The organism is Namhaeicola litoreus, from assembly GCF_042679565.1.
GTDB lineage: Bacteria > Bacteroidota > Bacteroidia > Flavobacteriales > Flavobacteriaceae > Namhaeicola > Namhaeicola litoreus.
Genome location: NZ_JBHTMY010000002.1, coordinates 115,343 through 173,013 on the forward strand (window position 1 = coordinate 115,343; position 57,671 = coordinate 173,013).

Below are 57,671 nucleotides of genomic sequence, written 5' to 3' on the forward strand. Positions count from 1 at the left end.
AATAAAATATTCACAACGCCCTTTGGAAAAGCTTCCGCAAAAGCATCCAGTAGCGGAGTGATCAAAAGCACACCAAATTTTGCTGGCTTAAAAACTGTTGTATTTCCCATAATAAGGGCAGGAATAAGCAAACAAAAAGTCTCATTTAAAGGATAGTTGTATGGACCTAGACACAATACAACACCTAGCGGACCTCTTCTAATTTGTGCGTATACATCACTATTCAACTCAAGTCGGGCACTTTTTCTATCTAACTCTTTTAATTCGGCTATTGTATCGTAAATGTAATCTATTGTTCTATCAAACTCTTTTTCAGAATCGGGTAAGGTTTTACCAATTTCCCACATTAAAAAATTTACTACTTCAGTCCTTTTTTGAGCCATCAATTCTGCAAATCGTTCTACGCATTTAATCCTCTCTTCAACACGCATGGTTGGCCAAGTTCCTCTTCCATTATCGAAGGCGGCTAGTGCTGAGTCTAACGCAAGCAGTGCGTCTCTTTCTTTCATTACAGGGATTTTTCCCAATAAGGTTGGTGAATACTCTCCGTTTTGATTTCTGGTTTGAATAGCAGAATAAACTTCAGATGTTTCGCCCTCCCAAATCTTGAGTTCACCGTTTAATAGATAATGTCGATAAGTAAGTCCTTTCTGAAAATCGTGTTTTTCCGGAATTGATTTATTTTCAAAGATATTTTTAAGCTTCATAAAAGTTAATTATTGTATCAAAATTAAGATTATTGTTGGGATTAACACCGCAATTTTGACTAGAATTCATCTCAATTTTTGATTTTAAACAAAATCAAAAATTATATCAAAAATTGAAACAATTGCGGATTTTCATTTAAATATTCACCCATAAAACCCAATTCTTTCATTCGCTTGACCAAGGGGGCAAAATCTTCTTTAAATTTTAGTTCAATTCCCACTACAGCAGCGCTTCTATCGCGATTATTTTTTTTGGTATACTCAAAAAAAGTGATATCATCATTTGCTCCCAGAACATTTACAACAAATTCTTTTAGGGCTCCTGCTCTCTGTGGAAACGGAACAATAAAATAGTGTTTTAACCCTTCAAAAAGCAAGGCCCTTTCTTTAATTTCTTCCATTCGGGTAATGTCGTTATTCCCACCGCTAAGCACACAAACAACATTTTTCCCTTTTATTTCCTTTGAAAAATAATCTAAAGCAGCAATAGATAAGGCACCTGCAGGTTCTGCAACAATTGCTTTTTCGTTGTACAATTTCAACAAAATAGAACAGATTTTTCCTTCAGGAATAGTGATTACTTCATCTATCCCATTCTGGCATATAGAGAAAGGAAGATCTCCGATTTTTTTAACCGCTGCTCCGTCTACAAATTTATCGATGCTGTGCAATTCCGTGTTTTTCTTGTATTTTAAACTCGTTTTCAGAGAAGGAGCGCCCTCCGGTTCTACACCAATAATTTTTGTTTTTGGGCTGAGCTCATTGAATACACTAATGATTCCTGATACTAAACCTCCACCGCCAACAGGTACAAAAATATAGTCGATTGGCTCATTCATATCTTGTAAGATTTCAAGCCCTACAGTACCCTGTCCTGCAATTATTTTTTCGTCGTCAAAAGGATGTACAAAATCGATTTGCTGAGATTGACTATATTCTAATGCAATCGCATAGGAAGCATCAAAAGTATCTCCATACAATTTAATTTCCACATTGTCTTTTCCAAAATACTCTACCTGATTAATCTTTTGCTTGGGTGTGGTAGTTGGCATAAAAATCACACCAGAAATACCTAAAAAATGACAGGCTTGTGCAACACCTTGTGCATGATTTCCTGCACTTGCACAGACTACAGTTTTGATAGATTTATTTTCTGCCAAATATTTTATTTTATGAAAGGCACCTCTTATTTTATACGAACGAACACGCTGTAAATCTTCCCTTTTGAAAAAGATATTCGATTGAAATCTTTCGGAAGAATTCAACATTTTTTCCAGAGGTGTATGTTTAACAAGATCTTTGATCTTGTTACCCGCTTCTATAATTTCTGTGATAGGTATATTTGAACTCATTTTAATAAAAAATTCACCGATTCTGACAAGCTAGAAATCGGTGAATTATCAAAAAACTAAATTATTTGCCTAAACAATTTTTGTCATGGCTGTCATAGAAGCTCTTAAATCATAACCGATTATTTCAACCGGATGAAATCTGATTTCTTCATTGACAGCAATGAGCAATCTATTATCTACGCCAGCATCTTTTCCTTCTGCAAAATGCTTACCAATGACATCTGTATCTATTTTCTTCATAAATTCTTTCAGTAAAGGCTTGCAAGCATGATCGAATAAATAGCATCCGTACTCAGCAGTATCAGAAATGGTTCTGTTCATTTCAAACAATTTTTTTCTGGCAATAGTGTTTGCAATTAAAGGAGTTTCGTGTAAAGATTCATAATAGGCAGATTCTTCAATAATTCCAGCATCAGTCATTGTTTCGAAAGCCAATTCTACACCTGCACGAACAAAAGCGACCATTAAAACACCGTTGTCAAAATATTCTTGTTCGTTAATTTTCTTATCAGTGATAACCGTTTTTTCAAATGCCGTTTCTCCGGTAGCGGCTCTCCAAGTGAGTAAATTCTTATCATCATTTGCCCAATCTTCCATCATCGTTTTAGAAAATTCACCACTCATGATGTCGTCCATGTGTTTTTGAAAAAGGGGTCGCATGATTTCTTTCAACTCTTCAGAAAGTTCAAAAGCTTTGATTTTTGCAGGATTAGACAAACGGTCCATCATGTTTGTAATACCTCCATGTTTTAACGCTTCAGTGATCGTTTCCCAACCGTATTGAATAAGTTTACCAGCATAAGATGGCTCAATGCCTTTTTCTACCATTTTATCAAAACACAAAATAGAGCCTGTTTGAAGCACACCGCAAAGAATGGTTTGTTCACCCATTAAATCAGATTTTACCTCAGCTACAAAAGATGATTCTAATACACCTGCTCTATCTCCACCTGTGGCTACTGCATAAGCTTTTGCTTGCTCAAGTCCAATTCCTTGTGGATCATTTTCGGGATGAACTGCAATCAGAGTAGGCACACCAAATCCTCTTTTATATTCTTCTCTTACTTCAGATCCCGGGCATTTTGGCGCAACCATGATTACGGTTAAATCTTCACGAATCTTCATACCTTCCTCAACGATATTAAATCCGTGAGAGTATGATAATGTCGCCCCTTTTTTCATTAATGGCATTACCGCTTTTACCACTGAGGAATGCTGCTTATCTGGTGTAAGATTTAAAACCAAATCAGCTGAAGGAATTAATTCTTTATAGGTTCCAACTTTAAACCCATTCTCCGAAGCATTCAAAAAAGATTGTCTTTTTTCTTTGATGGCTCCTTCTCTGAGCGCGTAAGCAATGTCTAAACCTGAATCTCGCATGTTCAAACCTTGATTCAATCCTTGAGCACCACATCCAACGATTACAATTTTTTTTCCTTTCAGAACTGAGACACCTTCAGAAAATTCTGAGGTATCCATAAATCTACATTTTCCTAATTGTGCCAATTGCTCTCTTAAAGAAAGTGTATTAAAATAATTTGCCATTACTTTTTGTTTTATTTTTAATTAAGTTGTTTTTTTAAAATATCTGAAATTCTCATTTCATCTTTCGTGACAGAAATCCTTCCTGATCGAACAAATTGCATAATTCCATAAGGTAAAAAATCGCTGTACAACTGCTCGATTTCTTCTTTCCTTCCGGATTTTTCTACCACAAAAAAATCTCGGTTTACCGTAACGATTTGCGCATTACTTTTTTTGATGATATTTTGAATTTGTCTTTTATCGAAAAGTAGACTAGACTTGATTTTAAACAATGCAGATTGCAAATAAATAGAATCCTCATTGGTGTGGTAATACGCTTTAATGACTTCTACTTGTTTTTCAATCTGTTTAACAATTTTTTTGACTTGTTCTTCCGGCATATAAGCCACAATAATAAATCGGGAAACACCCTCAATTTCAGAGCTAGAAACAGTCAAACTTTCAATATTGATGTGCCTTTTTAAAAAAATCGTAGCGATTCTGTTGAGCAAACCTAGGTTATTCTCAGTGTAAACTGAAATCGTGTATAAAATATCTTCCATCTTTTTCCTATTTTAATCTAATTTCAGACACAGACGCTCCGGTGGGTATCATTGGAAATACATTTCCCTCTTGAACAACACGAACTTCAAGCACATAAGATTTGTCTGAACTGATCATTTCTTTGATTGCATCTTGTAAATCTGCTCTTTTTGATACCTGCTTTGCCTGAATGCCGTACCCTTCCGCAATTTTTATAAAATTGGGATTTACCATGGTCGTATAAGCATATCTTCTGTCGAAAAACAGTTCCTGCCATTGTCTGACCATTCCTAAAAACTCGTTGTTTAAAATAATTATTTTTACGGCGACGTCTGTTTGTAAAATAGTTCCTAATTCTTGAATGGTCATTTGAAAACAACCATCACCAATAATAGCGACTACTTCTCTATTTGGCGCACCCATTTTAGCACCAATTGCAGCAGGTAGGGCAAAGCCCATGGTACCTAATCCTCCTGAGGTGATTTTACTGTTTGATCGTTTAAAAGAGCTATATCTACTCGCAATCATTTGATGTTGCCCAACATCCGAAACTACAACAGCTTCTCCTTTGGTTTCGGCATTTAAATATTTGATTACTTCGGCCATTGTTAGACCTTCGGTTTTGGGATTCAATTGATCATCAATGACTTCTTTGTATTCAATAGCATATAATTCCTCAAATCTTTTTTCCCATTCAGGGTAAGTTTTCTTTTCAATTTTTGACAAGATAGCAGCAAGTGTTTCCTTTACATCCCCTAAAACGGCCACATCTGTTTTTACGTTTTTATCTACTTCTGCCGGATCTATTTCAAAATGTATCACTTTTGCCTGTTTGGCGTAAGTATTCAAACTTCCGGTTACACGATCATCAAAACGCATTCCTATTCCTAAAAGCACATCGCATTCATTTGTCAGAACATTAGGTGCATAATTTCCGTGCATACCGACCATCCCTTTGTTTAATGGATGTTCTGTAGACATTGCCGACAAACCCAAAAGAGTGCTCGCGCATGGTATTCCGGATTTTTCTATAAAATCTTGAAACTCTTTTTCCGCATTGCCCAAAACTATTCCCTGACCCCAGACTACAAAAGGTTTTTTTGCCGCATTGATTATTTTTGCCGCTTCTACCAATTGCGATTCATCTATCTCAGGAACAGGATTATAACTCCTCACTCGTTTACAAGGCTTATATTCAAAATCCAATTCTCCAAATTGCGCATCTTTTGTAATATCGATCAAAACAGGACCCGGTCTACCTGATTTAGCAATATAAAATGCTTTTGCTAGGACTTCAGGAATTTCATAAGCTTTAGTTATCTGATAATTCCATTTGGTTACAGGAGTACTTAAACTGATAATATCTGTTTCCTGAAAAGCATCACTTCCCAACAAATGAGAAGCAACTTGTCCGGTTATACAAACAAGAGGTGTTGAATCTATTTGGGCATCTGCAATTCCTGTGATTAAATTGGTAGCACCGGGTCCTGATGTGGCAATGGCCACCCCAACTCTTCCTGAGGTTCTTGCATAACCCTGAGCCGCATGCACTGCACCTTGTTCATGCCTGGTAAGTACGTGATGTAATTCATCTTTGAATTTATAAAACTCATCATAAACTGGCATAATCGCTCCGCCCGGATAACCATAAATTAGGTCGACACCTTCTTCTATCAAACACCTCACCACTGCTTCTGCACCTGATATGGTTAACTTTTCTTTTTTTTCTATCACTTCTTTGGGTTTTGTTGTCGTTTCCATGATAACTAATTTGTCTAGAATTTATCTGTTACACAACCTTCTGAGGCTGAGGAAACAGTTTTTGCATATTTATATAAAATCCCTTTCTGATGTTTTAAAGCTGGCTCTTTCCAGTTTTTTCTTCTTTCACTTAATACTTCATCACTAAGATCAACGTCGATGGTGTTATTTCCCGCGTCAATAATAATTAGATCTCCGTCCTCTATCAGAGCAATATTACCACCACTTTGTGCCTCTGGAGTAATATGACCTACCACAAATCCATGGGTTCCTCCTGAAAATCTTCCATCGGTAATAAGAGCAACTGTTTTTCCTAATCCTGCCCCCATAATCATGGAGGTTGGTTTCAACATTTCTGGCATACCAGGACCTCCTTTTGGACCAACATACCTGATCACCACAACATCACCTTTTTTTACTTTACCCGCTCCAATGCCAATATTGGCTTCTTCTTCAGAATTAAATACAACGGCTTTGCCTTTGAATAAATTTCCTTCTTTACCGCTTATCTTAGCCACGCCGCCTTGTAAAGCCAGGTTACCATAAAGAATTTGAATATTTCCTGAAGATTTTAACGCATTTTCTGTTGCATAAATCACTTTCTGGTCTTCTTCAAAAGAAATCGCTTTAACATGCTCCAGGTTTTCAGCCAATGTTTTTCCCGTAACTGTTAGACAGTCGCCATGAAGCAATCCCTTTTCTAGTAAATATTTCATCACCGCAGGTGTACCACCCACACTGTGCACGTCTTCCATTAAATATTCTCCACTAGGCTTCAAATCTGCCAATAATGGAGTGCGGTCACTTACTTTTTGAAAATCGTCTAAAGTGAAATCTATTCCTGCCGCATGCGCTATTGCCAAATAATGTAATACCGCATTGGTAGAGCCTCCTAAAGCATTGACCAATGTAATGGCATTTTCAATTGACTTTTTAGAAATAATATCAAGAGGTTTTAAATCTAGCTCCAACAAATTCTTGATAGCCAATGAGATTCTTTCACTTTCATTATCCTTATGCGGATTTTCGGCTGGCAGAGAAGAATTGTAGGGCAATGCAAAACCCATCGCTTCTATAGATGAGGCCATCGTATTTGCTGTATACATTCCTCCACAAGCACCTGCACCCGGAATAGAAGCTTTGATTATTTCTTTATACTCAACTTCTGTAATTTGTCCTGCAATTTTCTGACCTAAGGCTTCAAATGCTGAGACAATATTTAATTTTCTACCTTTATACTTCCCAGAGGCTATTGTCCCTCCATAAACCATTAAAGAAGGTCTATTTAGTCTCAACATCGCCATAATCGCACCCGGCATATTCTTATCGCAACCAACAATCGTAACCAAGCCATCATAACTCTGAGCATTCATAACAACTTCAATGGAATCTGCAATTATATCTCTCGAAGGCAATGAATAACTCATTCCAGGAGTCCCCATAGAAATCCCATCACTTACCCCGATTGTATTAAATATAAGGCCTACCTGACCGTTTAAATTTACCTTTTCTTTAATTTGCCCCGCCAATTTATTGAGGTGCATATTACATGGATTTCCGTCATAGCCAGTACTTGCAATACCTACCTGAGGCTTTTTCATATCCTCATCGGTAAGACCGACTGCATACAGCATAGCCTGAGCGGCAGGTTGTGTTTCGTCTTGTGTTAATCTTTTACTGTATTTATTTAATTCTTTCATTTATTTTCAAAACTTATGACTTTCTATTAAGTATTTAGCGTTTTTTTAGGCTTTTACTTACAATTGCCAAAAGTATTAAAGCCACCTTGTAACTTCTTTTTTAGATTGATTTTGTTTACAACACTCAACCATGCAATACAGCAATTAACCAGCTGTATTTGTGATGTTTACATCTTCTTAATTACAAGGTTTAAGGGAATAAAAAAATATTATGGTATTTGGGCAGTCTAAAGCAACTTAATGAAAGAAGGTCTAAAAGGGTAAAAAAAGCTATTTCATTTTTAACAAGGCTTTTTGCCTGATCACTTCCTCAACCGGTTTTCCTTGAATTTTACTTTCTAGCCATGAAATTAAATCCAAGTACATGAACGCCCGCTTTTCATAAGGATGATTTTCAAAAGCCTTTAATTCTTCATAAAGTTTTACAAAAGAAGATTTGAGCTCATGGGGATAAATATCACTCAAACTTCTTAAAAACGAAATTACTTTTCTTTGAACGCCGTAGAGTTCGTTCATTTTTAATAAAAATTTAAAGGTAGATTTGATTTCCTCTTCTAGGTTTTGATCATACCCAGCTTCGTAATGGGCTATCAAACTCAACATTCTGCTAAAACATAAAAGATCTTCTCGCATGGTGAGATCTTTATTTCTGATAATTTTATTCAAATAAAAGATACATTCATCAAATTTTTCGGCACCAAAATACATACTAGCAATTTTGTAATAGAAAATCATCACATGGTGCTCATCAAAATTTTTCTTGTACAGTGAGATCTCTTTAAGTATTTCTGGTATAATTTCAGTTCCTTTTGTAAACTCACCTTCCAGAAAAAACAGATTTATCCTATTTTGATAATAGGTTAGAGATGCTAAAGAAGAAGTGTTGTCATTTAAAGTAAATAATTCCTGATCCATTTCCTTTTTAAAAGAAATCAAAACACTTCTGAATTTTTTTATCCTTTGGATAATAAATAAGGATTCCAACAAATAATTGACGCCCTTTAAATAAAAAACCGGATTTACCTTTTTCATTTCGGGATTTTCATCGAACAAACTCACCCATTTTTGAGAATATTTATAGCAAGACAAAAAATCCTGGGTAATAAAACTATACCATAAAAAAGCCTTATAGAGAAACAATTTCTCCTTAAAACCCATTTCTTTGAGATTGTACTCCGGAATTCTACTTTCAAAAAAATCTTTTATAGTTGCATAATCCTCTTTACTTTTTGCATAGCCCTTTTTAAGCATGTAACTATACAACTGAAGCGAAAGATTTGAAAGTTTACTGAGCAAAACAGAACTTTTACTCAATTTCATAGATTCTTGAATCAAATCATCAGCCCTAGAATCTAAACTTCGCGTAATGTACTGAGATTCAATTACTTTTTCTAACTCTACAATCTCATAAGCCAAGTTATTCTCAAAATTTTGGAGCGCATTTGCCTTTGCTTTTTCTAGAATTTTTAAGCTCTGCCTATGTAGTCCTTTATTAAATAAAATAGTAGCAAAATCAAGTTGTTCTCTAATTTGTACTTTCACATTTTGTTGTGAAGGATTTAATCTTAAGCTAATTAAAATCTGTTTGTATAAATGCGCTTTTGCATTAGACAATTGTTGTTTTTTTATTTTAGTCTTGCTAAGAATAATTTGTTCATCAAATTCTTCTAATTTATCTAAAACATCAAATAGGGCCATAAAATTCTTCTCGGCGTTAACACCCAGCCTTCCGGCATACAATTTAAATTGTCTTTTTTCTGATTTAGACAATGTTTTAACCAACCTAAAAAGGGCATCATTTTTCGTCATAGACATCGTAATAAATGCTATTCAAAACCCTATTAAACAGATGTTTAATCAATTTTATAGATTTTTGAATGTAGTAAACGAATCTTCTAAAAAAATCCAAATACTTAATTCATGCTTATTTTTGAACTTCAAAATTCATAAATTTTATTCACAAATGAGCAAAGAAAGGGTTCAAATATTTGACACTACTTTACGAGATGGAGAGCAAGTGCCTGGTTGTAAGTTAAATACAAAGCAAAAATTAACTATAGCCAAGCGTTTAGATGAACTGGGAGTGGATGTAATAGAAGCAGGTTTTCCTATTTCTAGTCCGGGTGATTTTAATTCGGTAGTAGAAATTGCCAAATTGGTTCAAAATGCAAGCGTATGCGGATTAACAAGAGCGAATAAGAAAGATATTGAGGTTGCAGCAGAATCATTGAAAATGGCTAAAAAGCCAAGAATACACACAGGAATTGGTACATCAGAATCACACATCAAATATAAATTCAATTCAACTCCAGAAAAAATTATTGAGAGAGCAATAGACGCCGTTCGATATGCAAAATCTTTTGTAGAAGACATTGAGTTTTACGCAGAAGATGCTGGTAGAACGGATAATGAGTACTTGGCCCGGGTTTGTGAGGAAGTGATTAAAGCAGGTGCAACTGTATTGAATATTCCCGATACAACGGGCTATTGTTTACCTGAAGAATACGGAGCTAAAATAAAATATTTAAAAGAAAACGTAAAAGGGATAGAAAAGGTAACTATTTCATGCCATTGTCATAACGATCTTGGTTTAGCTACAGCTAACTCAATTGCAGGTGTCCAACACGGTGCCCGTCAAATAGAATGTACCATAAATGGTATTGGCGAAAGGGCCGGAAATACAGCCCTAGAGGAGGTGGTGATGATTTTGAAACAACATCCGTACCTGAACCTTGTCACTGGTATTGATACGACATTATTATATAGTACCAGTCAATTAGTTCAGCAAAAAATGGGAATTATCGTACAGCCCAACAAAGCTGTTGTAGGCGATAACGCTTTTGCCCACAGTTCAGGTATTCACCAAGACGGTGTGATAAAAAATCGTGAAACCTACGAAATTATGGATCCCGCAGATGTAGGGGTATCTCAATCTTCAATTGTACTTACTGCAAGAAGTGGTAGAGCTGCCTTGGCTTATCGAGCAAAAAATTTAGGCTATGAGTTGACAAAAGATGAATTAGACGTGCTTTATCCTGAATTTTTAAATTTTGCCGATTTGCACAAAGAAGTGAACGATGAAGGAATTCATCAATTAATGGAAGAATGTAAAATTAATTTTTCTAAATTGCAGTTGTAAATAACTACAACAGCATGAAGTTAAAAATTGCCATCCTACCTGGTGATGGAATCGGTAAAGAGATTACAGATCAAGGAGTTAAAGTTTTGGAAGCCATTGCTACAAAATTTAAACACGATATTACTTTTTCCTATGCAGACGTTGGCGCAACCGCTATAGAAAAAACCGGTAGCCCTTTACCCGATGAAAGTCTTGAAATTTGCAAAAAAGCAGATGCCGTTTTGTTTGGTGCTATTGGTGATCCTAAATACGACAATAACCCAGATGCCAAAATAAGGCCTGAACAAGGTCTTTTAAAACTTAGAAAAGGTCTTGGTTTATACGCCAATATAAGACCTATTAAAGTTTATGATGATTTAACCTACAAATCTCCGCTCAAAGAAAAAGTGATCAAAAACACTGATTTTGTTGTGCTTAGAGAGCTTTCAGGAGGCATGTATTACGGTGAAAATAAAGTGAGTGAAGATGGTTTATCTGCGTCTGATGAATGTATTTATAATGCCAAAGAAATTGACAGAGTGGCTCATTTGGCATTCTCGATGGCGAAACAACGTAAAAAGAAACTTACCTTAATAGACAAAGCAAATATGTTCGAAACTTCCAGACTATGGAGGAGACGAATCATGTTGATCGCTAAAGAATATCCGGAAGTAACGCTGAATTATATGTTTGTCGATAATGCTTCGATGCAAATGATTTTAAACCCTAGACAATTTGATGTTATATTGACCGAAAATTTATTTGGTGATATTTTATCTGAAGAAGCCAGTGCAATCGCTGGTTCAATAGGCCTTTCTGCTTCGGCTTCGATAGGTGAGAAAATGGTTCTTTTTGAACCCATTCATGGGGCTTATGTTAAAGCAAAAGGAAAAAATATTGCTAATCCACTTGCAACAATTCTTTCTGTGGCCATGTTGTTGGAACACTTTGAATTATTTGAAGAAGCTGACGCCTTAAAAACTGCAGTAAACAAATCCATCGAATTACAGATTACCACACCAGATTTGAATACTTCCCAAAAATTCTCAACCTCTGATGTAGGTACTTTTATCAGTGAATTTATTCTCGACAAAAAAAACGTTTTTACCCATATTGAAAATATGAATTTAGGGCAATCTACGATTATTTAATCCTCAAAAAAATCTAAAATTTGACAACAGTAAGCCAAGCCATTGAGTTCAGACGGTCAGTTAGAAAATACGACCCGAATAACCCGATTGATGGCGAATTGGTAAAAAGTTGTTTAAAAAAAGCCCGTCTGGCACCAAATAGCAGTAACTTACAATTATACGAATTTTACCATATCACCTCAGAAAACAAGTTGCGAGAAATATCAAAAGCATGCTTTGATCAGCCGGCGGCTAAAACCGCGCAGCAACTTGTTGTTTTTGTCACCAGAAAAGATTTATGGCATAAAAGAAGTAAAGCAAATTTAGAATTTTTAAAATCTCAATTTAATAAATCCAAAGAAGCTTCTTCCAAAACTGAAAAATTTGCATTGAAATACTATACCTCCGTGATGCCACTCACCTATTTTGTTTTTTTGGGATTATTAGGATGGTTAAAGTTTATTGTCTTTTGGATTGTGGGATGGATTCGTCCGGTTTACCGTCAGAATAGAAATAGTGATATGCGCGCCGTTGTGCATAAAAGTGCGGCACTAGCGGCTCAAACATTTATGTTATCGATGGCAGAAATAGGATACGATACTTGTCCGATGGAAGGACATGATTCGCTTAGAATTAAAAGAATACTCAAATTACCTATAAGTGCAGAAATAAATATGGTTGTTTCATGTGGAATTAGACTTCAAGAAGGAGTTTATGGTAAAAGATTTAGAATTCCTTTTGAGCAGGTCTATTACAGGATTTAGTTGAAATAGGTTTTTTTTGATCCTTTTCTGAACTTTTTATGATTTATAAATTCTTTGAAAGATTGAAATAAAAAACCGACTGAATTATTTAAAACCAAAGCCTTATGTTACTTGATAAAAAAAATATTATTGAGGAAATCAGAAATCATAAAATCAATCATAAACTTGATTTTAGGTTAAAAACACATACTGAATCTTTTACTGAAGAACTATTTCATGTACTTTTTGATGCAAACGTTTCGGTTTCAGACCATCTGGATCAACTCGAAATTCGTTTTGATGAAATTAAAAAGATAGCCCACAAACATTATGATTTTGATTGTAGTAATATTTGGCAAAATTTTTTAAAAGGTTTGCCGGAAATACTTAGATTATTAAATCAAGATGCACATTGTATCTGTAAAAATGATCCTGCAGCCAACAATGTAGAAGAAGTTTTTATGGGATATCCCGGTTTTTTTGCCATTGCGGTTTACAGGCTTAGTAACTTACTTTTCACATTGCAAATGCCCGTAGTACCTAGACTGATGAGTGAATATGCCCACGGCAAAACAGGTATTGATATTCACCCCGGGGCAACAATTGGAAGTCCTTTTTTTATAGATCATGGAACAGGTGTGGTTATTGGACAAACCAGTATCATAAAAAATCAGGTGAAAATTTATCAAGGTGTCACCTTAGGTGCTTTGCAAGTAAGTAAGGACATGAAAGATGTTAAAAGACATCCCACTGTTGAAAATAACGTAACAATTTATGCGAATGCCACTATTCTGGGCGGAGAAACAATTGTAGGTGAAAATACCATTATTGGTGGTAACGTTTGGCTTACCCATTCTGTCCCCGAGAATTCGATTGTTTATCATGAGTCTGAAGTGAAACTGAAAGCTAAAAAAAATTAAAAAATGTATGCAAAAAGTATTGTTGATTTAATAGGAAACACACCCCTTGTTAAAGCAAATCACCTCATTTCGAATAAAAACATTACTCTTCTGTTGAAATTAGAAGGCAATAACCCTGGAGGTAGTGTAAAAGACAGAGCGGCATATAACATGATTAAATCTGCTTTAGATAGAGGAGAAATTAACAAAACATCAAAACTTATTGAGGCTACAAGTGGAAATACTGGAATCGCATTAGCGATGTGCGCAAAGCTTTTCGGACTCAATATTTCACTCGTGATGCCTGAAAATTCTACCGTAGAGAGAGTACAAACCATGGAGGCCTATGGTGCAAAAGTAATTCTCACTCCGGCAGATGATGGAATTGAAGGTTCACGCGATTTTGCCGAAAAAAAAGTGTCTGAAGAAGGATATTTTATGTTGGATCAGTTTGGTAATCACGATAATTGGAAAGCACACTATAAAACTACCGGACCAGAAATTTGGCGAGATACAGAAGGCTTGGTAACACATTTTGTCTCGGCAATGGGCACAACAGGTACAATTATGGGAACCTCAACTTTTTTAAAAGAGAAAAACCCTGCCATTCAAATTGTTGGTGCACAGCCTGCTGATAATGCAAAAATTCCTGGCATCAGAAAATGGCCAAAGGCTTATTTGCCGAAAATATTTGATATAAAGAAAGTAGATCAAATCATTGAGGTTACAGAACAGGAAGCAAGAAATATGACGAAAAGATTAGCAAAAGAGGAAGGAGTTTTTGCAGGTATGAGTAGTGGAGGATCAGTAGCAACAGCGGTAAAATTATCCGAAACAATGGAAAGAGGAATCATTGTTGCCATTGTCTGCGATCGCGGCGACAGATACTTATCATCTGATTTGTTTTCTTAGACTCTTTCTAAAAACTTGATTTTAATCTAAATATGGAATATCTTTTCCGTTCTTTAAATCAATCGAACAGCTTATTTCAATGAAAAAAAAATTGAGATCAATTCTAAACGATCAAGCAACGAAAAAAGGCAGAAGATTTGATCTGTTTATACAAGCAATGATCTTAATTTCTCTGCTGGCTTATGCAATAGAAACCCTGCCTAACTTAAGCCCTGCTACTATAAAAGTACTTCATTTTATAGAAATAGTCTGTTTGGTGATTTTTACCATCGAATATATTTTACGCATTATTGTTGCTAAAAAACCGTGGAAATATATTTTTAGTTTTTATGGTATTATTGATCTTTTAGCTATTTTACCCTTTTATTTTCAAGGTTCATTAGACCTGAGATCTGTTCGGGCTTTTAGAATTTTTAGAGTGTTTAGAGCCTTTAAATTGATTCGATATAATAAGGCTTTAAATAGAATTCACGTGGCAGCGAGTTTGGTAAAAGAGGAAATCGTATTATTTTTTATCGTGTCTTCTATTTTCATGTATATATCCTCTGCTGGCATTTACTTTTTTGAACATGAGGCTCAACCAGAGGTTTTTACTTCGATATTTCACAGTGCATGGTGGTCGGTTGTCACCCTTACAACTGTTGGCTATGGAGATGCATATCCCGTTACGGTTGGCGGCAAAATTTTTACATTTTTTATACTATTAATTGGGGTAGGCATAGTTACCATTCCAGCTGGTTTGGTAGCATCTGCTTTGCATAAGGCCAGAGAAATTGAAGACGACAAAAAAAAGTGAGTCGAGTCTATTTAAACAAAAAGACAACTGTAATTACAGTTGTCTTTTTGTTTAATTTTCTATGAATAATTTATTCTTTAACTGAAGAAGCTTCTTCAACGATTAAAGGATATATATAACCTGCTCCAAAATCCTTATCGAGCGTTACTTTACCTGTCATGGTTACCACATCACCAACAGTTAAGGATTCTTGAGTTGTAAAAGTTAGGTCCGATTTTCCATCGAAAGATGTGCCATCTTTAAGATGAACCCAATTTTTATCCATGATCTGATCATTTATTTTTACAATTTTACCCTTAACAAGTACAGTTTTACCTTTATAATTTTCTTTATTTTCATACAATTCTGCAATCGTAATTCCGCCTTTTGCCTTTTCAACTGAAATATTTTCTTGTTCTTCTTTCGACAAACGACTTTTTTTAGTTTCCGAATTTGAACTTTGATCTTGTTGAGCCCCTGTATCTGCGAAGTAAATCTCATCAAATACCCTATTCAAATCCTTACTTTCAAAATTTGTCATCAAAACCGCATTTGAATAACTAAAATCATCACCCGGTTTCAAATCAGTACTATTAATTGCCATCCAATAGTTCCTGTTTCCTTCTTCTACTTGCAAATAAGTATAATCTCCGGTTTGTTTTACCTCTTTTACTTTAACATGATGAGTGACTGGTTGGTTGGTTTTTACTGGCGCATACTCTTGGTTTTGCTTTTTGCAACTTGTCAATAAGGCCAATACCACTAAAATTTGAATTATATTTCTCATTAGATTAATTTTTATCCTCCAAAGGTAAATGAATATGACATGATTTAATATGATATTTGTCAAGCGAAATTTGTTAATCGTTTCCTTCCAATTCAAAAATATCATTCACACTTTTATTAAAAACTTTCGACAGTTTCAATGCTAAAATCGTTGAAGGCACGTATCTATTCTTCTCTATAGAATTGATGGTTTGCCGAGAAACCCCAATTTTTTCGGCCAAATCTTCTTGAGTAATATCTAAAATTGCCCTTTCAACCTTTATTTTATTGATCATCTGGTTCTTCTTAAAGTATAATAAAAGCCGAGTTGTATAAACAACATGAACCAAATAATGACAAAAGAAGAAAGCTCTTTAAAATCTGCAGCTTCCCGTTTAACAAATAAGGCTACTACATAATTTATGTAAGGCTGTAAAATGGCGTATACTACACCAAAAATAAACGCCATTACATAAGATCTAGCTCGCAGTTGCATGGTGTATTCATCTTCATTTTTTTCCATCGAAATAGAAATCAAAAGTAAAGAAACGAGTAAGGCACTTTTTGAAATATTATTCATCAAAACTGATGAATAATCTGTAAAAGTTAATATGGCTAATGAAATGAGTGAAATAATCAACAAAACGAATCCAAATTTTTTATAGTGATACGGTAAAAATTTGATTTTTTGCAATTGCTCTCTTTCGCATTCTAAAATTTTTTGAACATTCATGATGTAAAGTTTTTTATACTTAATGACAAATATACTTTACATTTTTGACAAAACAAAATTTTAGTAAAATACTAATCAAGATTATTTTAAAAATTTTTGAAAACAAAAACTTGAATCTACGTCTTTATATTGTCCGTAATTTGGGATACGATGATAACCAAGTCTTTGGTACAAGGCGATTGCCTCAGGTTGATTTACTCCCGTTTCCAAAATACATTTTTGAACAAAAAGTTCTTGTGCCCACCCTTCTAACTCCGAAAGGACTTTTCCTGCCAAGCCTTTTCCTCTATATTTTAAAACAGTGTACATTCTTTTTATTTCAAAAATGTTTTCATCAAAATACTTCATCGCGCCGCATGCAACGGGAATATCTTCTTCGTATAAAACAACACAGTGCCTAATAGAATCTATTTTATTGTATTGATCGTAAAAAGCGTGGTCCTCACCGTCTCTTACAGCAAGTTCTTTGTCTAACTCAACCACAAGGTTTTGGAAGTCTGAATTTGAATTATCACAACGAATAATCTGATACATAGTTTTTTTTTAACGTATACTTTCTCCTTTTAAGGAAAAAAACATAGCAATAATTAATAAAATTCCTGAAACTATTCTCAACCAAAAACCTACTCCCATTTCGTCTCGCGTAAAAATAACATTCAAAATGATTAAAATCACACAAGCGAATAGGACAAATATGGCTACTCTTTTTTTATCCATTTCCTCTCATTTAGAATGATACGAATCAACTATTTTCAACAATTGGCCATGAATTTCAGTTGAAGCTGCCATAAAACTAAAATTTTTATTTGGATCATAAATGGTATTTGAATAGTCAATTTGATGACCAAAAAAATCGGTATACATTCCCCCTGCCTCCTCAATAATGATCTGTTGAGCGACGTTATCCCAAACCTTACTCGTTCTATTCAAAAACGCCCCATAGCTTCCTCTGGCAACTAGAGCGATATCAAAAACACTATTACTTGATCTTAAATTTCTAATATTGAGCACAATCTCTGCCAATAATTCACATTCCGACCTTGTAAACTCAGGATTTTCTTGATGTCCATCAATACCATATGCTATAAGGCAATTCGACAGTTTCTTTTCTTGAGATACATAAATTCTCTTCTCATTACAAAATGTACCCAATCCTTTTGCTGCAGTGATAATATCAGAATAAAAAGGCAAGGCTATTCCTCCTGCAATGGGTTTATTCTCTAACAACAACCCAAACATACAACCATAAAGCGGTGAAGCATTGGCAAAATTACTCGTACCATCTATTGGATCTATAACCCAGGTAAAATCAGAGTTTTTATGAATAACCCCGGCTTCTTCATCGATAATATTATGACTGGGAAATTTTTTTTCAATAGCTCTAATAAGTAATTTACCGATCTCTAAATCCGTTTTTGTAAGCACCTGATTGTTATCCTCAGGTTTAGTGATAGAGGATACTTTTCCAAAATTATCTCTGGCTATTTTCGAAACTTTGTCGAGCGAATCATAAATAAAATGTTGATAATTCATCATGAAATAAAGTCTTTTTCAATTTCTAGATTCAAAAGCACAGAAAATAAAATTTTGAATATTTTGTGAAGGTGTTTTATGATCGTGCTTTACACAAGTAATCTTTTTGAAGTGCTGACTAAAAGTTGCCTCTAAACTAGTGTTTGTATATTGCCTTATTTCAATCCCTGAACACTTTTTAGGCCCATCTTCTGAAAAAGTAGCGATTAGTATTTTGCCATTTTTCGACATTGCTTCATCGGCTATTCTAACGTATTTTTCAATCTCATTTTGTTCTGTAAGAAAGTGAAAAGCAGCTCTGTCATGCCAGAAATCAAAATTTTGAGTTGGCTCAAAATCTAAAATATCAGAAACAATCCAATTAATTTTATTTGCCTTTTCACCTAAACGCTTCTTGGCTCTTTCTATCGCCTTTTCCGAAATATCTAAAATAGTGAGATCCCTGAATCCCATCTCCAGTAAATGGTCTACTAAAAAACTATCTCCACCTCCAATATCAATAATTTTTGCATCCTTAGAAATTTCTAAATTTTGTAACAATTGCAATGAAGTTTCAGGTTTGGGCTGATACCAACTTACTTCCTCCAAATGTTTTGTGTGATAAATATTTTCCCAATGCGCCTTTCTGTTAAAACTTGTCATGTCCTAAGATTTATACTATTATTCTATTTTCATATAAAATTATACAAAATCTAACCGAATTTCAGATATTTTTTTCTGGGTTTCCTCGATTTGTAATTTTACCCAAACTGCTGTGTGTACGAAATATATGATCCCATTATCTTAACTATTCTGCTTATACGCTTTTGATAAAAGTATAGGAAGACCAAATCTCCTTCCTACTGAATAGGAGATTCACAAGTACTTTATTCATTCTATTTCGTCATATAGATTGGGTCATATTATTTTAACGACCATCAAAAAAAAATCATATCTTAACTTCTTAAAAATTTATCCATCAAATATTTTATTTTCATGAAACAATCCCTTTTCGCCCTCATTTTTTTAAGTCTTATAAATGTAGTGCATGGTCAATCTCTAAATTCTGCTAAATTGGATCAAGAAATTTTAAAAATTGAACCAAAAGTAATCGAATGGAGGCACGATCTTCATCAAAATCCTGAATTGGGAAATCGGGAGTTTAGAACGGCAGAAATAATTGCTAAGCATTTAAAATCTTTAGGTATAGATGTAAGAACTGAAGTGGCAAAAACAGGTGTTGTGGGTGTGTTGAAAGGTGCAAAACCAGGTCCGGTTATTGCCTTAAGGGCAGATATGGACGGACTTCCTGTAACGGAAAGAGTAAATATCCCCTATGCTTCAAAAATAAAATCAACTTATAACGGTGCAGAAACAGGGGTTATGCATGCATGTGGCCATGATACCCATGTTGCCATTTTAATGGGCGTTGCAGAAATTCTAGCCCAGAATAAAAAAGATTTATCAGGAACGGTAAAATTTCTCTTTCAGCCCGCCGAAGAAGGACCTCCAGCTGGAGAAGAAGGAGGAGCAGAATTAATGGTAAAAGAAGGTGCCCTTAAAAATCCGGATGTAGATGTAGTTTTTGGATTACATATCAGCGCTCAGTTGGAAGTTGGAAAAATCACTTATAGACCAAAGGGAGCCATGGCCGCAGTGAGCGATTTAAAAATTACGGTAAAAGGAAAATCGTCTCATGGTGCCGCGCCTTATTCATCTGTTGACCCCATCGTAACATCAGCACAGATTATCAATAGTTTGCAAACCATCGTTAGTAGAAATGTGAATATTACAGAAAATGCTGCAGTAGTAACTATTGGTTCTATTCATGGAGGAAACAGATCGAACATTATACCAGAAGAAGTTGAAATGCTAGGTACTGTTCGAACACTAAGCGACAGAGATACAGAATTAGTCTATCGAAGAATAAGGGAAATCACCACAAATACAGCAGAAGCGATGGGTGCAGATGTTTTTATAGAATTGCCCTATTCTATGACATATCCTGTGACATATAACGATCCTGAATTAACAGCTCAAATGTTGCCATCACTGGAACGAGCTGCGGGAAAATCAAATGTAATTTTAGTACCCGCAAAAACCGGTGCCGAAGATTTTTCTTTTTTTGCCAAAGAAGTTCCCGGACTCTTCTTTAATATCGGTGGTGCGCCAAAAGGAATGAAAATTGAAGATACAGCGCCGCACCATACACCAGATTTTTACGTGGATGATACAGGCTTAAAAACAGGCATTAAAGCATTTTTGAATTTGGTTAATGACTACTCAGCTTTACACAAAAAATAAACCTGATGTTACAAAAAATTATTTTTATTTTTTTATTAAGCTCTTTTAGCCTTTCTATACTCGCCCAAGAAACCACCATCATTTTAGTTCGCCATGCGGAAACTTTTGAAGGTGGATCAGAAAGAATGCTAAATGAAGTAGGTAAAAAAAGGGCTCTGGAACTCAAAAGAACTCTTCAGAATGTAAAATTGGATGCTATTTATTCAACCGATTTAAACCGCACCAAACAAACTGTTCATCCTATCTCTTTAGACAGAGGTTTAGAAATAATACCTTACGACCCAACAAACCTTAATGATTTTGCTTATCGCTTGCTCAAAAACCATGTTGGAGAAACAATTTTAGTTTCTGGACATAGCAATACAACACCCCAACTGGTGAATGCACTCATCGGAGATAAAAAATATGATGATTTCGATGAGACTGAATTTTACCATTTATTTATCTTGAGCTTTGCCACCAATCTTCCACCAAAAGTTTTACAATTATCCTATGGCTTTTAAATTTCTCAAATTATTAAATATGAAATTGATATTTTCATGGCTGTTATTTTTTCTTATTCAGACAAGTTTTAGCCAAACTGACCCGAATATTTACGATAAGTTCACCTCAAAATTCTACAATATAGATGGTTATAAAATAAATGTTGAAGTGCTGGGAGAAGGTCCTCCAATTGTATTTTTAGCTGGTGGACCTGGAAATTCTCATGATTATATGCAAGGAAGTTTTGGGCATTACTACAAAACGAATACAGTCATTTTTATTGATATGCTCGGTCGGGGTAAATCAGATGACGCGAAAAACATGAATGAATATTCCATTGCAAACGATACACATGTTATAGAAGAGGTTCGGAAATTATTAAAATTGGATAAAATTGCTTTGGTTGGGCATTCTTACGGAACAGTTCCTGTACAGGATTATGCTGTCACTTTTCCCGAAAAGGTGGATAAATTAGTTTTGATAAACGGTTTTCACAGTGGAGAAATGTGGCAGGCTAACTGCGATAGTTATAACCACTATTCCAAAACTCACTTTCCAGAATACTGGAAAAAATTGGATTCTTTGAGAAATTTAGGATACGTCTCAAGTGATCCTGTTTTTAGTGAATTATACGGGAGTTTACCCACCAAATATATTTACTACCACGATACTAGAATCAAAGGAAATACACCAAAAGAAAAATATAGAAACTGGAATAATGATGTTTATTACGGTATAATAGGACGGGATGCAGATTTCTTTGTTGGTGGAGATATGATCGATTGGGATGTGAGAAGAAAATTAAAATCTTTCAAATTTCCTGTTTTAATATGTGCAGGCAGATATGATGGTGTTTCTACCCCACAATATGCCATACAGTACAAAAATTATATGCCCCAGGCCCAGTTTATTATGTTTGAAGAAAGTGGCCATAACCCTTATTTAGAAGAACCTGAAAAGTTTTATCAAGAATTTGAAAAGTTTTTTGGAATTAAAAATTAGCCCTATCATGTCTAGATTTTACATCATTACCCTATTGTTCTTCACAATTCTTTCTTGTAAAAATGTGCAAGAGCCTGAACAAACTAAAACTGAACAAAATTTGATTGGTACTTGGCGACTTTTATCTGGTCTAACGATAAAAGGCAATGATACTGTTTTTGCTGATTATACTCAAAATGAAGAAATGATCAAGATTATCAACCAAACGCATTTTGCATTTCTTCGCCATGATCTAAATAACGGAAAAGATTCTTTAGCACATTATACAGCAGGTGGTGGAACCTATGATTTAAATGGCTCAACATATACCGAACATCTCGCATTTTTGAATTACAGAGAATGGGAGGGGCATGATTTTACATTTGAAATTACGATTATAGGCGACACACTGATCCAAACTGGAATAGAAAGAATTGAAGATCTTGGTATAGATCAAAAGATTATAGAAACGTATATAAGAGAAAATTAAAGTTGATTACAAGTCATACCGTGAAAAATAGGTTATTCGTTATTGATGCCCTGCGTGGTTTTGCGATAGTAGCCATCATGTTGCTGCATAACATAGAGCATTTTGACTATTATTTTACACCTGAGAACTTACCGAATTGGCTAATTATCCTTGACAAATGGCTATGGGAATTTCTATTTTTTTTGTTTGCAGGTAAAGCCTATGCCATGTTTGCACTGCTTTTTGGATTAACTTTTTATATCCAGAGCCATAACCAAAATAAAAAAGGAAAAGATTTCGGCCTTCGTTTTGCCTGGCGCATGCTTCTTTTATTTGCTTTTGGCATTGTCAATTCTGCTTTTTATCAAGGTGATATTTTAACCATATATGCTGTTTTAGGATTGTTCTTAATTCCCATAAACCGGTTAAATGACAAGGCGATCTTCATCATCTCTCTCGTCTTATTTATCCAGCCACTGCAATGGATCGAATTAATGTATGCTTTAAACCAACCTGCGATAGAATTAACAGATCCTAAATCCTGGACCTATTTTGGAAAAATGGGAGAATATATCCCCAATGGTTCCTTTTGGGAAACGGTAGAGGGGAATCTGAGCAATGGAAAAAAAGCAGTACTACTTTGGAACTGGGAAAATGGACGATACTTTTTAATTCTATCACTCTTTGTTTTAGGACTATGGAGTGGGCGTAGAAAAATTTTTGTTTGGGAGATTAAAGGAGCGGATTTTTGGCAAAAGGTCTTGAAAATTTCTTTTAGCGCTTTCTTACCTCTTTATTTTGGAAATAAATATTTTATTTCGAGTATTTCTTCTGAGGCCATCAAAAGGCCTTTAAATGTTATAATAAGTTCGTGGTCTAACACTGCTTTTATGTTTGTCTTACTAGCTTCATTTATACTTTTATTCCATAATAAACGGTTTCATAAAACACTAGATTATTTTTCCTCATTTGGCAAAATGAGTTTATCCAATTATATCATTCAATCAATAATTGGCTCAACACTATATTACGGTTTTGGATTGGGCTTGTACAAATATACCGGAACCCTTTTTGCTGTTGGCATTGCATTGATACTCGTCTTTTTTCTAGGAAAATTTTGCAAATGGTGGCTAACTAATCACAAAAGAGGACCTTTAGAAACCATTTGGCATAACTTAACTTGGTTGACTAAAAATTAGCAGAAATCATATTATTCTTTTATCGAATGGATAAAATACAATTGCCCCTAATTCCATTTACCTATCATTTTAAATTACTGACTTTCAGCTCTAACATAGAATTATCGTATATTTAGCTAAACTGAATCAACTTAAACCAATCTTATGAAAAGATCCATCCTTTACCTAAGTCTATTATTTTGCTTTCTATTATCTGCACAAGAACAGATAAAACCGACTTTGATTACCGAGAATATTGTTATCAATGAGTATCACGGTGTAAAAATTGAAGATCCTTATCAATATTTAGAGAATTTAGAGAATCCTATGGTTGTAAATTGGATGAAAGACAACGCAAATTATGCCAGAAATGTTTTAGATGAAATTCCCGGAAGAAAAGACTTTTTAGAGAAAATGTATGAATTTGATTCTAGGGTTGCCGATAGAATTTTTTCTGTAAATGTAACCTCCCAAGGTCAATACTTTTACTTAAAAGCAAGACCGGAAGACGAAAACGGGAAATTGTATATGAGAAAGAATTATTCCTCAGAAGAAAAATTACTTTTTGATCCAGATAAATATAGAACAGAAGAAGCCGTTAACTACACTATTTCAAGTTTTTCTCCGAACTATAAAGGTGATAAAATTGCCCTATTTCTATCCGCCAATGGTTCTGAAAACAGTGATTTAATAATTATAGACAATAATGGTAAGACTTTTCCGGAAATGATTGACCGCTGCACTTCTTGGAACAATACCTGGTTAGCCGATGATGAGAGTATTCTTTATAGCAGGTTTAATTCTTCCGATATAAAAGACCAGAATAGACAAATGAATATGAAGTCATATTTACACAAAACCAATACAAATGGAAAAGATGATATGGAATTTTTCTCTAATACGACCAATCCTGAATTACAAATATTATCCGAAGAAATCCCGATTCCATTCTACAACAGACCGTCAAATAAATTTTTTGGTGGAGTTTTTACAGTAGATAAAAGAATAAAATTATACATGGCTGAAGATTCCAATTTTTCACCACCTCTAAAGTGGAAACAAATAACTAGTCAGGCAGATAATGTAGTTAATTTCGAACTTGATAAGAACAGCTTATATTATTTATCGTTTGATAACGCCCCAAACTACAAAATTTTAAAAGCAACTATTGCTAATCCTTCTGCGCAAGAAGCAAAAATTATAGTTCCGGAATTCAAAGATGAAATCATAACGAATATGGCAACCACAAAAGATGGTCTCTATTTTACAACGATGAAAAATGGGGTTGAAGCCAAAGTGTATTTTTTGGGACATAATTCAAACACGCCAAAAGTTTTAAAAACGCCATTGTCAGCCGGAGATATAAGTTTATCAAAAATTGATGAGGAACATAGTGAAATTTGGATGAATATGTCAGGTTGGACATCGCCAAATAAAAGGTACGCCTATGATTTAAAAAATGACAAATTCATCAAACAACCACTTTCCACTGAAGTTGAATATCCAGAGTTAAAAGGAATTGTTGTCAAAGAGGTTATGATACCTTCACACGATGGTGTAAATGTACCAGTATCAATTATTTGTAAAAATGACACTAAATTAAATGGAAAAAATCCAACACTTATATATGGTTATGGCTCTTATGGCAATTCCATCTCTCCTTTTTTTAGTCCACTTGTGCTAAATTATGTAAATCGCGGTGGGATTTGGGTAATTCCCCATGTAAGAGGTGGTGGCGAACTAGGCGATGCTTGGCATAAAGCAGGTCAAAAATTAAATAAGCCAAACACTTGGAAAGATGCCATTGCAACCGCAGAATATCTTATTAAAGAAAAATATACATCAGCTAATCATTTAGCCATATGGGGAGGAAGTGCTGGAGGTATTTTCGTGGGCAGATCTATTACAGAAAGACCCGATCTTTTTGCCGCAGCCATACCCGAAGTAGGTGCTATGAACACTGTAAGAATGGAAGAATCGCCAAACGGCCCAATTAACGCACCAGAATTTGGCACTGTAAAAGATCCGTTAGAATTTAAAGGTCTTTTAGAAATGGATTCTTATTTACATGTGAAAAAAGGAGTTGAATATCCTGCTTTACTCATAACTGCAGGTATGAATGACCCCCGGGTAATTGCTTGGGAACCAGGAAAATTTGCAGCTAGAATGCAGGCGTCGAGTATTTCGAATAAGCCTGTTTTATTTCTTACAGATTTTGAATCCGGCCATGGTATAGGAGATAGTAAAAGTAAAAGATTTGAAAGTTTTGCAGACACCTTTTCATTCGCATTATGGCAAACGGGCCATTCCGATTTTCAACCCAACGAAAAAATCCAAAAATAGTTTTAAAAAAAGAGCCCAAAAAGGCTCTTTTTTTATCTAATAAATCTAATTTAGTAGACCTATTATTTATTATAAATGCCCTTTTTTTAACCAAATACTATGTTGAAAATTATTCTCTCAAGTATAGCAATCTTTTATGTGCTCTTAGCATTCCCACAAGACAATTTACTCCACAATATTTTTAACCGCAACTCAACTTCACTAAAGGGAGAATGGAATTACATCGTAGATCCATATGAAAACGGGTATTACAATTACAGACTTGAGGCTTTTGATCAACAAAGTAATCCTTCAAGAAGTGCATATTTTACCAATTCTAAACCTATAGACAAAGCAGAATTAATTGAATATGATTTTGACCTTTCTGAAACCATGCAAATTCCTGGGGATTGGAATACGCAAGAAGAGAATCTCTTTTACTACGAGGGTTCTGTTTGGTTTAAGAAATCTTTTAATTACTCCAAAAAAAATTCTGAAAATCGTGTTTTTATATATTTCGGGGCGGTTAATTATCAAGCTGATGTGTACATAAATGGTAATAAACTTGGCCAACACATTGGTGGTTTTACCCCATTTAACTTTGAAATCACAGCCTTCTTAAAAGAAACAGAAAACTTTGTTGTGGTAAAAGTTGATAATAAAAGACTTAAAGAGGGCGTACCCACTTTAAATACCGATTGGTGGAACTATGGCGGAATGACCAGAGATATAAAAATTATTGAAGTCCCTGATAGTTTTATTGACGATTATCTAATCCAACTCGATCCTAAAAATAATAAACTCGTAAAAGGGTTTGTTCAGCTTTCGGGTAAGGATATTAACAAACAAAAAGTACTTATAACAGTTGCGGAACTCAAAATTAAAAAAGAGATCTTCACAGATGAAAATGGTTTAGCAACTTTCGAAATTCCTGTGAAAAAAATTAAATATTGGTCTGATTCAGATCCTTCTTTGTACGATGTAAATATTTCTTTTGACAAGGATAAGATTATAGATAAAATAGGTTTTAGAAGTATAAAGACACAAGGGAAAAACATTTTATTAAATGACAAACCTATTTTTTTAAAAGGTATTTGCATTCATGAAGAAAGTCCATTTACCAAAGGTAGAGGCAATTCTGAAAAAGATGCAAGGCAGTTATTAGGTTGGGCAAAAGAGCTAGGCTGCAACTATGTAAGATTAGCCCATTATCCACACAACGAACATATGGTTAGAATCGCTGATGAATTAGGAATTTTAGTATGAGAAGAAAATCCGGTGTATTGGACCATAGATTGGACGAACCCAGAAACATTAAAAAATGCTAAAAATCAATTGACCGAAGTCATCAATAGAGATAAAAATAGGGCTTCTGTTATCATCTGGTCTATGGCGAATGAAACGGCACAAAGTGCGGAACGATTTTCCTTTTTGACACAGTTGGCCAATCAGGCTAGAAAATTAGATCCAACCAGAATGATAAGTGCAGCTTTAGAACAAAGCCCTTATCAAGGAGATCAAAATATTAGAACCATCGATGATCCTTTTGCCGAAGTTGTTGACATCCTCAGTTTTAACCAATATGTGGGTTGGTATGATGGTACTCCAGAAAAATGTGAAACGATTACTTGGAAAATAGAACAAAATAAGCCTGTTTTGATATCAGAGTTTGGCGCGGGTGCAAAATTCGGCCATCATGGCGATAAGAATGATCGATGGACAGAAGAATATCAGGCCTATCTATATGAGGAAACGCTTAAAATGTTGGATAAAGTAGATCAATTTCGCGGCGTTAGCCCGTGGATTTTGGTTGATTTTAGATCACCTAGAAGACCTTTGCCAAAAATACAAGACGGTTATAACCGCAAAGGCTTGATTTCTGAAAATGGGGAAAAGAAAAAAGCTTTTGCTGTACTTCAGTCTTATTATCACCATAAATCCTTAAAATAAAGGAATATACCCAAGGTAAACATTTAAAACTGTATATTCGATACTTTAAGTTTTAAACAAATTGAAAGGGTTTGCCATTCTCCCTTTTTTTAATTTAAGTTTTTACATGGAAAAAACCTTAAAAAGGGAGATCACCCTTTGGGGCTTAACCGCTAACCTCGTCAATACAATAATCGGAGCAGGAATTTTTGCCTTACCTGCGCTTGTTGCAGAAGGATTGGGATCTGCAAGTATAACTGCTTATTTATTTTGCGGCTTTTTAATATTGCTTGTCATGCTCTGTTTTGCAGAAGTTGGAAGTAAAGTAACATCTTCTGGAGGCGTTTATGGATTTATTGAAGAATCATTTGGTCCTTATTTTGGATTTCTAACGGTAGTTGTTTTTGTCATTTCCTGCATTTCAGCTGATGCTGCAGTTGCCAATGCCGTTTTCAACATTACCGCATCAATTTTTCCAATTTTACAAAATGAAGTTATTAGAATCCTATTTCTTCTTATCATTTTTTTTGGTCTGGCATTCATAAATGTCATAGGCTCTAAGCAAGGAATAGGATTAGTAAAATTTATCACATTGGCTAAAGTTATACCCTTATTTATTCTAATTCTCATCGGGTTTAAAGAAGTGACTTTAGAAAATTTAATTTTTGAACAAGCACCTTCATTATCAGCACTTGGAGAAACCTCTTTGATACTCTTTTTTGCTTTTCAAGGAGTTGAAGCCGCAATTTCGATAAATGGTGAAGTAAAAGATCCTCAAAAAAACATCCCAAGAGCAGTTTTAATTAGTGTTACCTTGATATTGGCTTTTTATATCCTCATTCAGACTATCTCACAAGGAATTTTGGGTGATGAATTGCCGTTATATAAAGACAATACCCTAGGAGAAGTGGCAAATCGAATCATTGGTCCTTTAGGTCTTACACTGCTATCGATTGGCGCTGCAGTATCTATGTTTGGAAACTTAAGCAGTGAAATACTTAGTATCCCAAGGTCTTTATTCAGTGCGGCTAAAGATGGAATCATTCCAATTAAATATTTATCAAGAATTCATCCAAAATTTGCAACTCCTTATACTTCAATTATGACCTATGCCGGTTTAGGTTTTATTTTTGCCATTAGTAGCCATTTTGAACAACTAGCGATTATTTCTGTTTCTGGCGCTCTAATGATCTATTTAGGCGTATCACTAGCTGTAATTAAACTAAGAAGAAATGGAATTAATTATAAAAATTCGTTCACAATTCCTGGAGGACTAATTGTACCCATTCTTTCTTCTCTTACTATTATTTGGTTTCTTTCAAACCTGGCATATTTAGAATTAGTTGTTTTGGGTCTCTTTATAGTTGTCCTCTCCCTCTTCTACTTCCTAATGGTCCATTTAAGAAAAAAACACAATTCAAAAAACAACAAATTAACATAAGGTTTTCTTACTTTAAGAACATTTAGTTTTTTAAATAAAGTGAAAATATTATTGTTATTTTGTGACACTTTACAAATTATAACAATGAAACCATCAGAGATTGAAAATATTGAATTGAGTTATCTGCAATTAGAAGATTACCAAGAGCTCAAGGAGGCGATGATACAGGCTTATAAATCTATGCCAGAAGCCTATTGGCGAGAAAGTCAGATTGAGTCTCTGATTGATAAATTTCCTGAAGGACAAGTAGTTATAAAGATAAATGGCTCAATTGCTGGTTGTGCCCTAGCTATAATTGTCAATTATGATGGTATTTCAGATAAGCATACCTACAAAGAAATAACAGATAATTTTACCTTTAGAACACATACTTACGATGGTGACGTTCTCTATGGAATTGATGTATTCATCATGCCCCAATTTCGCGGACTACGTTTGGGTAGAAGGCTATATGATTATCGAAAAGAATTATGTGAAAAACTTAATTTAAGAGGAATTGCGTTTGGTGGAAGAATTCCGAATTACCATAAATATTCAGACAAACTCTCTCCTAAACAGTATATTGATAAAGTCAAAAGAAAAGAAATTCATGACCCAGTTCTTAACTTTCAGATCTCAAATGATTTTCATCCCTCTAAAATATTAAAATCTTATCTTGAGGGAGACGAAGCTTCTAACGAGTTTGCCGTTTTACTGGAATGGGATAATATTTACTACGAAAAACCCTCTAAAAAAGCTGCTACTAAGAAGAAGGTCGTCCGATTAGGACTCATTCAATGGCAAATGAGACCCTATCAGTCTATGGAGGATCTCATCCAGCAAATTGAATATTTTATTGATGCTGTTGCGGGTTATCGTTCTGATTTTGCCTTATTTCCTGAATTTTTCAATGCTCCACTGATGGCAGAAAACAATCATTTGTCAGAACCTGACGCCATTAGGGAATTGGCCAAACATACCGATACTTTGGTGCAAAAATTTTCTGAACTTTCTATTGCCTACAACATCAATATCATTGCCGGTAGTATGCCTGAAATGATTAACAATAGACTGTATAATGCTGGTTATTTATGCAGAAGAGATGGAACTACAGAACGTTATGAAAAGCTACATGTTACCCCTGATGAAGCAAAAGTTTGGGGTATGGAAGGTGGAAATATCCTAAAAGCATTTGACACGGATTGTGGTAAAATCGGAATTTTGATTTGTTATGACTCCGAATTTCCTGAGTTGAGCAGGTTATTGGCAGACGAGGGCATGGATATTTTATTTGTTCCCTTTTTAACAGACACCCAGAACGGTTATTCTCGTGTGCGTAATTGTTCTCAAGCAAGAGCGATCGAAAATGAATGCTATGTAGCCATTGCAGGTAGTGTAGGAAACTTACCCAATGTACATAATATGGATATTCAGTTTGCCCAATCAATGGTATTCACTCCATGTGATTTTGCATTCCCAACAAATGGAATAAAGGCAGAAGCAACTCCAAATACAGAAATGATCCTTATTGCTGATGTAGATATAGATCTGCTCAGAGAATTACATCAACACGGATCTGTTAGAAATTTACGCGACCGCAGAAAAGATCTTTTTGAATTGACGAAAAAAATTAAACCTAAGCGGAAAATGTAATCGAATGAAGGAACAACAATACAAAATAAGGATTGAATGGTCTGGAAATGTAGGTGAGGGTACTGCTTTCTATAATGCTTATCAAAGAGACTTTAGACTGAGTGCGTATAACAAAGGGCAAGTTATTCTCGGCTCATCTGACCCTGCATTTTTAGGTGATCCAGAACGTTTCAACCCTGAAGAAATGTTAGTCGCTTCCATTTCGAGCTGTCATATGCTTTGGTATTTACACCTCTGTGCAAGTCAAAAAATTGTCGTTACAAGTTACGATGATCATGCCGAGGGATTTATGCAAGAAAAGGAAGACGGTAGCGGTTTTTTCAGTAAAGTTATCCTAAAACCAAAAATCACCCTATTCAATATCGCAGATCAACATAAAGCAGATTTATTACATAAAAAGGCAAATGAAATGTGTTTTATCGCAAACTCTTGTAACTTTGAAATTCTACACGAAGCATCATATTCTGAGAATACTTTATACTAATCCTTTTTAGGATATAGAATTAACACGTCTTTCGCTTGTTTTATTTCTGCCTCATTTAACTTCATTTTTACAAATTCTCCAGCATGATATTTTTCAGCTTGGTCTTTGTAATGTTTGCTAAAAATATTACCACTTTGTCCTGTTGGTATAATGGTCGAACTATTTTCAATATCACTAAAATCAATAATTCGGCGTGTAGAAGGCCCTGCTTTTACTTGGTATTTTCCAATATCATTTAAATAGAAGATTTGATTGTTAAGTACTTCATTCCCTCCATCCGTTTTAAAAGGGCCCACATTAAAAAATGGCCGCAATACTGCAACTTTATCAAAAGCATGTTTATGGGTTACCGATAATGATTGATCCCAGGTCCATTCTTCCAAATTATCACCATATTCTTTTTCTAATTGCTGGATTGTTTTATGAAAAGCATTGGTGAAAATTTCGTCGCGATTTTCCTTATACTCCTTCGTTGAGATATCATCCCACCAAATTGAGTTCAGATTCTTAATCTGCTTTGCAATTTGCCTTTTAAATAAATGTGTATTCAAAAACATTTGAAAATAATCATCTCCCATTTCATCTTTAAAAGTAAGTGAAGCAAAATGATAGAGAAATAGATTATAAATGGAAGGAGCTATACTTTTCTGAGTGTAACTTCCATCCCAATTCTTAAGGATTTCTAGCGCTTTATTTTCATTTTCTGAAAAATTCACCTTCGTTAGATTTCCCAACACTGTTCTGACCAAACCAGGTACAACAGAAGACGTATTATCTAAAATCATTTTTTCGACATCGCTTTTTGAAAAGTCGTTTTTATCACTCAATAACTGAACAATTCTTTTGGCTCTGTCTTCGGGTAAATAATAGCCCGGATAGTAACCATTTTCAATTTCTTCCGGTTGATTATTCGCAGAATAAACATAATTCCATGGTGGATTAATGGCTTGTGGATTTTGATCAAATCCTAAGAGGTTTATTTCACTATTGGAGTAAGCAGGATCTAAAATAAATTTTGTATCTATTTCTTCAGAAAATCTAAAAAGTTTTGCCGCGGCAAACCATGCGATATTATTATTTTTATCACCGTACATCACATTTAGGCCAGGCGCATGTATTTTAGAAACACCACTTTTGAATTCTGACAAAGATTTTGCGTGAGACATTAAATATGTGACGTCGAGTAAATCATTATTTGATTTTGTATATATCCAATCCATAGAAATAGATTTTGTAGAATCTAATCCTTTGAATAGATTATTCATAATTGGCCCCTTCTTCCCAGTTTTTACAATAAATTCAACATCATCTTCACCTTTTACTTTTATGATTTCCTTTCTCTCTAAAAAATCACCACTTTCATAATAGAAATTGAGATCATCATTTTGAAACATGGTCAAGCCATAAGCAAAATCTCTGTTATGCGCCAGCAAAGGGAAAGGTGTTAGTGCTAAATGAAAGCCATACATTTCATAATCGGGAGATTTTATATGCGCCTGATACCATACCGAAGGTTGAGAAAATTCTATATGAGGATCATTGGCTAAAATCACACCTTTTTCTTTTGTTTTTTTTGACCCAATCACCCAACTGTTACTCCCAACAAAAGGTGGAATTGGCAAATTCATTGTCAGCTCATTGATTTGTTTACTAATTGCACCTGCACTTCGCTTTTCAATTCCGTTGGTGTAATTTTTTATCAAAGTTGTACGCGGATCATTGTTCACATCTAAATCTCTTAAATAAAGTGAGCCTAATTTTTCGTGAAGGTCAGTAAGTAGCGGATCAGTCTTGTAAGCTTGCGCAAAACCGAAGCTCATATATCCAAAGACATTATAAATATCAAGAATTGTATAGGTTTCTTTTTCTATCCCCAATAATCTAAATTCAATTGGCGTTTTTCCATGTGTTATAAATTGATTCACTCCATCTAAATATGCCCGAGCGTACTGAAAAGAAATTGAATTTGTATCAATTTTTGCAAGACTCTTTTTTGCAGCTAATTCGATTCCCATCCCGCGAAATAACTTATCGGTTTGGATCATATCTTTACCAAATATTTCAGACAATCTTCCCGGTCCAATTCTTCTCATCAATTCCATTTGCCAAAGACGATCTTGCGCGTGTAAATAGCCAAGTGCTAAATACGCATCAGCTGTATTGTTTGCATAGATATGAGGTACCCCTACTTCATCGAAATAAACAGAAACTGAATCTCTTAACTTTTCTAAGTCCAGTTTACCCGAATAAATGGGCTTATTATTTCTCACAAAAAACCAAGCTAATATCCCTAAAATAAAGATAATTACTATTAATACTCTAATTATTCTTTTGATCATATAACCTTTGTTTTGTCAGTAGAAAAACGAATAGTCTAAGATAGTCCGAAATAAAAAAAGTCCCAAAAAATATGGGACTTTTAACTATGAAATAAAGGTTACTAAAATTCTTCTTCACCATTCCTAATTGGAATTATTTGAGGAGTAAAATCCTTTCCTTCCCATAAATCACCATTTTCATCCGTCTTACTGTAATCATAAGCCCATCTATGTACTTCAGGAATTTCTCCCGGCCAATTCCCATGGATATGCTCTACAGGAGTTGTCCATTCAAGTGTATTACCTTTCCATGGATTTGCTGGTGCTTTTTGACCTCTTTTGATACTAATAAAGAAATTAGCTAAGAAAATCAATTGCGCCGCCCCACCAATTAAGGCAAAAACTGTCATTACTTTATTGATATGCAATAAATCGTCGAAAATCGGGAAAGCAGTATTACTATAATATCTTCTTGGCAGACCAGCCAAACCTAAAAAGTGCATTGGGAAAAATACACCATAGGCAGAAATAGCCGTTAACCAAAAGTGCAGATAACCCATGTGTTTGTTCATCATTTTTCCATACATTTTTGGAAACCAATGATAAACTCCGGCAAACATTCCAAAAAGTGCAGAAATACCCATCACCAAATGGAAGTGTGCAACAACAAACATTGTATCGTGTACATTAATATCCAAAGCACTGTCTCCTAGAATTAATCCTGTTAATCCACCCGTGATAAAGGTTGAAACCATTCCGATAGAAAACAGCATAGCAGGGTTCAACTGCAAATTACCCTTCCAAAGAGTTGTGATATAATTAAATGCTTTAACAGCAGATGGAATTGCTATAAGAAGCGTTGTGAAAGTAAACACAGATCCCAAAAATGGATTCATTCCCGTTACGAACATATGGTGACCCCATACGATGGTAGATAAAAATGCAATGGCTATAATAGACCCAATCATAGCGCGATAGCCAAAAATTGGTTTTCTAGCATTCGTTGATATTACTTCAGATGTAATCCCAAGTGCTGGTAATAAGATAATATATACTTCTGGGTGCCCAAGGAACCAAAATAAGTGTTCAAACAAAATGGGTGAACCACCTTGGTAATGTAAAACCTCCCCTTGAATAAAGATATCTGAAAGGTAAAATGATGTGCCAAAGCTTCTATCAAAAATAAGTAAAAGTGCAGCAGATAATAAAACCGGGAAAGAAATTACACCAATTATCGCTGTGATAAAAAATGCCCAAATTGTCAAAGGCAAACGAGTCATTTTCATCCCTTTGGTTCTCAGATTCAATACCGTTACAATATAATTTAATGAACCCATTAAAGAGGAAGCAATAAAGATGGCCATAGAGACCAACCAAAGTGTCATTCCTAAACCAGAACCAGACATTGCTTGAGGCAATGCACTGAGAGGAGGATAAACCGTCCATCCTGCCGCTGCCATTCCTGTATGCACAAAAATTGATGCAAACATGATGATACTTGATAAGAAGAATAACCAATAGGAAATCATATTCAAGAATCCAGAGGCCATATCGCGCGCACCAATCTGCAAGGGAATAAGTAAATTACTAAAAGTACCACTTAAACCGGCTGTAAGTACAAAAAATACCATGATTGTACCGTGAATTGTTACAAGCCCTAAGTACATATCCGGTGTCATTTGACCTCCTTCACCACCTTTTCCTAAAAAGGCTTCTATAATTGTAAATTTCTGCTCAGGATAAGCCAATTGCAATCTGAACAAAAGCGACATAAATACACCAACAACTCCCATAAACATACCTGTTACAAGGTATTGTTTAGCAATCATTTTATGATCTTGGCTAAATATGTATTTAGTTACAAAAGTTTCTTTATGATGATGATTCTCTGACATTATTGAATTAGTTTATGCTGTTAATTAATTGATTAATTGAGCGATGGTCTTTTGTTGTCCTAACCAAGCGTTAAATTCCGCTTCTTCTACTACAACAATCTTCATTTGCATGTTATAATGAGAAGATCCACAAATTTTATTACACAATAACAAGTAGTCAAATTCTACAGGTTCTTTACCTTCTGCTTCGCGAATTCTATTAATTTCTTCAAATTTTGCAATAGTCGCTTCATTTTGTCTCATTTCTACAGTTGTTACCGCAGGAGTAAACCCAAAAGAGGTAACCATACCCGGCACACAGTTCATTTGCGCTCTAAAATGGGGCATATAGGCAGAATGTAATACATCTTGTGATCTGAATTTAAATACGACCTTTCTACCTTTTGGTAAGTGTAATTCTCTTACCGGAACATCATCTGCAGCGTTTTTATCGGTCATATCAATACCCATTGTATTAATACCTTCTATAAACCTGACATTTGCCATACCCAATTCATTATCGGCTCCTCCATATCTGGCTTCCCAATTAAATTGCTTGGCATAAAGTTCAATAACCAAGGGGTTTTCAGCATCAGAAGTGTCCATAACGCTATTCCATGTCCATAATCCATAAAGAATCAAGCCTGTTAGTACCACCGCAGGAGTTACTGTCCACCATAATTCTAGTTTATGGCTATCAGCATAAAACTTGGCTTTTGTTCCTTTTAGACCTCTATATTTAAAGGTGAAGTAATAGATCAAAAATTGAGTGACAAATTGAACAAAGATGATCATTGTCATCGTAATTACGAATAGATTATCTATATGCTCTCCTTCTAAAGATCCTGATTCACGCGGGAGTAGTACAACCTGACCCTTATACATAGAATAAATCATCAAACCATATATAAATCCGCCCAAACCGAGCATTAGCCATCCATTGATGTTGTTTTCATCTTCGGTTGCCACCTGGTCTTTTTTCATCAATCCCAGGATTTTGAAGATTTGCCAAACAGCAGTAGCAATGACAATAAAAAGTAATATAAAAAATAGTGCTTTCATCTAAAATATAATGATTTAGTGATTTTCTGAATGATCGATAAACGGATAGTGATAAATTTCACTTTCTTTCATGAACGGATTTCCTTTGGCGTGTAATGGTGCTTTTGTCATCGCCGTGAAAATCACAAAAATAAACAAACCTGTGAAAAACGCAAGAGATCCCAACTCAACAATACCAAAATGCCAAGAATCTCCAACGGTTGCAGGAGAAATTAATTGGAATACATCCAAGTAATGACCAGCAAGAATAATCATACCGGCTGCAATGACAAACCAAGGTGTCTTTTTAAAGTCCTTGTTCATTAATATAAGAATAGGAAACACAAAATTCATGACCAACATACCGATAAATATAATTTGATAAGTACCTATTAATCTAGGATAGAAATACGCAGATTCTTCAGGAATATTAGCGTACCACTGCAACATGAATTGGTCGTAGAAAAAGTATGTCCAAAAAATACTAAATCCAAACATAAATTTTGCCAAATCGTGTAAATGGCTATCGTTTACAAAAGGTAAAAATCCTCGGCTTCTCATATATATTGTAACCATTGCAATTACTGTAATTCCTGAAACGAACATACTGGCAAATACATAGAAAGAATACAATTGGCTGTACCAATGTGGATCTAATGACATCAACCAATCAAAACTCATAAACAGCTCTAAAATTCCAAAAATCACAATAAAGGCAACTGCCAAACTGAAATTCTTTTTGTAGATTTTTATATCTCCTGATTGATCGAGAGCGATAGAGTTTTTCCTCAATAAAAATCTAAATATGTTGTATACTGCCAAATAAATAGCACTTCTAATTAACCAACCTGGCACATTTAACCACCACACTTTTTCTTGAATAATTACATCGTGTTGAGCATCTTCTCCCATCCAAACATAAAGATGATTCCAATGCATACCAGCTGCCAATAAAAATAAAAACAAAAGAATTGATCCTGGCAAAATATAAGCCGTTATGGCCTCCATCACTCTAAACAGTACGATAGACCAACCCGCCTGAGCCGCCCACTGAATTGAATAAAACACCAAAACACAAACTGAAATCATTAGAAAAAAGAAGGCTGATATAAAAAAAGCGGTCCAAGGTCTATTTTGAGCTTGGTGTAATAAATGTTCCAAATGTGATTTTTCATGGTCTTCTGCGCCAACACTGTGTTCACTGTGTGAAGAAGCCTCATCACGGTTTTCAACTACAGCATGCTCAGCAGCTCCATGCTCATCTTCATGATTTATCATAGCCTGGACATCTTCAGTTGTTTTAGGTGCGCTAAAAAAACCATAGCCCATACCTAAAGCACCTAAAATTATTAAGACGATAGAAAACGTTTTTAGTTTGCTTGAAAATGTATACATCTTACTTTTATTTCTTGTTAATCGTTAATTGCTTATTAAGTCTGATCTAAGTTTTTCAACATATTGAACAACTTGCCATCGCTCTGTATCATTGAGCTGTGACGAGTGTGACCCCATTAAATTCCTACCATGCATGATGACATGATAAATAGAACCATCCGTGATATCTCTGTCTTTATAATTTGGTACACCCAAAAATTTCTCATTCTTAACTAAAGCCCCTTGTCCATCTCCCTTGTCCCCATGACAAACAGCACAGTAAATCCCATATAAGTATTTCCCTTGATCGAGGTTTTTTTCATTTAGCTCCAAAGGAGAATTAATTGAATCTTTAGCAAATAAGTATCCCTCTTCTGAATTGGGAACGTCATATATTGCTCTTGACCTAGATACCGTTCCTTCAACCGGAGTCAATGCAACAAACCCTTCTGGAAAAGCTTCAGGTTGTGAGTATGTGTCGTAAGGAACAGAATTATACATATCTGTATCACCCATATACTGTACTTTTCTTGTTGTTTTTGTCTCATTACAAGAAACGATCATCATGGTTGAGAAAAGTATTAGGGTTATTTTTGAAACTATCTTCATTATTAATTTTTTTGAAATAATTTTCAACTATTCTTATTCGTGTTTATCTTCCACTTTAATTTCTATAGCTCCTGTCGCTTTTAAGAAAGAAGTTAATTCATCTTCATTTCCATGTAAAGCAACTTCCATCACAAATTTATCATCTGTTGTTCTTGGATCAGGGTTAGAAGCTTTCTGAAATGGCCAAATTTTACTTCTCATGTAAAAGGTAATCACCATCAAATGCGCAGCAAAGAAAACTGTCATCTCAAACATAATAGGTACAAAGGCTGGCATATTCTCATAGAAAGTAAAGCTTGGTTTACCACCGATATTCTGTGGCCAATCTTGAATCATCATGTAATCCAACATCCAAACCGCGAAACTCAAACCAACTAATCCATAGATGAATGCTGTAATTGCAATTCTTGTATTTTCTAGTCCCATAGCCCTATCCAGTCCATGTACAGGAAATGGGGTATAAACTTCTTCTATATGATGATGAGCAGCTCTTGTTTCTTTCACTGCCTTGATGAGGACATCATCATCGTCGTACATCGCTTGTATTACTTTATTACTCATATTAAGTAAGCTTAAATATTAATGGTGATGTTTTTTGTAATTTTCTCCGGATGATTTCAAAATTGATTTCACCTCCGCTTGCGCAACTACAGGGAATGTTCTTGCGTATAACAAAAATAAGACGAAGAAAAATCCAATTGTACCTACGTAAATTCCAATATCGACAAAAGTAGGTTCAAACATCGTCCAAGATGATGGCAGATGTCCTCTACTCAAGTTAATTACAATAATGTCAAATCTTTCAAACCACATCCCAATATTGATGATAATCGACATGATAAAAGATACCGTATAACTTGTTCTTAATTTTTTAAACCATAACAGCTGAGGAAAAACTCCATTACAGAGAATTAATGCCCAAAACGCCCACCAGTAAGGTCCCGTTGCGGCTCCTATAGATAAATAAGTAAAATCTTCATATAAACTACCTGAATACCATCCAACAAAAAATTCCGATAAATAGGCTACCATTACAATGCCTCCTGTTACCAAAATAACTTTGTTCATGTTTTCGATATGAACTCTTGTAATGTAAGCCTCAAGATTAGATACTTTACGCATCACAATCAATAAGGTCTGCACCATAGCAAAACCTGAGAATACAGCTCCAGCAACAAAATAAGGAGGATATACAGTACTATGCCATCCTGGAATAACAGACGTAGCAAAGTCAAATGATACAATGGTGTGCACGGATAATACAAGTGGTGTTGCTAGTCCGGCCAAAACAAGAGAAACTTCTTCAAATCTTTGCCAATCTTTTGCTCTACCCGTCCATCCGAAACTCAACAAACTGTATATTTTCTTTTGGAAAGGTTTTGTTGCACGGTCTCTGATCATTGCAAAATCTGGAAGTAAACCTGTATACCAGAATACCAATGAAACCGACAAGTAAGTCGAAATCGCAAAAACGTCCCACAAAAGTGGCGAGTTAAAATTCGTCCAAAGTGAACCAAATTGGTTCGGAATTGGCATTACCCAATACCCATTCCAAATTCTACCCATGTGAATTAACGGGAATAGTCCGGCTTGAACAACAGCGAAAATTGTCATTGCCTCAGCAGAGCGGTTAATACCCATTCTCCATTTTTGTCTGAATAATAAGAGTACGGCAGAAATAAGGGTTCCGGCATGTCCAATACCTACCCACCAAACAAAGTTGGTGATATCCCAAGCCCAGTTAATTCTGTTATTCAATCCCCAAACTCCAATTCCAGTTCCGATGGTGTAAATAATTGCACCAACGCCCCATAGAAAACAGATCAGTGCTAAAGTGAAAACTCCCCACCACCATTTGTTTGCCTTACCTTCGATGGGTGCAGCAATGTCATTGGATATATCGTGATAAGTCTTATCCCCTAAAATTAATGGTTCTCTAATCGGTGCTTCGTAATGAGCCATAGTCTTATCTATAATTTATTAATGATATGATAAACAAACAATATTGCTTATGCTTCTGATTTATTCTTAACTTTTAATTGATAGAAAACATTCGGTTTTGTCCCAACAAAATCGAGTAATTTAAAACTTCTATCATCTTTTGACATTTTTGTCACTTCGCTTTCGCTATTATTGATATCGCCAAAAACAATAGAACCTGTCGGACATGCACTAGAACAAGCGGTTGTAAATTCATTAGCCGCCAAAGCTCTACCTTGTTTTTTTGCTTCTAAAATAGTGGCTTGTGTCATTTGGATACACATAGAACATTTTTCCATGACACCTCTTGACCGAACAGTAACATCAGGATTCAATACCATTCTTCCTAAGTCATTGTTCATGTTGTAATCAAATTCAGCGTTATCAAAATACTTGAACCAATTAAATCTTCTTACTTTATACGGACAGTTGTTGGCACAATATCTGGTTCCCACACAACGGTTGTAAGCCATTTGGTTTTGACCTTGCTTACCATGAGAGGTTGCCGCTACCGGACAAACTGTCTCGCAAGGAGCGTGATTACAATGCTGACACATTACCGGTTGGAAACTTACTTCAGGTGCATCTGAAGGATGTGTCATTGCTTCAAAGAAATCTCCAGTACCAAAAATACCTTCTTCTTTTCCTTTCTCATTGCTCATGTCACTAGAGTAATACCTATCAATACGCAACCAGTGCATATCTCTACTTACTCGTATCTCATGTTTTCCTACAACAGGTACATTATTTTCTGCATGACAAGCAACTACACAAGCTGCACAGCCAGTACATGTTGCCAAATCGATAGACATATTAAACTTTACACCCCAAGAATCATCAAAAGTCTCCCATAAGTCAACTTTATCTTGAGTCACTTCTTGGTGATCTAATGAAAAAACAGGGGCACTATTCCACTCTTTCTTAGGCTTTGTAGTGAAATCTACCAAAGTTGTTTCCTTTGTAATTTCACCTTCTCTACCCATGATGGTATGTTGCAACTGTACACAAGCAAATTTATGCTCGCCAGCTGTTTTTTCTATGCTTACATTTTTAAATAACCCACTACTTAAAGGATATGCATTGATTCCAACACTCATCTCCTTCTGTAGATGAGATCTTCCATAACCAAGTGCTATTGATACCGACCCTGGTGCTTGTCCTGGCTGAATGTAAACTGGCACGTTTGAAAGGGTTACCCCATCTGCCGTAATATTTACCATATCACCGTTTAGCGCACCATTGTCAACAGTTCTATTTTCTAATCCAAGAGCTTCTGCATCAATTCTAGAAATCAATAAATAATTATCCCAGGAAGTTCTAGTAATTGGGTCAGGTAATTCCTGTAACCATGGGTTGTTTGCTTGGGCTCCATCTCCTAAACTGATTTTTGGATAGACGGTCAATTCCATTTCTCCTGACTTCAATTTGCCCAACTCACTACCTATAGCATTCAAATCAATAGGATTAACAACTTGTTCTGTTATTTCTTGAGTAACTGAAAAAGAACCTTTCTGTAAAACTTTATTAAAAGAAGCTCCACCTAAAATATCGGATTGCCAATTGTTTTTGATATAACTGTGGAAATCAGAAGAACTTCCTACCCACTTCAACAAAGAATCTTCGAATTGACGTGTGTTAAAGAGCGGATGAATTGTGGGTTGCATCAAAGAAAATTGTCCTATTTGCAACATCGCATCACCCCAAGATTCTAAGTAATGTGGCGTAGGTAATACATATTGGGAAACCGAAGTAGTCTCTGTTTCATCCATTGAAAAAGCAACAGAAAATTTTGCTTTTTTAACTGCCTCGATAAATTCAGCACCGTTAGGTAAGGTGTATGCCGGATTAACATTCACCATCATCAATCCTCCAATAGAACCACCCTTCAAATCTTGAATAAGCTGTTGAACCTGCTTCGAATTACCTTTTCTTGTATATCTAAGATTTTGAACATCAATTACAGCACTTTGTAAGGCTTGATTAATAGCTAAGGTTAATAATTGTGCATTTTTATCATTTATCCCACAGACCACAATAGCATTGCTGCCAGCTGATTTCAACTTAGCAGCGACTTGCTGAATTCCTGTGTTTAAAGGTGACATTTCTCTTGTAGAAATTCCAGAAACTATAGCCTGATACAATTTGATCAACGCATTAACCTGCTCAGAGGGTTTCACCATGATCCTTTTATCGGCATTTCCACCGGTTAAAGTCATATTTGATTCTATCTGAACATGGTAAGACATTTTCCCATTTTTGGGAACTCTGCCTTTTGCATAACTCGAAGAAAATCCTCCTCCTTGCCAATCGCCAAGAAAATCTGCTCCAATGGATAGAATTACCTCAGCCTTAGAAAAATCATAATCAGGTAAAGCTCTTGTGCCATACATTTCTTGCATGGCATCCAAAATACCATCTTCCGAAATACTATCGTACATCACATGTTCAACATTTCCGAACTGTTCCTTAAACTGATTTATTAATTTTAAAGTTGACGGACTTACAACCGTTCCTGAAAGTATTGCTATTTTTTCTCCGCTATTCTTAATTTCAGAAAGTTTTGAAGACATGTCTTCATCCACTTTCGTCCAGGTTACTTCTTCTCCATTGATTCTTGGAGCCTTTAACCTATTGCTATCGTATAACGACAAAACTGATGCCTGAACCCTTGCATTTGTTGCATGGTGTTTTGCATCCTTATTAGGTTCAATTTTTATTGGCCTTCCATCGCGAACCTTTACTAAAACATTGGCAAAATCAAATCCATCAGCCATGGTCGTCGCATAATAATCTGCTACTCCAGGTACAATGTCATCTGGTTTTACTACATAGGGAATTGATTTTGTTACCGGACCTTCACAAGCAGCAAGCGATGCGACGGCCGTAGAAAAACCAACATATTTCAAAAAATCTCTTCTACTCGTTGATGAGCTCTCTAAGGACGCTTTATCACCAAGAAATTGATCTGTTGGAATATCTTGTACAAACTCATTTTGTTTTAGCTTTTCAACAATCAAGCTACCTTCATTTAGCTCTTCAACACTTTTCCAGTATTTCTTGTTTGATGCCATATTTATATCTTGTCGTTTATTCGTTATTATGAAATTGTAAAAATGAGCTTCTTAGTAATGGCATTTGCCACACTCTTTTCCTCCTAATTGACCAATGGTCACTTTTTCTACATTATATTTTTTTGCTAATTCGTCATGAATCTTAGCGTAATATGCATTGTCTTTTAAATTCACATTGGTTTCTTTATGACAGTCAATACACCATCCCATAGTTAAGGGTGAAAACTGATACATATCATCCATTGTTTCAACCGGGCCATGACATTTCTGACAATTTACTCCGGCAACAGTCACGTGTTGCGAGTGGTTGAAATAGACAAAGTCAGGCAAATTGTGAATTCTAACCCATTCGATAGGTTTTTGTTGATAACCTTCCTTATAAGCAAGTTTTTCAGAATCCCATCCAATGGCATCATAAATCTTTTGAATCTCACCGTCATAAAAAGCTTTTTCTTTTTCATCAGCGACGGGGCCATTATATTCTGAAATACTTTTATGACAGTTCATACACACATTCACAGAAGGAATTCCTGAATGCTTGCTATGCTTTGCTGAGGAGTGACAATATTGACAGTCTATTTTATTATCTCCGGCGTGGATCTTATGCGAAAACGCAATAGGTTGAATAGGTTGATAACCTTGATCTACACCAACTTCAAATAAAGTTCCGAAAAGCACATAGGCGAAGACCAATAACAATAAAATTGTTGAAGTAATCTTTAAGAAACCATTGTTACTTTTTAAGAACACCCATACAACAAAAAGCAGCAGTGCAACCACTACTACATAGCTCATCCAGCTTGTATTAACTTTTGGCGTTGCAACATTCACATCTGCCGTTTCTGCAGTAGCCACCGGCTTCATATCACCAGCGGTTGTATAAGCAATGATCGCATCAATATCTTCATCAGATAATTGAGGGAAAGCCGTCATTGGCATTCCGTTATATTCATTAAAAATATCGATCGCATCCTGATCACCACTAGCTCTTAACGCAGCATTGTCCTTAATCCAAGCTTTTAACCATTCATTTGACCTTCTATCTGCAATATTTCCGAGTGCCGGACCAATTAATTTTTTATCTAATTTATGACAAGCTGCACAATTTGCTTGAAAAAGAGTTTTCCCTAACTGAACTTTTGGATCGACCTCCGCAACAACAGCAGTAGCTGCCGCAGGTTCTGATTTTCCATCAGTATAGGCTATGATATCATTGATATCCTGCTCAGATAATTGCGGAAATGCCGTCATAGGCATTCCATTATATTCATTAAAAATATCAATCGCATCTTGATCGCCACTAGCTCTCAGGGCTGCATTATCTTTAATCCAAGCTTGTAACCATTCATTACTTCTTCGATCTCCCATTTTTCCTAATGCCGGACCAATCAATTTTTTGTCTAGCTTGTGACAAGCAGCACAATTTGCATTAAAAAGTTTCTTGCCATTATCGGCATTTCCATCTTGGGCTACTGCCGCAAGAGAAAAGAGAAACAAAAAGGAAAACCCTAGAATAAATCTTTTAAATATGCCTTCTCGCATTACAACTTTCATATAAGTTATTTAAGATTAATCAATTGACCATTTTAAAAACCGAAAATTTGTCAAAATTAAGATAATTTTATCATAATTTCCGACCTCTTTAAAGGATGTTGCAAAAATACATTTTCTACTTTATAGACAAAGTTTAATTTTATTTGACTAATTAATTTATACTCATTCTAAATAGCAAATTAAAATATCAAGTTTTAAAACAATATTTTAGATTTGCAGAAAAACATAAATATGACTTTGAAAGGTCTTTTTCTACTATTTTTCTTAAACTTTACAACTGTAATTTTTGCGCAGTATACAACGGGTAGTGTAAAAGTGAACACCCAAACCGGCATTGAAAAAATTGTCAATGCTAAAATAGCCTACAATAAATCTGTCAAAACAGTAAAAGGATACAAAATTCAATTGTTCTATGGAAGTGAAAAAGGAGCTTATGATTCTAAAGAGAAATTCGAAAAGTTGTTTCCTGAAATTCCGGCTAAATTAACTTTCAGTACACCAGATTGGAAAATACAAGTTGGAAATTATTTCACAAAATTGCAAGCGGATAAAGATTTAGAAAATATAAAACTTGATTTCCCTGGAGCTATTGTATTAGCTACAGACATAGATATTCCTGAAAACAATAAAAAGTAGTACTTTCAATAGTTTAACTCTTAAATTTGCTTTATGAATGAACATCTTGATGCCTCGAAAAAGCAATTTAGTGGTGATGAATTCGATATTGAAAGAAAATTACGCCCCATTACTTTTGACGATTTTACTGGACAGGATCAGGCCTTAGAGAATTTAAGAGTATTTGTTAAAGCGGCTAATTTAAGATCCGAAGCATTAGATCACACACTTTTTCATGGCCCTCCCGGATTAGGAAAAACAACTCTAGCGCATATTCTGGCAAACGAACTCAATACAAATATAAAAGTAACTTCAGGCCCAGTATTAGACAAACCTGGTGATTTAGCAGGACTATTGACGAACCTAGGAGAAAGAGATGTGCTTTTTATAGATGAAATTCACAGACTAAGCCCGGTAATTGAGGAATATCTCTATTCTGCGATGGAGGATTATAAAATCGATATTATGATCGAATCAGGGCCTAACGCAAGAACGGTGCAGATCAACTTAGAACCATTTACATTAATCGGCGCGACGACAAGATCTGGTTTACTTACAGCTCCAATGCGAGCCAGGTTTGGCATTAGTACCCGACTTCAGTATTACACTTCTGAATTACTTACAGATATCGTTCAGCGAAGTGCACATATTTTAGAAGTACCCATCTCAATGGAAGCCGCCATAGAAATTGCAGGACGAAGCAGAGGGACACCAAGAATTGCAAATGCATTATTGAGAAGAGTTCGAGATTTTGCACAGATCAAAGGGGATGGTAAAATTAATATTACGATTGCCAAATTTGCTTTGAATGCACTTTTAGTCGACACTCACGGTCTCGATGAAATGGACAATAAAATTCTTTCTACCATAATTGATAAATTTAAAGGAGGACCTGTAGGTATTAGTACCTTGGCCACAGCAGTAGGTGAAAATGCAGAAACAATCGAAGAAGTATATGAACCTTTTTTGATTCAGGAAGGATTTATTCTGAGAACTCCTCGAGGTAGAGAAGTAACAGAATTGGCATATAAGCATCTCGGAAAAACAAGAAAAGGAAATCAATCCGACCTTTTTTCTTAAGCTTATCGTTTTGTAATGAATCCTCTAAAAAAAAGAGAAATTACCCTGTCACTTAAACAAGAGGCCAAAAAGCTGGGCTTTGATTTCTGTGGTGTAGCCAAGTCAGAATTTCTAAAAAGTGAAGAGTCTCATCTCGAAAATTGGTTGAAAAATGGTTTTCACGGTGAAATGACCTATATGGAAAATCATTTTGACCTGAGATTAGACCCCGGAAAATTGGTAGAAAATGCCAAATCGGTTGTTTCTTTGACCTACAATTATTTTACTGAGAAGGAAATGCAGGCAGATTCTTTTCAGATCTCTAAATATGCCTTTGGTGAAGATTATCACCATATTATAAAGGAAAAGCTATTTAGGCTAATCAATTTTCTCAAACAGGATTTAGGCCACATCAATATTCGTGCTTTTGTCGATTCTGCGCCCATTTTGGAAAGAGTTTGGGCTGAAAAGGCAGGACTGGGATGGATAGGAAAGAACACTTTATTAATCAATAAAAACAGAGGCTCTTTTTATTTTTTAGCTGAATTAGTTTTAGACGTTGAGCTTGAATATGACCCACCATTTAAAACCGATCATTGCGGTACTTGCACAAAATGTATAGATGCCTGTCCTACTGAAGCTATTTTGCCCGGAAAAGTTTTGGACGGAAGTAAATGTATTTCTTATTTCACCATAGAATTAAAGGAAGAAATCCCAACTTCAATGAAGGGAAAATTAAACGATTGGATTTTTGGTTGCGATATCTGCCAAGATGTTTGTCCGTGGAATCGTTTCTCAAAACCCCATCGTGAAATGGCATTTCAACCACATCCTGATTTACTGGAGATGACAAAAAAGGATTGGATAGAATTGGAGGAAACAACATTTCAAAAAGTCTTTAAGAAATCCGCCGTAAAGCGTACTAAATTTAACGGTCTCAAGCGCAATATTGATTTTGTTCAAAATCAATAGAATCAATTCAAAAATCAATATTTTGGTTACATTTGTTCCTACAATAACAATTTATGAGTACCAAGATCAGTAAAAAGGAAGCTCTTCAATACCATGAGTCACCTCAACCCGGAAAAATCCAGATTACACCTACTAAAAAACATGCAACACAAAGAGATTTATCTCTGGCATATTCTCCGGGAGTTGCCTATCCCTGTTTGGAAATTGCAGAAGATCCAGAGAAAGTATATAAATATACTTCCAAGGGCAATTTAGTTGCTGTAATTTCAAATGGAACTGCTGTACTAGGTCTGGGGGATATTGGCGCTGAAGCGGGCAAACCTGTAATGGAAGGAAAAGCTTTGCTCTTCAAAATTTTTGCTGATATTGATGTTTTTGATATCGAGGTAGGCACTAAAAATGTTGAAGAATTCATTCAAACAGTAAAAAATATTGCACCTACATTTGGAGGAATAAATTTAGAAGATATCAAAGCACCTGAGGCCTTTGAAATTGAAAAGAGATTAGTTGCCGAATTGAATATTCCCGTCATGCACGACGACCAGCACGGAACTGCGATTATATCTACTGCTGCTCTAAAAAATGCATTAGAAATAGCCGGTAAAAAGGCTGAAGATGTGATTATTGTAATAAACGGTGCAGGAGCCGCAGCAATTTCTTGCTCTAAATTATACAAGAATCTTGGCGTGAAGCCTGAGAATATGATTATGTGTGATAGCAAAGGTGTAATCAGAAAAGATAGATTAGACCTTAGTGAAGAAAAAACAGAGTTCGCTACAGATAAAAATGTACACACTTTAGCTGAAGCGATGAAAAATAGTGATGTTTTTATTGGCCTGTCTAAAGGTGATGTGGTAAGCCCGGCAATGATAAAAAGCATGGCAAAGAATCCCATTGTTTTTGCTATGGCAAATCCCGATCCCGAAATTTCTTATTCATTAGCCATAAAGACTAGAAAAGACATCATTATGGCTACTGGACGGTCGGATCATCCTAATCAGGTCAATAATGTATTAGGTTTCCCCTTTATTTTTCGAGGAGCATTAGATGTGAGAGCGACCAAGATTAACGAAGAAATGAAAATGGCAGCCGTTTATGCTTTAGCGGAACTAGCCAAAGAATCTGTTCCTGAACACGTAAATATTGCTTATAAAGAAAAGAAGCTGCAATTTGGCAAGGATTATATAATACCAAAGCCTTTTGATACGAGATTAATAACAAAAATCCCTCCTGCTGTCGCCAAAGCGGCTATGGAGAGTGGCGTAGCAACCCAACCCATTAAAGATTGGGCGAAATATATAGAATTACTTGAAGAGAGACTAGGGACAGGAAATAAACTAATGAGACTGGTTACGGCCAGAGCAAAATCTGACCCAAAAAAGGTTCTATTTGCCGAAGCCGATGAACTGGCTGTGCTAAAAGCTGCACAAATTGTTCATGAAGAGGGTATTGCTAAGGTTGTTCTTTTAGGGAATAAAGAAAAGATTACCTTCTTGATGAAGGAGTTAAGTTTTGATGGAGATATTGAAATTATAGATCCAAAATCAAACGAAGAACAAGAAAGAAGAGATTTGTTCGCAGAACAATATTGGAAACAAAGACAACGTAAAGGAATTACTCTTTTAGAGGCAGAAAAATGGATGCGTGAAAGGAATTATTTTGCCGCAATGATGCTGAATAACGACCTTGCCGATGCACTTGTAACAGGATATACAAGAGCATATCCAACTGTCGCCAAGCCAATAATCGAATTAATTGGAAAGCAACCCGGATTAAAAAAAGTAGCAGCAACAAATTTGATGTTAACAGAGAAAGGTCCACTTTTTTTATCGGATACTGCCATGATCCGAAATCCCACAACAGAAGAATTAGTGGAAATTGTCAGATTGACCAACACAACCATGAAATTGTTTGGTTTAAGTCCTAATCTTGCCTTTGTTTCCTACGCCAATTTTTCTCCGTCAAAATTAGAATCAGTGCAGAAAATTCAGGATGCCGTAAGCATTATACATCACAAACATCCCGCTATTAATATCGATGGCGCCTTACAAGCCGATTTTGCCTTGAATGAAAATTTGAGATCTTCAAAATTTCCGTTTACTAAAATTGAAGGAAAAAAGGTAAACGGTTTGATCTTTCCAAACTTGGATGCTGCCAACATCAGTTATAAGCTTTTAAAAGAATTAAACAATATAGAATCTGTTGGGCCAATCATTATGGGATTGAGAAAACCGGTCCACTTGCTGCAACTCAGAGCTTCAGTTGATGAAATAGTAAATATGGTAACTGTAGCAGTCGTTGATGCACAAGAAAAAGAAATTCAAGAAAATTTAAAAAATAAAAAAGGGAAAAATTAATTGCCATCTGTTCATTCTCCTCAATCAGATGCTCGCAATAGTTGGTTCTAAAATTCAACTAAAAAATGATTACATATTTAAAAGGTAAACTGGCGGAAAAAAATCCGACCAATGTTATCATAGAATGCAATGGAATTGGCTATTATGTGCTCATTTCATTACAGACCTATACTCGAATTCCGGACACGGAAAATATTTTATTGCACACCCATTTATCTATAAGAGAAGATGCGCACGTGCTATTTGGTTTCTATGATAAAATTGAGAGGGAAATATTTAAACTTCTCATATCTGTTTCTGGTGTTGGGCCTAGTACGGCCATTACCATGCTTTCTTCAATGACACCAGAGCAAATTCAGCAAGCTATTGCAAATAAAGATGTTACGGCCATTAAATCTGTGAAAGGGATTGGTGATAAAACTGCCCAAAGGGTTATTGTTGATTTAAAGGACAAGATCTTAAAAACTTTCAACATTTCAGAAGATTTATTAACAAGCAACAATACAATAAAAAATGAAGCGTTAACAGCTTTGGAGGTTTTAGGTTTTTCAAGAAAGACATCAGAAAAAGTAGTTCAGTCATTATTGAATGAATCGACCGACATAACAATAGAAGAATTGATCAAAAAGGCACTTAAAAACTTGTAAATTTGTTCGCCCTCAAGAAATTTACATACCAATCGCTAATTCTATTCATTGGCTTATTAGGTTATGCCTTTTCTTCATATGCTCAAAATTCTCCTTCTCAGATTACTCAAGACACAATCCCTGATTTAAAATATAATTTTAAAAATTCTCAAAAAGGTCGTTTTTTCTTAACAGACCCGACAAAATATGAAGTGATCTTTGATCCTGAAATTGGACAGTATATTTTCTATGAAAAGATAGGTGATTATTTAATCAAACATCCTTCGTACATGACTCAAAAAGAGTATGAAGAATATCGCCTAAATAGAGATATGCTCGATTATGCTAAAAACAAACTCAGTGCCATCGACGGAAAAAAAGAAGGTACTTTGGAAGAACAAAAAGATTTACTACCCACGTATTATGTCAATTCTAAATTTTTTGAAGATATTTTTGGCGGAAATGAAATCGATGTAAATCCGCAAGGTTCTATTCTTTTAAGAATGGGAATTATACACCAACAAGTAGAAAATCCGCAACTTTCTGAAAGAAACAGAAAAAGTACCACATTCGATTTTGACCAAGAAATTAGTGCCAGTTTAAATGCCCAAGTTGGGCAAAGATTGCGGGTAAATGCCAACTTTGATACACAATCTACATTTAACTTTCAAAACCTCATCAAGATAGAATATGTACCCACAGAAGATGACATCATTCGTAAAATTGAAGTGGGTAATGTTAGTATGCCCTCCAGAAATTCTTTGGTGACGGGAGTACAAAACCTTTTCGGAGCCAAAACAGAACTCCAATTTGGAAAGACGACAATAACGGGTATTTTCTCGCAGCAAAGATCTCAGTCGAGAACAGTGGCCGCAGAAGGTGGATCTTTGATTCAAGAATTTGATTTTAGAGCCACCAATTACGATATAAACCGACATTACTTTTTGGCACATCAGTTCAGAGACACCTATGAAAACGCCCTTATAAATTTTCCGTTGATCAATACGAATATTAGAATTACGAGAATTGAGATATGGTCAACGAATAGAAATGCCACCACAGATAATACCAGAAATATTGTCGCTTTAAGTGATCTGGGAGAAAATAAATCAGAAAACATTGGGCCTGCCAATGTAGTTCCAAATCCGGGTGCTACAGACCCTTCAAATCAAGCGAACAATTTAAATGACTTACTTGTTTTAAACGGACCCATTCGAAAAATATCTTCAGTTGGCTCCGCTCTGGCACCATATGGAATGCAACAAGGCAGGGATTACACGATTTTAGAAAATGCCCGAAAACTTGTTCAAGGAGTAGATTTTAATTTTAATGCCCAACTGGGTTTTATTAGTTTAAATAAAAGATTGATAGACAGCGATGTTTTAGCGGTGGCATTTGAATATACAGATGGCGTAAATGTTTATCAAGTAGGTGAATTAAGCGGTGATGGTATTGTAGCACCAGACAACTTAGTTGTAAAACTTTTACAAAGTGAAATCTTTAATACAGAAATTCCTCTTTGGGATTTGATGATGAAAAACGTCTACGAAATACCTGGAGCATTTCAATTGCAAGAAGACAATTTTAGGATAGAATTAATGTATCAAGATGACGAAACTGGCGTTCCTGTAAATATTTTGCAAAATGCAAAAACAGAAGAAGTTCAGAATAAAACGCTTTTAAATATTATGCGTCTGGATCGACTTGATCAAAACGATAATATTTTTCCACAAGGTGATGGTTTTTTTGATTATATCGAAAATATTACAGTGAGTTCACAGCAAGGGTATATCATATTTCCAACGGTCGAGCCCTTTGGAGAATATTTAGACAATGTTCTCGACGCAGAAGACGATGTGTATGTTTTTAATGAGTTATACGACAGAACACAGGCTGAAGCACAAAATGATTTTCAGGTAAAAGACAAATATCTTTTTAAGGGATATTTCAAATCTGATGGAAGAAACGGCATCCCCTTGGGAGCATTTAATGTGCCAAGAGGTTCCGTAAAAGTAACCTCTGGAGGTAGAGAATTGGTTGAGGGAGTTGACTATGTGGTAGATTACAACATTGGTAATGTTCAAATAATTAATCCCACATTAATAGATTCGAATGCCCCAATTGATGTTTCTGTAGAAAATAATATGGGTTTTACTCAGCAGAGAAGAACCTATATGGGAGTAGATGTATTGCATACGTTCAATGAAAACTTAGCTGTGGGCGGCAGCATCATCAATTTGAATGAAAGACCTTTGACTCAAAAAGCACAATTTGGTGCAGAGCCTGTAAACAACACCATTTTTGGAGCTCATGTAAATTATACCACTAAAGTGCCTTTTCTTACGAAACTGGCAAATAAATTGCCAAATATAGATACAGATGTAGAGTCTACGGTATCTGTAAGAGCAGAAGTAGCACATTTACTACCTGGGTCTCCAAATGGAATAAATTTAGAAGGGGCTGCCACTTCTTATGTTGATGATTTTGAGGGCTCACAAATTCCTATAGACATTAGATCCCCAAAACAATGGTTTTTGGCTAGTACGCCTCAAGGACAATTTGGTGAACTCGATTTTAATAATGGAAATTTAGCTCCGGGATTACCTGAGGAGCTGAGATCAGGAGCGAAAAGATCAAAATTAGCTTGGTATAACATTGATCAGCTTTTTTACGGGTCAACACTTAGGCCTTCAAATATTGATAACAATGAGTTATCACGAGCCGAAGTTAGGCAAATAAACTATTCTGAATTATTTCCAGAAACAGAACTTGACATTACTCAATCTAATATTGTTAGAACTTTAGATCTGGCCTATTTTCCACAAGAACGAGGAACCTATAATTTTGATAATAGTTTTGGACCTGATGGTAAATATATCAATCCGGAAGATCGTTGGGGAGGAATTATGCGGCCACTCACGACTACAAATTTCCAACAGGCAAATATAGAATATATTGAATTTTGGCTTTTAGATCCTTATGAAAACTATTCTTTAACCCCTGCAGAAGGCGGTCCGGCAAATCCTCCTTCCCCAACTGATTTTGTTGGAGAGTTATACTTTAATTTTGGTAGTGTTTCCGAAGACATATTAAAAGATGACAGGAAAATGTTTGAAAACGGACTTCCTGAAGATGGCGTTCAAATCCCAGATAACAATGTAGAAATCACGCCATGGTCATCTATACCAAAAAACCAGTCGTTGTTATATGCTTTTACAGAAGATGATAAGGCACGTCCAAATCAGGATTTAGGCTTTGACGGAATAAATGATACCGATGAGGCAGTGCGATTTGGTAATGTCTTTGGCGAAGACCCGGCAAATGATAATTTTCAATTTTTTAGAGGCCAAGAATTAGACGCTGAGAATGCGGGAATTGTAAAAAGATATCGAAATTTCAACCTCACACAAGGAAACTCAAATACCCCTGGAACCTCTACCGAATCCTTCCCAACCTCCGCTACTTCATTTCCTGATGTCGAAGACATCAACAGAGATCAGACAATGAGTGCTATTGAAAGTTATTATCAATATAAAGTGTCCATGAACAAATCAGATTTTGTCGTTGGTCAGAATTTTATTGTAGATAAAAAAGAGGTGAATGTAAAGCTAGCTAATGGCAACGACCAAACAGCTACCTGGTATCAATTCAGAATTCCTATTACAGTGCCAGAAGATCCAAATAACATCATAAATAACATGTCGGGGTTTACTTCCATCAGATTTATGAGAATGTTTCTCACGAAATTTAGGATTCCGGTGGTACTTAGATTTGGAGAATTTCAATTGATTAGAGGAGACTGGAGAAGGTATACAAAAACACTTGATGAAAACATCGAACCGCCACAAGAAATTACACCGATAGAAAATCAAAACTTTAGGGTAGGAGTAGTTAATATTGAGGAAAATAGTGATAGACAGCCTATTCCTTATGTACTCCCTCCTGGAATTAGAAGAGAGCAATTACAAGGTACAACTACGATCCAGCAACAAAATGAGCAATCACTTTCAGTGAAAATTACAGATTTAGCCCCAGGGGATACAAGAGCTGTATTTAAAAATACGACGTTTGATATGAGGATGTATAAAAACCTTCAAATGTTTTTACATGCGGAATCTGTATTGGGTTCTGTTCCTGTAAGAGATAACGAATTGCTCGCCATTATGAGGTTAGGTAGTGATAATGACAATAATTTTTATCAAATAGAAGTACCGTTAAAAATAACAGATTTTGATGCCGTTTCTGCAGAAGATATTTGGCCAGAAGAGAATAATCTGCTCACAAAGTTGGAAGAATTGGGAAAACTGAAATTACAGCGAGTTGATGAAGGTGGAGCACCAAATGAGTTATTTCCTGCCATTGTAAACGGAGAACCTGCGGAATACAGAGTCCGAGTTAAAGGAAATCCGAACTTGGCAAATATCCGTACAATAATGCTTGGGGTTAAAAACGTAAGTGAAACACCAAAAAATATGGAAGTTTGGTTTAACGAATTGCGCCTTTCTGAATTTGATAATGAAGGCGGTTGGGCGGCCAATTTAAATGCCGATGCTAATATTGCAGATTTTGCAAACTTATCTTTATCGAGTAATTTATTTACCAAGGGCTTTGGGGCTATTGATCAGAGAGTAAACGAAAGAAGTCAAGAAGACGTGTTCCAATATGGCGTAATTACTACGGTGAATATGGGGCAACTTCTTCCTAAAAAAGTAGGACTGAACTTACCGGTAAATGTAAGTTTTTCAGAAGAATTTAGAGATCCGAAATTCGATCCAAGATATCAAGATGTTCTATTTGATAACGGAAGTACGGATAGTGATTTGGCTCGAGATTATACCCAACGCAGGAGTATTAATTTTATAAATGTAAGAAAGAACGTCACAACATTCGACAGAAAACCTCATTTCTATGATGTTGAAAACCTATCATTTTCATATTCGTATAACGATATGTATCATAGAAATTATAATATTCAAAAGTTTTTGGACCAAAGATTGAGAACTTCTTTGAATTATGCCTATAGTTTACAACCAAAGTATTTTGAACCGCTTAAAAATTGGGGACCGATTTCGAGCAAAGATTATCTGAGTTTTTTAAGAGATCTCAACGTTAATTTTGTGCCTAGTTCTATCGCCATCAATTCAAATATCATAAGATCTTACAACGAACAATTATCGAGATCTTTGGTAGAGGGCTTACCAGATTTGCCAACTTTGACCCAACGAAATTTTATGTTTAATTGGGACTATCTCATTGCTTATAATCTCACCAAATCAATCCAACTAACGCTTAGAGCATTAGACAGTTATGTGTATGATGATTTTGAAGGAGAAACAGATATTCAGCTCTATGATAATTTCTTTACGCTTGGAAGACCAGAACATTACCACCAAACGTTAGAGGCTTCTTATAAATTACCCTTTGATAAAATTAAGCACTTAGAATTTATTAATGGAACTTATAATTATACCGCAGATTACGATTGGCAGGCTCCTGCTCTATCGAATATATCATTAATTGGAAACAACATTCAAAATGCCAATACCCATACATTCACTGCAGATTTCTCTATGGATCGTTTGTATCAAGATCTAAAATTAGACCGATTGTTTAACAAGAAACCAGTTCAAAAAGTAGATAAAAATGGTATAGCATTACCACCTAGCGCAAATACATCTCAAAAATTCACAAACACGGGTCAACAAATTGGAAGATTTGCCGTTGACTTGCTCACCTCAATCAAAAATATCCGATTATCTTATTCCGAAAATAATGGAACATTTCTGGCTGGTTACATCCCAGAAAGTGGTTTGTTAGGCTTAAATAGTTATGAAGGAGGTTTTGCACCGAGTTTAGGATTTGTTTTTGGTAGTCAATCAGACATTTTAAATCATGCACTCAAAAATAATTGGTTAATTTCAAGACAGGATAATGAAAATATTTACAACAAGAATTATAGTAAATCGCATTTTGAAAAGCTTGATTATTCATTGAGTGTGAGACCAACCAAGTCTTTGGATATTGAAATATTCGGAAACAAGACATATACTAAAAGCTTCAGTCAACAACTCGATGTGGTCGAGGGACTTCTAAATGATGCACCAATCAGCGCGATGGGCAACTTTAGCATATCATTCTTTATGCTTAAAGCAAGCTTTAAGGATCAGGATCAAATATTCGAAGAATTTAAAGCAAACAGAGGAATTATTGCACAGCGCTTATCTCAAAAAACCGGTGGTGACATTAGTGGATTTGGAGAAACCAATCAAGATGTTGTTCTACCCGCCTTTTTAGCCGCTTATTCTGGAAATGATGCAGGTTCTGTCAGTCTGAATGCTTTCAGAGATACGCCACTTCCCAATTGGAGAGTAAACTATACTGGTTTGATGCAAATAGGCTGGTTCAAAGAAAATTTCAGAAATTTTTCAGTCGAAAACAGTTATCGTTCCATGTATTCAGTTCTATCCTTTACAAACAATTTAAAGTATAACCAAGATCAGCCGTATAGCGATTTAAATAAAGATATCGCCGGAAATTTCAACCCAGAAAAGTTATATAATGGAGTAAGTTTAATTGAAGAATTTGCCCCTTTGGTCAAGGTAGATTTCACCATGAAAAATTCATTTTCTATGAGAGCAGCTTATAATAAAGATAAAGCGCTTAATTTAAATTTTAACAACAATACTGTGACCGAGATTAATGGAGATGAAATTGTGTTAGGACTGGGTTACCGCATTAAAAATGTTAAAATGAAATTTAAAATGGGGGAAAAACAAACAACTTTTCAGGGCGATATCAATTTTAAAGCCGACTTAGGTTTTAGA

At 35.3% G+C, this 57,671-nt stretch carries 44 protein-coding genes and 1 pseudogene (2 of these 45 running past the window's edge); 22 read left to right on the top strand and 23 right to left on the bottom strand.

Annotated features, from left to right (window positions below; all coding sequences use genetic code 11):
* The 7 genes from ACFQ39_RS02395 to ACFQ39_RS02425 form a co-directional block, all read right to left on the bottom strand.
* Positions 1–707: the 5' end (the start) of an NADP-dependent glyceraldehyde-3-phosphate dehydrogenase gene (locus tag ACFQ39_RS02395; RefSeq protein WP_377176066.1), read on the bottom strand. 907 nt of this gene lie to the left of the window's left edge; 707 of the gene's 1,614 nt are visible here — the first part of the coding sequence; its start codon is at positions 705–707; its stop codon lies off the left edge, out of view.
* Between the two features lie 101 nt (positions 708–808).
* Entirely contained in the window at positions 809–2,059 is a 1,251-nt protein-coding gene (gene ilvA, locus ACFQ39_RS02400; protein ID WP_377176068.1) for a threonine ammonia-lyase IlvA, read from the bottom strand.
* 69 nt (positions 2,060–2,128) lie between these two features.
* Positions 2,129–3,604: a ketol-acid reductoisomerase gene (gene ilvC, locus ACFQ39_RS02405; RefSeq protein WP_377176070.1), complete on the bottom strand. Its 1,476-nt coding sequence runs from the start codon at positions 3,602–3,604 to the stop codon at positions 2,129–2,131.
* A 17-nt stretch (positions 3,605–3,621) separates the two neighbouring features.
* Positions 3,622–4,146, bottom strand: coding sequence for an acetolactate synthase small subunit (ilvN, locus tag ACFQ39_RS02410; RefSeq protein ID WP_377176072.1), 525 nt, complete (start codon positions 4,144–4,146; stop codon positions 3,622–3,624).
* A gap of 7 nt (positions 4,147–4,153) precedes the next feature.
* Entirely contained in the window at positions 4,154–5,887 is a 1,734-nt protein-coding gene (gene ilvB / locus ACFQ39_RS02415) for a biosynthetic-type acetolactate synthase large subunit (RefSeq protein WP_377176074.1), read from the bottom strand.
* Between the two features lie 14 nt (positions 5,888–5,901).
* Positions 5,902–7,587: a dihydroxy-acid dehydratase gene (gene ilvD / locus ACFQ39_RS02420; protein ID WP_377176077.1), complete on the bottom strand. Its 1,686-nt coding sequence runs from the start codon at positions 7,585–7,587 to the stop codon at positions 5,902–5,904.
* Between the two features lie 270 nt (positions 7,588–7,857).
* Positions 7,858–9,396 (bottom strand): hypothetical protein, encoded by a 1,539-nt coding sequence (locus tag ACFQ39_RS02425; protein WP_377176079.1) that lies wholly within the window; start codon positions 9,394–9,396, stop codon positions 7,858–7,860.
* 154 nt (positions 9,397–9,550) lie between these two features.
* Between ACFQ39_RS02425 and ACFQ39_RS02430 the strand changes: the two genes are divergently transcribed.
* From ACFQ39_RS02430 to ACFQ39_RS02455, 6 genes are all read left to right on the top strand, one after another.
* Positions 9,551–10,726 (top strand): 2-isopropylmalate synthase, encoded by a 1,176-nt coding sequence (locus ACFQ39_RS02430; protein ID WP_377176081.1) that lies wholly within the window; start codon positions 9,551–9,553, stop codon positions 10,724–10,726.
* Positions 10,727–10,740: 14 nt separating this feature from the next.
* Positions 10,741–11,856, top strand: a complete 1,116-nt coding sequence (leuB, locus tag ACFQ39_RS02435; protein WP_377176083.1) for a 3-isopropylmalate dehydrogenase — start codon at positions 10,741–10,743, stop codon at positions 11,854–11,856.
* Between the two features lie 20 nt (positions 11,857–11,876).
* Positions 11,877–12,599 carry a nitroreductase family protein gene (locus ACFQ39_RS02440; protein WP_377176085.1) on the top strand — a complete coding sequence of 241 codons (723 nt, stop codon included), beginning with the start codon at positions 11,877–11,879 and terminating at the stop codon, positions 12,597–12,599.
* Between the two features lie 104 nt (positions 12,600–12,703).
* Entirely contained in the window at positions 12,704–13,498 is a 795-nt protein-coding gene (locus ACFQ39_RS02445) for a serine O-acetyltransferase (RefSeq protein ID WP_377176087.1), read from the top strand.
* Between the two features lie 3 nt (positions 13,499–13,501).
* On the top strand, positions 13,502–14,389 hold the full coding sequence (gene cysM / locus ACFQ39_RS02450; protein WP_377176089.1) for a cysteine synthase CysM: 888 nt from the start codon (positions 13,502–13,504) through the stop codon (positions 14,387–14,389).
* A 79-nt stretch (positions 14,390–14,468) separates the two neighbouring features.
* Positions 14,469–15,185 (top strand): ion transporter, encoded by a 717-nt coding sequence (locus ACFQ39_RS02455; RefSeq protein WP_377176091.1) that lies wholly within the window; start codon positions 14,469–14,471, stop codon positions 15,183–15,185.
* Positions 15,186–15,255: 70 nt separating this feature from the next.
* On the opposite strand, the gene ACFQ39_RS02460 is transcribed toward ACFQ39_RS02455, so the two are convergent.
* From ACFQ39_RS02460 to ACFQ39_RS02490, 7 genes are all read right to left on the bottom strand, one after another.
* Positions 15,256–15,951, bottom strand: a complete 696-nt coding sequence (locus ACFQ39_RS02460) for a GW dipeptide domain-containing protein (protein WP_377176093.1) — start codon at positions 15,949–15,951, stop codon at positions 15,256–15,258.
* A gap of 73 nt (positions 15,952–16,024) precedes the next feature.
* Positions 16,025–16,225 (bottom strand): helix-turn-helix transcriptional regulator, encoded by a 201-nt coding sequence (locus tag ACFQ39_RS02465; protein WP_377176095.1) that lies wholly within the window; start codon positions 16,223–16,225, stop codon positions 16,025–16,027.
* Complete coding sequence (locus tag ACFQ39_RS02470; RefSeq protein ID WP_377176097.1) at positions 16,222–16,662, bottom strand: hypothetical protein; 441 nt, start codon at positions 16,660–16,662, stop codon at positions 16,222–16,224. Before ACFQ39_RS02470 ends, ACFQ39_RS02465 begins: the two co-directional genes overlap by 4 nt.
* Before the next feature lie 81 nt (positions 16,663–16,743).
* Positions 16,744–17,196: a GNAT family N-acetyltransferase gene (locus ACFQ39_RS02475; RefSeq protein ID WP_377176099.1), complete on the bottom strand. Its 453-nt coding sequence runs from the start codon at positions 17,194–17,196 to the stop codon at positions 16,744–16,746.
* 9 nt (positions 17,197–17,205) lie between these two features.
* Entirely contained in the window at positions 17,206–17,379 is a 174-nt protein-coding gene (locus ACFQ39_RS02480) for a hypothetical protein (RefSeq protein WP_377176101.1), read from the bottom strand.
* A 6-nt stretch (positions 17,380–17,385) separates the two neighbouring features.
* Positions 17,386–18,198 carry an inositol monophosphatase family protein gene (locus tag ACFQ39_RS02485; protein WP_377176102.1) on the bottom strand — a complete coding sequence of 271 codons (813 nt, stop codon included), beginning with the start codon at positions 18,196–18,198 and terminating at the stop codon, positions 17,386–17,388.
* Positions 18,199–18,213: 15 nt separating this feature from the next.
* The gene (locus tag ACFQ39_RS02490) at positions 18,214–18,837 is read right to left on the bottom strand and encodes a class I SAM-dependent methyltransferase (RefSeq protein ID WP_377176104.1); all 624 of its coding nucleotides are present in this window, start codon (positions 18,835–18,837) and stop codon (positions 18,214–18,216) included.
* A 333-nt stretch (positions 18,838–19,170) separates the two neighbouring features.
* Between ACFQ39_RS02490 and ACFQ39_RS02495 the strand changes: the two genes are divergently transcribed.
* From ACFQ39_RS02495 to ACFQ39_RS02540, 10 genes and pseudogenes are all read left to right on the top strand, one after another.
* Complete coding sequence (locus tag ACFQ39_RS02495) at positions 19,171–20,478, top strand: amidohydrolase (protein ID WP_377176106.1); 1,308 nt, start codon at positions 19,171–19,173, stop codon at positions 20,476–20,478.
* 5 nt (positions 20,479–20,483) lie between these two features.
* Complete coding sequence (locus ACFQ39_RS02500) at positions 20,484–20,981, top strand: phosphoglycerate mutase family protein (RefSeq protein ID WP_377176108.1); 498 nt, start codon at positions 20,484–20,486, stop codon at positions 20,979–20,981.
* A gap of 19 nt (positions 20,982–21,000) precedes the next feature.
* Positions 21,001–21,963: an alpha/beta fold hydrolase gene (locus ACFQ39_RS02505; protein WP_377176111.1), complete on the top strand. Its 963-nt coding sequence runs from the start codon at positions 21,001–21,003 to the stop codon at positions 21,961–21,963.
* Positions 21,964–21,970: 7 nt separating this feature from the next.
* Positions 21,971–22,432 (top strand): hypothetical protein, encoded by a 462-nt coding sequence (locus ACFQ39_RS02510; protein ID WP_377176113.1) that lies wholly within the window; start codon positions 21,971–21,973, stop codon positions 22,430–22,432.
* Between the two features lie 20 nt (positions 22,433–22,452).
* The gene (locus ACFQ39_RS02515; RefSeq protein WP_377176114.1) at positions 22,453–23,610 is read left to right on the top strand and encodes a DUF418 domain-containing protein; all 1,158 of its coding nucleotides are present in this window, start codon (positions 22,453–22,455) and stop codon (positions 23,608–23,610) included.
* A gap of 144 nt (positions 23,611–23,754) precedes the next feature.
* On the top strand, positions 23,755–25,932 hold the full coding sequence (locus ACFQ39_RS02520; protein ID WP_377176116.1) for a prolyl oligopeptidase family serine peptidase: 2,178 nt from the start codon (positions 23,755–23,757) through the stop codon (positions 25,930–25,932).
* Positions 25,933–26,031: 99 nt separating this feature from the next.
* A pseudogene (locus tag ACFQ39_RS02525) lies at positions 26,032–27,861 on the top strand (glycoside hydrolase family 2 protein).
* 106 nt (positions 27,862–27,967) lie between these two features.
* Positions 27,968–29,281 carry an APC family permease gene (locus ACFQ39_RS02530; RefSeq protein WP_377176118.1) on the top strand — a complete coding sequence of 438 codons (1,314 nt, stop codon included), beginning with the start codon at positions 27,968–27,970 and terminating at the stop codon, positions 29,279–29,281.
* An 84-nt stretch (positions 29,282–29,365) separates the two neighbouring features.
* Positions 29,366–30,913 (top strand): carbon-nitrogen hydrolase family protein, encoded by a 1,548-nt coding sequence (locus ACFQ39_RS02535; protein ID WP_377176120.1) that lies wholly within the window; start codon positions 29,366–29,368, stop codon positions 30,911–30,913.
* A 4-nt stretch (positions 30,914–30,917) separates the two neighbouring features.
* The gene (locus tag ACFQ39_RS02540; RefSeq protein ID WP_377176121.1) at positions 30,918–31,397 is read left to right on the top strand and encodes an OsmC family protein; all 480 of its coding nucleotides are present in this window, start codon (positions 30,918–30,920) and stop codon (positions 31,395–31,397) included.
* Here the strand turns inward: ACFQ39_RS02540 and ACFQ39_RS02545 are convergent.
* From ACFQ39_RS02545 to ACFQ39_RS02585, 9 genes are all read right to left on the bottom strand, one after another.
* The gene (locus ACFQ39_RS02545) at positions 31,394–33,736 is read right to left on the bottom strand and encodes a penicillin acylase family protein (RefSeq protein WP_377176123.1); all 2,343 of its coding nucleotides are present in this window, start codon (positions 33,734–33,736) and stop codon (positions 31,394–31,396) included. The two genes, ACFQ39_RS02540 and ACFQ39_RS02545, sit on opposite strands and share 4 nt — an antisense overlap.
* Positions 33,737–33,837: 101 nt before the next feature.
* Entirely contained in the window at positions 33,838–35,610 is a 1,773-nt protein-coding gene (locus ACFQ39_RS02550; protein ID WP_377176126.1) for a cytochrome c oxidase subunit I, read from the bottom strand.
* 24 nt (positions 35,611–35,634) lie between these two features.
* A complete protein-coding gene (locus ACFQ39_RS02555) occupies positions 35,635–36,651 on the bottom strand; it encodes a cytochrome c oxidase subunit II (RefSeq protein WP_377176128.1) in 1,017 nt (338 codons plus the stop codon).
* Between the two features lie 15 nt (positions 36,652–36,666).
* Positions 36,667–38,025 carry a quinol:cytochrome C oxidoreductase gene (locus ACFQ39_RS02560; RefSeq protein ID WP_377176130.1) on the bottom strand — a complete coding sequence of 453 codons (1,359 nt, stop codon included), beginning with the start codon at positions 38,023–38,025 and terminating at the stop codon, positions 36,667–36,669.
* A gap of 24 nt (positions 38,026–38,049) precedes the next feature.
* The gene (locus ACFQ39_RS02565; RefSeq protein ID WP_377176132.1) at positions 38,050–38,613 is read right to left on the bottom strand and encodes a c-type cytochrome; all 564 of its coding nucleotides are present in this window, start codon (positions 38,611–38,613) and stop codon (positions 38,050–38,052) included.
* A 33-nt stretch (positions 38,614–38,646) separates the two neighbouring features.
* Positions 38,647–39,174 (bottom strand): DUF3341 domain-containing protein, encoded by a 528-nt coding sequence (locus ACFQ39_RS02570; protein WP_377176134.1) that lies wholly within the window; start codon positions 39,172–39,174, stop codon positions 38,647–38,649.
* Between the two features lie 18 nt (positions 39,175–39,192).
* Entirely contained in the window at positions 39,193–40,575 is a 1,383-nt protein-coding gene (gene nrfD / locus ACFQ39_RS02575) for an NrfD/PsrC family molybdoenzyme membrane anchor subunit (protein ID WP_377176136.1), read from the bottom strand.
* A 47-nt stretch (positions 40,576–40,622) separates the two neighbouring features.
* Positions 40,623–43,664: a TAT-variant-translocated molybdopterin oxidoreductase gene (locus ACFQ39_RS02580; protein ID WP_377176138.1), complete on the bottom strand. Its 3,042-nt coding sequence runs from the start codon at positions 43,662–43,664 to the stop codon at positions 40,623–40,625.
* Between the two features lie 51 nt (positions 43,665–43,715).
* Positions 43,716–45,218, bottom strand: a complete 1,503-nt coding sequence (locus ACFQ39_RS02585) for a c-type cytochrome (RefSeq protein ID WP_377176140.1) — start codon at positions 45,216–45,218, stop codon at positions 43,716–43,718.
* 231 nt (positions 45,219–45,449) lie between these two features.
* Here ACFQ39_RS02585 and ACFQ39_RS02590 point away from each other — a divergent pair, with 231 nt between their 5' ends.
* From ACFQ39_RS02590 to sov, 6 genes are all read left to right on the top strand, one after another.
* A complete protein-coding gene (locus ACFQ39_RS02590; protein ID WP_377176142.1) occupies positions 45,450–45,854 on the top strand; it encodes an SPOR domain-containing protein in 405 nt (134 codons plus the stop codon).
* Between the two features lie 33 nt (positions 45,855–45,887).
* Positions 45,888–46,913, top strand: coding sequence for a Holliday junction branch migration DNA helicase RuvB (gene ruvB, locus ACFQ39_RS02595; RefSeq protein ID WP_377176144.1), 1,026 nt, complete (start codon positions 45,888–45,890; stop codon positions 46,911–46,913).
* Positions 46,914–46,928: 15 nt separating this feature from the next.
* Positions 46,929–47,864 (top strand): tRNA epoxyqueuosine(34) reductase QueG, encoded by a 936-nt coding sequence (gene queG, locus ACFQ39_RS02600; protein ID WP_377176146.1) that lies wholly within the window; start codon positions 46,929–46,931, stop codon positions 47,862–47,864.
* Between the two features lie 53 nt (positions 47,865–47,917).
* Positions 47,918–50,221: an NADP-dependent malic enzyme gene (locus ACFQ39_RS02605; protein WP_377176148.1), complete on the top strand. Its 2,304-nt coding sequence runs from the start codon at positions 47,918–47,920 to the stop codon at positions 50,219–50,221.
* Between the two features lie 65 nt (positions 50,222–50,286).
* Complete coding sequence (gene ruvA, locus ACFQ39_RS02610; RefSeq protein ID WP_377176150.1) at positions 50,287–50,868, top strand: Holliday junction branch migration protein RuvA; 582 nt, start codon at positions 50,287–50,289, stop codon at positions 50,866–50,868.
* Between the two features lie 2 nt (positions 50,869–50,870).
* On the top strand, positions 50,871–57,671 hold the 5' portion of the coding sequence (sov, locus tag ACFQ39_RS02615; protein WP_377176152.1) for a T9SS outer membrane translocon Sov/SprA. The gene runs 234 nt beyond the window's last position; only the first 6,801 of its 7,035 coding nucleotides appear in the window; the start codon lies at positions 50,871–50,873; the stop codon falls past the right edge of the window.

Coding starts and splice junctions, on each gene's coding strand:
- ilvA (WP_377176068.1), bottom strand. CDS start 2,059: ATGAGTTCAAATATACCTATCACAGAAATTATAGAAGCGGGTAACAAG.
- ilvC (WP_377176070.1), bottom strand. CDS start 3,604: ATGGCAAATTATTTTAATACACTTTCTTTAAGAGAGCAATTGGCACAA.
- ilvN (WP_377176072.1), bottom strand. CDS start 4,146: ATGGAAGATATTTTATACACGATTTCAGTTTACACTGAGAATAACCTA.
- ilvB (WP_377176074.1), bottom strand. CDS start 5,887: ATGGAAACGACAACAAAACCCAAAGAAGTGATAGAAAAAAAAGAAAAG.
- ilvD (WP_377176077.1), bottom strand. CDS start 7,587: ATGAAAGAATTAAATAAATACAGTAAAAGATTAACACAAGACGAAACA.
- ACFQ39_RS02425 (WP_377176079.1), bottom strand. CDS start 9,396: ATGACGAAAAATGATGCCCTTTTTAGGTTGGTTAAAACATTGTCTAAA.
- ACFQ39_RS02430 (WP_377176081.1), top strand. CDS start 9,551: ATGAGCAAAGAAAGGGTTCAAATATTTGACACTACTTTACGAGATGGA.
- leuB (WP_377176083.1), top strand. CDS start 10,741: ATGAAGTTAAAAATTGCCATCCTACCTGGTGATGGAATCGGTAAAGAG.
- ACFQ39_RS02445 (WP_377176087.1), top strand. CDS start 12,704: ATGTTACTTGATAAAAAAAATATTATTGAGGAAATCAGAAATCATAAA.
- cysM (WP_377176089.1), top strand. CDS start 13,502: ATGTATGCAAAAAGTATTGTTGATTTAATAGGAAACACACCCCTTGTT.
- ACFQ39_RS02455 (WP_377176091.1), top strand. CDS start 14,469: ATGAAAAAAAAATTGAGATCAATTCTAAACGATCAAGCAACGAAAAAA.
- ACFQ39_RS02460 (WP_377176093.1), bottom strand. CDS start 15,951: ATGAGAAATATAATTCAAATTTTAGTGGTATTGGCCTTATTGACAAGT.
- ACFQ39_RS02465 (WP_377176095.1), bottom strand. CDS start 16,225: ATGATCAATAAAATAAAGGTTGAAAGGGCAATTTTAGATATTACTCAA.
- ACFQ39_RS02470 (WP_377176097.1), bottom strand. CDS start 16,662: ATGAATGTTCAAAAAATTTTAGAATGCGAAAGAGAGCAATTGCAAAAA.
- ACFQ39_RS02475 (WP_377176099.1), bottom strand. CDS start 17,196: ATGTATCAGATTATTCGTTGTGATAATTCAAATTCAGACTTCCAAAAC.
- ACFQ39_RS02480 (WP_377176101.1), bottom strand. CDS start 17,379: ATGGATAAAAAAAGAGTAGCCATATTTGTCCTATTCGCTTGTGTGATT.
- ACFQ39_RS02485 (WP_377176102.1), bottom strand. CDS start 18,198: ATGATGAATTATCAACATTTTATTTATGATTCGCTCGACAAAGTTTCG.
- ACFQ39_RS02490 (WP_377176104.1), bottom strand. CDS start 18,837: ATGACAAGTTTTAACAGAAAGGCGCATTGGGAAAATATTTATCACACA.
- ACFQ39_RS02495 (WP_377176106.1), top strand. CDS start 19,171: ATGAAACAATCCCTTTTCGCCCTCATTTTTTTAAGTCTTATAAATGTA.
- ACFQ39_RS02500 (WP_377176108.1), top strand. CDS start 20,484: ATGTTACAAAAAATTATTTTTATTTTTTTATTAAGCTCTTTTAGCCTT.
- ACFQ39_RS02505 (WP_377176111.1), top strand. CDS start 21,001: ATGAAATTGATATTTTCATGGCTGTTATTTTTTCTTATTCAGACAAGT.
- ACFQ39_RS02510 (WP_377176113.1), top strand. CDS start 21,971: ATGTCTAGATTTTACATCATTACCCTATTGTTCTTCACAATTCTTTCT.
- ACFQ39_RS02520 (WP_377176116.1), top strand. CDS start 23,755: ATGAAAAGATCCATCCTTTACCTAAGTCTATTATTTTGCTTTCTATTA.
- ACFQ39_RS02530 (WP_377176118.1), top strand. CDS start 27,968: ATGGAAAAAACCTTAAAAAGGGAGATCACCCTTTGGGGCTTAACCGCT.
- ACFQ39_RS02535 (WP_377176120.1), top strand. CDS start 29,366: ATGAAACCATCAGAGATTGAAAATATTGAATTGAGTTATCTGCAATTA.
- ACFQ39_RS02540 (WP_377176121.1), top strand. CDS start 30,918: ATGAAGGAACAACAATACAAAATAAGGATTGAATGGTCTGGAAATGTA.
- ACFQ39_RS02545 (WP_377176123.1), bottom strand. CDS start 33,736: ATGATCAAAAGAATAATTAGAGTATTAATAGTAATTATCTTTATTTTA.
- ACFQ39_RS02550 (WP_377176126.1), bottom strand. CDS start 35,610: ATGTCAGAGAATCATCATCATAAAGAAACTTTTGTAACTAAATACATA.
- ACFQ39_RS02555 (WP_377176128.1), bottom strand. CDS start 36,651: ATGAAAGCACTATTTTTTATATTACTTTTTATTGTCATTGCTACTGCT.
- ACFQ39_RS02560 (WP_377176130.1), bottom strand. CDS start 38,025: ATGTATACATTTTCAAGCAAACTAAAAACGTTTTCTATCGTCTTAATA.
- ACFQ39_RS02565 (WP_377176132.1), bottom strand. CDS start 38,613: ATGAAGATAGTTTCAAAAATAACCCTAATACTTTTCTCAACCATGATG.
- ACFQ39_RS02570 (WP_377176134.1), bottom strand. CDS start 39,174: ATGAGTAATAAAGTAATACAAGCGATGTACGACGATGATGATGTCCTC.
- nrfD (WP_377176136.1), bottom strand. CDS start 40,575: ATGGCTCATTACGAAGCACCGATTAGAGAACCATTAATTTTAGGGGAT.
- ACFQ39_RS02580 (WP_377176138.1), bottom strand. CDS start 43,664: ATGGCATCAAACAAGAAATACTGGAAAAGTGTTGAAGAGCTAAATGAA.
- ACFQ39_RS02585 (WP_377176140.1), bottom strand. CDS start 45,218: ATGAAAGTTGTAATGCGAGAAGGCATATTTAAAAGATTTATTCTAGGG.
- ACFQ39_RS02590 (WP_377176142.1), top strand. CDS start 45,450: ATGACTTTGAAAGGTCTTTTTCTACTATTTTTCTTAAACTTTACAACT.
- ruvB (WP_377176144.1), top strand. CDS start 45,888: ATGAATGAACATCTTGATGCCTCGAAAAAGCAATTTAGTGGTGATGAA.
- queG (WP_377176146.1), top strand. CDS start 46,929: ATGAATCCTCTAAAAAAAAGAGAAATTACCCTGTCACTTAAACAAGAG.
- ACFQ39_RS02605 (WP_377176148.1), top strand. CDS start 47,918: ATGAGTACCAAGATCAGTAAAAAGGAAGCTCTTCAATACCATGAGTCA.
- ruvA (WP_377176150.1), top strand. CDS start 50,287: ATGATTACATATTTAAAAGGTAAACTGGCGGAAAAAAATCCGACCAAT.